Below are 57,671 nucleotides of genomic sequence, written 5' to 3' on the forward strand. Positions count from 1 at the left end.
GGAGTTCCTAGACAAGTTGCTGTACTTGCTTTCCAATTGGGAGATGGATTTACAAATATGTTCGTTCCAACTTCTGGAATTCTGATGGCGATTTTAGGAATTGCTAAGATCGAATGGGGAGTTTGGGCAAAGTTACAAATTAAATTCCAAGGAGTTCTGTTCCTTCTAGGTTCAATCTTCATGGTAATCGGGGTTTTAATCAATCTTCAATAGATTGTATAAAAATAAAAAATAGAGGTTAGTTCACTTCCATAGACGGAGCCTAAGGCCGACGGCGTTGATGTCATGATCCTGTGAATTAAGTATTGTGACGCTGCCATAACAATACGCTTATTAACTTAGTTAAGTTCTCTAGGGCATACCATATTTGGTATGCCTTTTCTTTTGGGGTAGTAATTTTTACTAAATTTTAGGAGGATGAGAAATGCAGTACTTTTCAGGAAGATTCAAAGAAGCAGCAAGTGATTTAATTTTAGATTTTCACTCGTCAATCCACTTTGATAAAAGATTATATAGATATGATATTATGGGAAGTATCGCTCACGTTAGAGGGCTAGCTAAAATGGATATCATTTCGAAAGAGGATGGAGAGCTAATAGAAAAAACTCTTATAGAAATTTTAGAGAGTATCGAGAAAGGTGAGATTGAGTTTTGTACAACATATGAAGATATTCATATGAATATTGAGAAGATTTTGATTGATAGAATTGGGGATGTTGGAAAAAAGCTACACACTGGACGTAGCAGAAACGACCAAGTAGCTGTTGATATGAGACTCTTTGCAAAGGATGAAGTTAAAAAGATTCAATCGTTTCTTTTAGAGTTGATTGAGGTTACAACAGAGCTTGGAGAGAAAAATTTTGAGACGTATATGCCTGGGTTTACTCACCTTCAAAAAGCTCAACCCATCTCTTTTGGACACTATATGTTTGCATACTCAGAGATGTTTAAAAGAGACTTCAAGCGTCTAGAAAATGCTGCGGAACTTATGGATTACTCTCCTCTTGGAAGTGCTGCTCTTGCAGGAACAACTTATCCAATAGATAGAGAGTTCACAGCTGCAATTCTAGGTTTTAAAGGACCTACTTTAAACTCTTTAGATGGGGTTAGTGACAGAGATTATCTGATTGAGATTATGTCAGGGCTTTCTATAACAATGATGCATCTTTCTAGATTCTCAGAGGAAATCATAATCTATAGCTCAAATGACTATGGTTATATTGAGTTAAGTGACTCTTTCTCAACTGGAAGTAGTATCATGCCACAAAAGAAAAATCCAGATGCAGCTGAACTAGTTAGGGGGAAAACTGGTAGAGTTTACGGGGATTTAATAGCACTTTTAACTACTATGAAAGGGATTCCTTTGGCATACAATAAAGATATGCAAGAGGATAAAGAGGCTTTCTTTGATGCTGTAGATACTGTCAAAGGATGTTTACAGGTGTTTATTGGAATGGTTAAAACTCTAAAAGTGAAAGATGAGGTTTTACTTTTAGCATGTAACGACGGTTTTATAAATGCGACTGACGTTGCTGACTATCTGACAGTGAGAGGAATGAGTTTTAGAGAGGCTTACAAAATAACAGGGGCAATTGTGAGTTACTGTATTGAAAACAACTTAAATCTAGAGACTCTTTCTCTAGAGAAGTATAAAGAGTTTTCATATATTTTTAGCGGGGATATATATGAAACTATAGCTATTAAAACGTGTGTTGAAAAAAGAAAGTCCTTAGGTGGACCTAGTAAAGATAGTTTACTATCTCATCTAGAAGATTTAAATAGATTTATTGCGGGGGCTAAAATAGATCTTATTAACTATAGATTAAACGATATCTTTTAAATAGTATATTTTAAGAAAAAGCTCTAGGGATTTTGATATCCCTAGAGCTTTTTTTAGTCTTTTTTCACTACAAACATCTTTGTCAATATGAATGTGAAAACTCCTAATAGAGGGCGGTGGTAGTTCATAAGACGGTTTATTTTCCTTACCCCATTTTAGAGTTATTTTCAAAATAACTAAAAAAAGTACAGAATAGAAAAAAGAGAGAAAATTTCTCTTCTCTCTAATCGTAAAGAATAGTCAGTTCTTTACTAAGTGCTATATCCTATTTTAATTTCTAGTATGCTAATTTAGTCAGCATAAAGAAAATCACGATAATAAATAACTTAGTCAAAGTTTCCACCCCCTTTCTGTTAGGGATAATTTTCTTTAATCTGGAATCTAGCACTTACTTATATTTTAGCATTAATTACAAAAAATAAAAAGAGCTTTAAAAGTTGACTAGACTTTAAAGCTCTTTCTCGGAAACTTGACATCTCCAATTATTTATTTATCGTTAACTAAAGTATACTATCTTTTTATATAAAAATCAACTTATACTTTTGATGCTACACTTCCTAAATGTAGTTTATTCAATTATAAATACTCCTACTTACCTAGTCGATTATATTATAACTATATTCTCTAATTTAGCTAACTGTTCTCTTTGAAACTCTAGTATCTCACCACGAAGAGTTATTGTTGAGCCGTACTCTTTTGATAAGATTTCAAAACTATCTTCTAAAACTGTTTTTACAGCAGACTCTTGAGAGTACGGAAAATCTATAACACAATACACTCTTTTTTCAACTGAAACTGTAGAGTTATCCAAACTATTTTGAAGAGCTTTATTATAAGTTTTAAAAGCTTCTCTCACCTCTAGCTCCTCATCAAATTGCATCTCTTTTGCTACTTTCTCACCTAGCTTTGTCAGTTCAAAGTAGGTATGGTTCCTATGTTTTGTTACAACATTATTCTCTTTCGTTTTATAGTTCACCATTACATTTTGCACTCTTTGAAGAACTTTTTCTAAAACTAATTTTTTAACTGTATCTCTCACATCATTTTGATTCTCTAAAATTCTATTGGCCAACTTTGATATAAACGTCGGTCCTATTTTATATATCGTCAATATTATCTTCTTTTCTAAACTATTCATATGAACATCCTTTCTATTTTCTATACTTTAAATAAATATCTATTTTCGAATTTCCAGTAGGATTAAATAGAAGCTCTAGCTTCAAATTCTCACTTATAATTTCTAATGGCTTTTCGGATTTAATTGAAAATAACTGTTTTGCTAAGTTTGTATTATAATCCAATGTACTTATCTCTGGAAAATTAAGAGGATGAATCTCTCTATGTACAATTTTTCTAAAAACATCTATATTTTGAGCTTCGATTTCACTGCTTTTTAACAAAACATAAAACTCTCCAATTTTATCACATAAAACCCCTTCTAATAAACTATCAAAATTTAGTCCATACTTCTTTTTATTTTTTATAGTGAATAATACCTTAGCTTTTACATAGTCATAATTATGTAAATTCATAGCATCAAATAATAGATACGCTACCTTTTTTTTATCTACTATATGATTCTTATATAATTTTAAAAATAACTTTGTATATATTTTCAATGTTTCAACTTTAGAGTTTTGAATATTAAATACTATACTCCAATTCTCCTCTATCTTTTTCATTGTAAATCCTATATTAAAATCTGTATTTTTATTTATATCCTCAATTAATGGAGTTAATACAAATCTTTTTAAATCATACAATCTCGAGTAACTTTCAATTGATATCAATTCCTTAAATTTTTCCACATCAATATCTAATGTATTTTTTAAAATATTTGTTTTTAACACTTTATAAAAAAATTCAATTGAAAATATATTTTTTAAAAACAGCGCTTCTCTTAATGAGTATTTAAAAACTTTCTCTTTATTTATTAAATAATCTACAAACTCTGAATTTAAGCTAACCTTAAATGAATCTTTTTGAAAAATTATACAATTAAAAAATGGACAATAAACCTTTTCTTTATCTTGCTCTATAAAAAATACCCCTTTTTTACCAAGTCTTTCTATAAAATTTTTCTTACAATTTCTCAATTTGGGTATCTCTATTTCATCTAAAAAAAACTCTAGCTTCTCTTTTTTTAAGTACTTCTCTATTAAAAGTTTTAAAATTATCTTTTCCTCTTTCAATAGTTGTGACGAAAATTCCAAAAAATATTTATTTTTCATAAAAATTTCACACTCTCCCCTTTTTAAAAATAACGAAAATTCTAATCTCTTTTTTTCAACAGTGAATCTTTTCGTGTTTATTATCAAATTTTACCATCTTTTTCCATATTTTTATACAACAAAAACGAAAAATAGAGACTTTGGTTCGAAATTTGACATTATTTTTTAGATATCGTATCATTGTGACAATAAGACGTCAAATAAATTTTTTAGGAGGTTTTACTTTATGAAAAAAATATTACTGTTATGTGCTGCTGGAATGTCAACGAGCTTACTTGTTACAAAAATGAAAAATTCCGCTAAAGAGAAAGGAATCGAAGTAGAAATCGAAGCCTGCCCCGTAGAAAAATTTACAGATAAATTACCTGCATATGATATCTTTCTTTTAGGACCTCAAGTTAGATTTAAGCAAGATGAACTCAATTTAATCGCCAAAGAGCACAATAAACGAGTAGAAGTTATAAACATGATGGACTATGGAACTATGAATGGAAAAAAAGTTCTTGAAGATGCACTAAATCACTTAAAATAATCGGAGGTATACATATGGCTGCAATGGATCGTTTAAATAATATTTTAGAAAAACATTTTTTACCTATAGCTATGAAAATTTCATCACAGACACATATTCAATCTGTTAGAGATGGACTTACTTTATCAATGCCACTACTTATTGTTGGATCTATATTTTTAATTTTTGGTTTTTTACCTATCCCTGGTTATCCTGAATTTATGAGTAGCGTATTTGGACCACTTTGGAAAGCTAGAATTTTATATCCAGTACAAGTTACTTTTGATATTATGGCTTTATTTATTGCTATTGGAGTTGCTTATAGACTGGCCGAAAGAAGAAAAGTTGATCCTTTATCTTGTGCCGCCATATCTTTAACTGCATTCCTACTTTTAACTCCATTTAATATTGCTCATAAGTATAGCGATATTGTTTTAAATGTTAAAGGAATTGACTTAGATTTAATTGGAAGTAAAGGAATTTTTGTGGCTATTTTAACCGGTCTTTCTACTACTGAAATTGTTAAATTTGCAGTAGAAAAGAATTTAGTTATCAAAATGCCAGATTCTGTTCCTCCTGCTGTTAGTAAATCTTTCTCTGCTATTATTCCAGCTATGCTAGTTATACTATCTGGTTTAACTTTAAGAATTTTATTTGAAATTACACCATTTGATCATATTCATAATTTTATAATTACTATTATTGGAAAACCGTTAACTATTCTAGGCGGTTCTTTTATTGGAACTCTTCTAGCAGTTTTAGCAGCACAACTTCTTTGGTCTATGGGACTACACGGACCTAATATTGTTGGTTCTGTTATGACTCCTATTTGGCTAGGAATGATGGATCAAAATAGAATTGCTTTTCAAGCTGGAGAAGTCATCCCTAACATTTCTGGATCTAGCTTTGTTTTTTTAGCATCAAAATTAGGAGGCTCTGGATTAACTTTAGGACTAACTTTCTTTATGGCATTCTTTGCAAAGAGTAAGCAACTTAAAGAGATTGGAAAAATGTCTTTAGGTCCTGGAATTTTTAATATCAATGAACCTATTATTTTTGGTACGCCAATTGTTATGAATCCTATTTTAATTATTCCTTTTATCGTTGCTCCTTTAGTTACTACAACTATAACGTATTTCGGAATGAAATTTGGATTTATTGCTCTTACAAATGGAATTAATGTTCCTTGGACTTTACCCGCTCCTATCTATGGTTTCTTAGTTACTGGTGGACATATTTCTGGAGCTGTTATTGGAACTGTTGTTGTCCTTATCTCTTGTGTTATTTACTATCCGTTCTTTAAAATATATGATGCTCAAAAAGTAAAAGAGGAATGGTCTTTTGAACAAGAAGCAAAAAAAGATGAAGAAGAGATTGGAGAGTTTGAAACAATTTAAATAGGGAGGAGTGATTATGGATTTAGAAATGGCCGCTATGGGCTTAGTAGGAAATGCAGGTGAAAGTAGAAGTTTATCTTTCGAAGCTTTAAAGTTTGCTAAGAATGGCGAATTTGAAAAAGCTGAAGAACTTTTAAATGAAGCAAAAAAGTATTCATTAATGGCTCATGAAGTTCAAACAGAACTTATTTGTAAAGAAGCTGATGGAAATAAAGTTGAACTTGGTCTTTTAATGGTTCATGCTCAAGATCATTTAATGACATCTATTTTAGCAAGAGAACTTATACACGAATTAATTGAAATCTATAAAATAAAAAAATAAAACTTGGAGGAAATATTATGGATAAGAGATTAAAAATAGTTACAATTGGTGGGGGATCATCATATACTCCTGAAATCATTGAAGGTTTTATTAAAAGATATAAAGAATTACCTGTTAGTGAGCTTTGGCTAGTAGATATTGAAGAGGGTAAAGAAAAATTAGAGATTGTTGGAAATTTAGCTAAAAGAATGGTTGAACAAGCTGGATTAAAAGGTAAATTTGATATCCACCTTACTTTAGATAGAAGGGAAGCTTTAAAAGATGCTGATTTCGTTACAACTCAATTCAGAGTTGGACTTTTAGAAGCTAGAATCAGAGATGAAAGAATTCCTTTAAGATATGGAATGATTGGGCAAGAAACAAATGGAGCTGGTGGATTTACTAAAGCTTTAAGAACAATTCCTGTAATTTTAGATATTTGTAAAGACATAACTGAACTTTGTCCTAACGCTTGGCTTGTTAACTTCACAAATCCTAGTGGAATGGTTACTGAAGCTGTTATAAAATATTATCCAAATATCAAAATAGCTGGCCTTTGCAATGTTCCTATCGGAGTTAGAAAATCTGTAGTTGACGCATTAAAAGCTAAAGATGAAGAGGTTGAACTAATCTGTGGAGGATTAAACCACTTCTTCTGGGGAAGAAAAGTTTTACACAATGGTGTAGATAAAACTAAAGAAGCTGTAGCTGGAGTTTTAGCTGATCTCGAAAATACTCCTGCAAACCTAAGAACAAAAGAGCCTTGGTTAAAAGATCAAATTATGGATTTAGGTATGATTCCTTGTGGATACCATAGATATTACTATATGACTGATGAGATGTTAAGAGCACAGGTTGCAGATATTAAATCTGGAAAAGGAACTAGAGGAGAGCAAGTTAAAGTTGTTGAAAATGAGTTATTCGAATTATATAAAGACCCTAACTTAAATATTAAACCTAAACAGTTAGAGCAAAGAGGTGGACAGTATTATTCTGATGCTGCTTGTGAGTTAATTAATTCTATTTATAATGATAAAGGAACTGTAATTGTTGTTTCAACTAAAAATAATGGTGTTATTGATTGCTTACCTGATAACTGTGCTGTTGAAGTTACTGCTAGAGTTTATAGAGATGGTATCAAGCCATTCCCTCAAGATCCTATGCCTGTTGAAGCTAGAGGAATCTTACAGCTTATGAAATCATTTGAAGAGATGACTATAGAAGCTGCTGTTACTGGAAATTATGGAAAAGCTTTACACGCTTTAACTTTAAATCCTCTTGTTAATAGTGGTAATCAAGTAAAAACAATGTTTGACGAAATCATTAGAGAAAACTGGGATTTCCTTCCTCAGTTCCATCATGCTATATCTAGATATAAGTATTAATTTAAAAGGGCTATTATTTCAATAGCCCTTTTTCTATATTCTAGAATTTAATTGATTTAACTTTTTACACACAGCCTCTTTCGAAGTTTTACTTACTCCATAACTATCTAGTTTTTCCTCTAACTCTTCTCTCGTTTTGACAACCTCTTTATTCCACTCACCAAAAGCGATAACATTCAAAATCAAACTTTTAGGTCTCACCAAAACCTCTATCTCTTTTGTACTCAAAGCCCCTTTATCCACTTTAAAAATAGAGATATTTTTAAGCTCTTTTTCACTTTTTACTAACTTTTCTAACGTAGGAATATCTGTTGGTACCCACTCTAAGTTTTGCAACTCTTCTCTTTTCAACCACTTAAACTCTTGGTGTTCAACTAACTCAAAGTCAGTGAAATCTAAAATATCACAACTGTAAGTAGTTAGATTTATAATAAACTTTTCATACTCCTTCTCTACTACATCAAATAGTTCACCAACTTTGATAGAGATATTTAACTCCTCCTCAATCTCTCTTCTCAAAGCCTCTTTCGGGTCCTCTCCATCCTCTATCTTACCACCAGGAAACTCCCATAACCCAGGAAAAGTTTTGTCTACTGGCCTCATAGCACAAAATATCTCTCCATTCTGATTCTCTAAAATTGCACCTACCACATAGATAGTTTTTTTCATATCTCTCTCCTATTCTCCAACTCTTTCTTTTCAGCGACTTCTAAGTAATTTTCTACTCTTTCTGTCAACTCAACATACATCTCTTTTGAAAGTGGATTTTCTAACTTCAACTTTGTTCTAATTGGTTTTTCACCACTATAATCTACAGTGTCACCTTTTCCTATATAGATATATGGCTGAATCTCTCCATCAATCTCTTTAATCTTTCTTAAAAATATATGTAAATTTATTCCTCTTTCTCTATTTCTAACTATATTTTGTCCTCTCTCACTCTCAACTTTTGTTGAGTTTGGACTCTCCCATTGGAAGTGATATCTATCCAATATCTTATCATTATACTTTATACTTTCTTTTATATCCTCATCTTTATGCAACTCAACAAACAGGAAGTAATCATTTCCATTTGATAACAATCCACTTCCTCTAAAAGCACTATGTTTTTTTTCATAGTTACAAATTAGTGCAACATCTTTCATATTATAGTTTTCATACAATTTTAAAAATGGGAATCCATAATCTTTTTTACCAAAAATTTCTGAATACTTCAAAAGTCCATAGTCTAAAATCTGAAGAATATAATCTTTTACCTCTTTAGATTTTAAAACCTCTTTTAAAACTTCACTCATTTCAATAGAATCACCTTTTTTTAAGAATAAAGACTCACATCTTTTCAAATCACTAGAATCCGAATAATCTCCACATAAAAAATCTTTAGCATGGTTTAAAGTAACTTTTACATGCTTCAAAGATATCACATCAATATATTTTCCTAAGATTTTTATCTCATCCTCTTTTAATAACTCACCCTTTGATATAATCTCGTGAGCTATTGCGAACTCATACACTCTTTTTATAGGTAACATTCTTTCAAACTCTCTTATAACTATCTTTTGTGTCTCATTTATACCAAAAGTTTTTTCATCTATTTTTTCTAAAAAATCCAAGTATGATTTTACTTTTAATTTTTGAAGTTTTGAATACTTATAAAAATTTGGAGCTTCCTCATACTGAGTGAAGTTTATTGGCATTGGAACTCTACCTTGTAAAATATCTTTAAACTCTTTATACTCCTCTTTCAGATATTTTAAACTATTAAAATTCTCATTATCAAGCTGTTTTAAAATCTCCTCTTTACAAATCTCATCCATTTTTATATGAACAGACTTTGATAAATTGTCAAAATCTCTTTTTACAGCAATCTTTACACTCTCTTTATCATAGCCTTTTTTACCAATCAAAGCCAAAGCTATTAAAAAAGCTCTTGAGTGATTTCCTATAAAATCTATAACTGTTAAAAACTCTTTATTTTCAAAGTGTCTCAGACCTCTTCCAAGTTGTTGAGTGAAAATAATTGGTGAAGCTGTTGGTCTTAACATTAAAATACTGTTTATACACGGAATATCTACTCCTTCATTGAATAGATTTACCGTAAATATAACCTCTAAATGATCACTTTCTCTAAAACTTTTTAAGATTTGATCTCTAGTATCCTTACTGTCTGTTCCTGTAATTGAAACAGCCTTTATTCCCTTTTGAACAAACTGACTAGCCATAAACTCTGCATGTTCTACTGAGATACAAAATCCTACTGTCTTTCTTTTCTCTCCGCTGTATCCATAGAAATTCATTTTCTCTATTATAAAATCAACACGTCTCTCTGTATTCAAAACTCTAGCAACTGCCGATATATCATTTAAATCCACCTTTGATAAATCAACTTCCTCTATATCTTTTATCCCATAATAATGAAATGGTACAACTAGTTCTTTATCCAAAGCTTCCTGTAAACGTATCTCAACAGGAACATTCATATCGAAAACTTCATATATATTTCCACCGTCACATCTCTCTGGTGTAGCTGTTAATCCTAACAAAAACTGAGGCTTAAAATAATTCAAAATAGGTTCATAACTCTTCGCTGTTATATGATGAGCCTCATCAACTATTATGTAATCAAACTCATTTTCATGAAATTCAGAGTATCTTAAACTCAAAGTTTGAACTGTAGCAAAAACATAATCTCTATCACTATTTTTAAAATTCCCTGTGAACTTCCCCATAGTTTTATTCGGCAAAACCTTTTTAAAAGTAGCTATAGCGGAGTTTAATATCTCCTCATTATGAACAACAAAAAGAAGACGTTTAGCTTTAAACGCCCTCACATCAAAAGCTCCTAGATAAGTTTTTCCTGTTCCTGTGGCTGCGATACATAGTGCTCTTTTCTCTTTATAAACCCTTAAATCCTCTAAGTTTTTCAAGGCTTCTTTTTGCATATAATTCGGTTCTATCTCACATTCGTTATAGATTCCAAACTCATGATCTTCAGCTGCCATTAGATACTCGTTTTTCTGAACTTTTTTTACAATCTTCTCTTGCTTTTTAACATATGAAACTATATATGGATTTACATTTTCGACTGCTTTTTCCCAAAGGTAATTGAACTCATTTAATATTCCAGTTATAAATTCACTTCCTTTAGGAGTTACTACTCCTGTATTCCACTCTATATTACTTTTAAGACCACTTTTTGTGAGATTAGATGAACCTATTATCGCTTTATAGCTATTTTCATATTCAAACACATATCCCTTTGTATGAAAGCCTTCCATCTTATCGCTATCAAAAAATTTCACTTCTATATTTTTAAATTTTTTTAGGTATTGGACTGCTTTAAGTTCTGTAAAATGAAGGTAGTTTGTTGTTAAAATTCTACCTTTAATCTCTGAATTCTCTGTTTTTTTTAAAGCATCTAAAAGTATTTGCACTCCCGCAAAATTTATAAATGCAACTGAAAAGAAAAACTCTTTTGCATCTTGAAACCCCTCTTCTAAATATCTATATAAATTTTTACTGTTCTCAAAATTAGTATTACTTATAAATTCATATTTCATAGTATCCCCCAACTATTTTCTAGTTTTTATAAACTCTTCCAAATCCTCTGAATAACTTTGAAGTATATCTTTTCTTAGCTCATTCAGTTCCATATATTTTTTTATTTACTTTATTTGTACTCTATCCTTCCAATATCTTCTGAGCTAATCTTAAAGAATCCACCAAATGATTTTCAATTATTTTTTGTAAAATCTCTATATTCAAACTTTGATAATCATGAACCGCTATATTTCTAAATCCTACCATTCCTTGAAGATCTAAAGATAATTTTTTATCAATAACTTCATTTTTTTATTTTTATGTAATGCATACCTAAATTTAAAGTTGCTTCACACATTCTTTGCAAATTCAATATTATAGAATCTTGTTTTGTATAATTTTCTAAATTATTAAAATCATCTCTCAATTCAATCGGCTCCTCTCATTTTTTCTTATAGTTTATCATTTTCTATTATTCATGTAAACTGAACTGTTAGATTCAAAAAAATCTCTTGCCTTAAAGCCAACTCTAAGTTGTATACTGTGGTATCTTATTTTAGGAGGTCAAAATGGAAAAAATACTATTTTTAAATGGAAGTCCAAGATTAAAAGGAAATACTCATTTTGCTCTAAAAACTTTAGAGGAGCAAATTGATAAAACAAAGAGTGAAGTTGAATTTATCGATGTGACGAAGTTCAACGTAGCTGGCTGCATAGCTTGCGACTCTTGCAAAAGAAACAATGGGAAATGTTTTATGAGTGATGATACTAACGAGTTAGTTCAAAAGATTGTTGATGCAGATACTCTTATTTTTGGTTCACCTGTATACTGGTGGGGAATCTCAGCTCAACTGAAAGCTCTAATCGATAAGATGTATTCAAAAGCTCACGGCACTGAATTAACTGATAAGAAAAAAAGAGTTGGACTTATCTCTGTTGGTGCTGACGAAATCGGTGCTGAACAGTATAGAATTATCTCTTCACAGTTCAGATGTATCTGTGAATACCTTGGATGGGAATTCTTTATCGATGAAGCTATCTCAGCTCACAATCCAAACGACTTATCAACTCAAAATGAAACTCTATCTCTTTTAAAAGAGCTTGGAGAATCACTTAATTGACACAATAAAAGAGCTATCCGTCAAAAACGAATAGCTCTTTTTTCTATTTCATTATATTTTCTCCAGCTCTTTTTCCAAAAACAATTATTTCTGTTATGGCATTTCCACCTAATCTATTTGTTCCGTGAAGACCTCCAACAATCTCTCCTGCTGCAAACAGACCCTCTATAGGCTGAGCCTTTTTATCTAAAACTTGTCCCTTTGTATTCACACGAACTCCACCCATCGTATGATGAACTGCAGGTGCAACTTTCTGGATATAAAATGGTCCTTTTTCTATTGATAGCAATGTTCCTCTTCTATTAAAATCTAAATCTTTTTTATTTTGAACAAAGCCATTATATTTAGATATTGTTTTTAAAAGATTTTCTTCATCTATATTCATAACTCTAGCAATCTCTTCTAAGCTATCAGAAATAGCTATCAGATTAGAATTTTTTAGTCTTTCAACTTCCTCTTTATTCTTACTAACATAGTTTGTTATACTCTCTATTTCCTCTCCCCAAACTAGATATCCCACACCATTTTCCTGTTTTAATATAGCTTCTGAAACCGTATCTCTTCTTTCAAGCTCCTCAACAAATCTATCTCCAAATTTATTAACTAGTATAGCACCATCGAATCTACTTCCACCAACATGAGAAAGCTCTCCAGTTTCTGGATTTGATATAGGGAACGTCTGAATATATTCCATCTGAACAAAATCAGCATCTACCTTTTCACACATCAAATGTCCGTCACCAGTTATTCCACTAATATTTGTAGTTTTATACCTTTCATCTAAACTTGGATTATATTTTTTTCTCAACTCTACATTTCCACTAAAACCACCTGTAGCTAAAATAACACCTTTTTTAGCCATGAACTTAACCTCTTTTTCATCAATACTTGATAAAACCCCAACAACTCTTTTATTTTCATCTGTTATTAACTCTTTTGAACGAACTGCCGTTCTAATATCTACACCTAGCGAAATTGCTTTAGCTCTAAGTTTAGCAATCAGTTCAATTGCATATTTACCTGAAAAAACAGCTGCTCTTGGCACCGAATGTCCTCCAAAGTGTATAAGTTCATCTTTAAAAGAAACCTTAATCTCATCTTTTAGCCATCTATATGTAGGTAAAGCTTCATTTACAAAGATATCTAAAAGTTCTAAAGAGTTTTCATTATCTCCGCCGGAAAGAATATCCTTTCTATAAAGTTCTATTGAATCTTGGATATCTTTTTCAATTTGAGCATCGTTCCCCGGAATATTTATTCCTCCCATTGAAATCAAAGTATTTCCACCTATAGATGACATCTTTTCCAATAAAACGACTTTAGCTCCTTTAGATGCTGCTGAAATAGATGCTGATAATCCAGCTCCTCCTGCTCCCACTATAACAACATCAAAATTTTCAACTGGTTTAATCAGCTTTCTACTACCACCATCTCCTATTTTCACTAAATTCTCTGCTTCAAGCATTTGAATCTCAAGTTTATCAATGTTTTCACCGGCTTCAATCAAAGCATTTTTTACAGCTTCTCTAATTCCTCTTGAACTCATAGAACATCCCGAGACATTTGGAACCAAAATAGTGTTAGCCTCTACTATCAATTTTGGTATATGATTAAATGCTGGATCTGAGATTATCTTAGTTTCATTATGAGAAAGTATCTCTAAATTTTTTATAACATTTCCAGAAATCTCTACCTCTACTAAAATATCTCCTCCATAACCTTTTCCTGTACCTTTAAATTTCCCGTTCTTCATCTCTCTCTCCTCTTTATCTAACATTGCCTTTATTGGAATTTGTATCTCTGTTATATATTCAGCTTTATTCTGAGATAAAAAAGAGTTTATAATATCAATTTCATATATAAATGGTTCAATGCTAATTTTATTTAATAATATATAGTCCAGAATTTTCTTCAAAGCATTTTCTCTATTTCCAGCTCTATATCTTATAGTTATATATTCACTTTTTTCAGTTTTTTGAATTTTTTCCAAATTTTTTAAAAAACCTTCATTTTGAAAAAGTAAAAATTCGCTTATTTTTTCAGTCGTATCTTTAGTAAAATTTAAAAATCTAAACTTTTTTCCTAAATAAGCATTTCCACATTCAACTGATGCTTCAATAATTTTGTAAATATCAAAAATAGAGTTGTTCAGATTTTTATTTGTGATAGTGTCTAAATTATAAATAAACTTTTCAGGTAAACACTTTAATACAATCTTATCCACTTCTAAATATGAAAATTCATCTAATAGATTTTGTAATCTCATCTTACTCTGTTTTAATTCCTCTATCTCCCTATCGATATCCTCTATTTTCTTTCGATAAGTAGTAAAAAAACTATTCATCTCTCTCGAGCTCACCTGCTCGAATCTATTTTTAATCTCCTCTAAAGAAAATCTGTTATCTTTCAAAGTGATTATATTTTTTAATTTTAAAATTTGATACTCACTGTAGTATCTATAACCATTACTTTTATCCACATAATCTGGCTTCAAAATGCTATTTTCATCATAGTATCTCAATGTTTTATTAGAAAGTCCTGTTATTTTAGATATCTCGCCGATGGAATAGAACTCTTTTTTCATAACTTTTTTCCTCCAAAAACTTATTCTACAAGAAAAGTATAAACTATACCCTAAGGTCAATATCAACTTTTAGTTATTTCAATCTTTCAACTCACTTTTTAACAACTCTGTAAACTCTCTTATATCATTCATTAAGTTAACTTCTGGATTACATTTCAAAACCATACCATCTAAATACATAAGACTTTTAATAACATGAAACATCCCCTCTTCAAACTCCATCCCAGAATTTATAGATAACTTTATTGTCTCCATCATACGTTTTGTTAAGCTCACATCTGAAACACTGCTATCTTTAAAATCACTGTAAAGAGCTTTAAATTTTTCTAAGAATTTTTCAAAATCTTTCTGATTCAACCTCTTCTCCGACATCTCATTTAAATAAAAAGCTGATTTATCATAATCGTATCTCGAAAGATAGTAGAAAAATCCAAATAACCCTTTTCTCAGTTTAGACTTTACTTTACCTATAGTTGAGCAATCAATTAAAGTTATCTCACCATTTTCATTTAAAATAATATTTCCGGGATGTAAATCTCCATGAAAAACTCCTAACTTAAACATAAAAAATGTATGATATTTAAAAAGCTTCAATAACTCAGAATATTTCAATCTTCCCTCTTTCAGAAGTGTATTAAAACTTTCTCCCTCTATAAATTTAGAGACAATAACCCTTTCACAACATAAAGATTCTACAAAACTTGAAAAATACAAATCTTTCAAATCAAATTTTTCACTATTTTCATTTTTTAATCTTTCAAAGTAATTAGCTCCTTCAACCTCATTTAAAAAATGGAGCTCTTTTAAAGTCCCCTCCTCTATGTTTTCTAAAACTTCCAAAGGATTAAAAACCTTTTTCAATTTTGGATAGAAAAACAGTAAAATATTCGCTATTTTTTTTGCATTCTCTATATCTTTTAAAAAGCTCTCTTTAAAATTCTCCTTTCGAATTTTTATAGCTACTTTTCTATCTTCTTTATCATTCCCTCTTAAATACCCAATGTGAACTTGACCTATAGAAGCCGACGAAAATGGTAAGTTTTCATAAGATTCTAAAGCATCTAAAATCCATTTATCCTTATCAATTGCTAAATCTATCTCTCGCTTTTGAGCAGCATAACTATACTCGTAAAGCTTAGATAGATAAACACAGGTTTTCTCATCTATAAAGTCAGCTCTCAAAGCGTAGTATTGAGATATTTTAACAGCCAACAAGCCCATCTCCTCTATCTCCTCTAATCTAGGCGGTTCATTTCTATGAATTTTATATATCAATCTTATCAACTTTAAACTTTTCATTTTCTTCTCCTCTCTCCTATTTTTTCTTTGTTATACAAAAAAAGAGAGGTTAAACCTCTCTTTCATCGCTCTTATTTTGTAATATAGTTATTTACATTGTTGTAACATATATTTTGAACCATTTTTCCTAACTTTTCAATATCGTTTGGAACCTCTCCGTTTTCAACCCACTCAGCAAGTAGGTTACAAAGGATTCTTCTAAAATATTCATGTCTTGTATAAGATAAGAAACTTCTTGAATCTGTTAACATTCCAACAAATCTTGAAAGTAAACCTAGATTAGCTAAAGCCGTCATCTGCTTTATCATTCCATCCTTTTGATCTAAGAACCACCATCCAGATCCTAATTGAATCTTACCTGGGATTCCCCCTCCTTGGAAACATCCAATTAAAGTTCCTAAAGTTTCATTTTCTCTAGGATTTAAGTTATATAAAATAGTTTTAGGTAACTCATCTGTATCATCTAAAGTATCTAAGAAGTGAGATAACGCCTGCACAAAAATGTCATCAGCTATACTATCAAACCCTGTATCAGGACCTAATTTTTTATACATTCTAGTTGAGTTATTTCTGATAGTTCCCATATGAAGCTGCATTATCCAACCTCTTTTGTTATATTCTTTTCCTAGGAATAACATTATAGCTGTTTTAAACATCTTAACTTCATTTTCTGTTAACTCTTCACCAGCTAATCTCTTTTTAAATACATTCTCTACTTCCTCATCAGTTCCTAATAAAAATACAATCGGATCTAATGCGTGGTCAGAAACTCTACATCCAACCTCATGGAAGAACTCAACTCTCTCTGCTAAAGCCGACTTAAACTCTACTACAGTATCAATCTTCTTTCCGTGTAATGTTTCTAACGTTTGAAGCCAAGGCATGAAATCCTCTTTATCAATTCTAACACCTTTGTCAGGTCTGAACGTTGGATTTACAACTACATCAAAACTATCATCTTTTTTTATAGCTATATGATACTCTAAAGAATCGATTGGATCATCTGTTGTACAGATAGCTTTTACATTTGCTCTTTTTATTAAAGATCTTGCTGTAAAATCATCTTTTGCTAACATCTCATTTGTCTTTTCCCAAATCTCTTCAGCTGTTTCCTTCGAAAGAATTGTATCTATTCCAAAGAATCTTTTAAGCTCTAAGTGTGTCCAGTGGAAAAGTGGATTTCCATAACACTCATCTATAGTTTCAGCCCATTTTAAGAACTTCTCTTTATCCTCTTTAGCTCCAGTAATGTATTCCTCATCAACACCATTACTTCTCATAGCTCTCCATTTGTAGTGATCTCCACCTAGCCAAATTTCAGTTATTGATCTATATTTTTTATCCTCGAAAATCTCTTTCGGATTTAAATGACAATGGTAATCGTAAATTGGCATATCTTTTGCATAATCATGATATAACTTTTTAGCTATATCGTTAGTTAATAAAAAATCTTCACACATAAATTGTTTCATATTTTTTCATCTCCCATTTTAAATTAATCCGAATATCTTCGGTAAGAATAAACTGATTGCCGGTACATATGTAACTAGTAATAAACCTATCAACATTACAATAAAGTAAGGTAAGATTGTTTTTATAATCTGCTCTATTTTTAAATCTGCTATTGCACAACCTAAGAATAAGGCATTTCCTACTGATGGTGTACAAAGTCCTATACATAAATTATAAACCATTAAAATTCCAAAGTGAACTGGATGCATTCCTAATGCTGTCACCACTGGTAAGAATATCGGTGTAAAAATTAATACTGCTGGTGTCATATCCATAAATGTTCCTACAACTAATAATAAAGCATTTATTATCAACAGTATTATATATTTATTATCTGATATTCCTAATAGTAAGTTTGTTATGTATTGTGGAATTTGTGAATACGCTAATGCCCAAGACATAATACTTGAAGCTGCCATTAAGAACATTATAATTCCAGTCATTTTTATAGTTTCATCAATTATTTTCTTCATAACTACTTTATTTAAATTTTTATATATCATTGAAAGAACAAGTGTATAAATTACAGCTATTCCAGACCCCTCTGTTGCTGTAAATACACCTTTTATAATTCCACCTATTACTACTATTATAAGTAATAAACTTGGTAATGCATCCAATGTAACTTTTATAACTGTTGCCATCTCTGGTTTTGGTTCTACTGGATATTTATTTTTTTTAGCAAATATATAAGCTAAAATCATTATTCCAAGCCCCATAAGCATTCCTGGTAGATATCCAGCTATAAATAGAGCTCCTATTGAAGTTCCACCACTCACTAATGCAAATACAATAAGCACATTACTCGGAGGAATTAATAGCCCCGTTGGACATGATGTTATATTTACTGCTGCACAATATTTAGGATCATATCCCTCTTTTTTCTGTAATGGATATATAGTTCCACCTATCGCTGCTTCTGCTGCAACTGCCGATCCAGAAATTGCTCCAAACAACATATTCCCTAAAATATTAACTTGTGCTAACGAACCTGGTAATCTTCCTCCAATTAACTTAGCGAAGTTTACTAATTTTATTGCTATTCCACCATTATTCATTATATTTCCAGATAAAATAAAGAATGGAATTGCTAATAAAGCAAAGTTATCCAATCCCGTTATCATCTTTTGAGCTGATGCAATTATTGTCATATCTAAAGGTAATGATAATAATATCGCTATAAATGATGCCAATCCTATTCCTACTGATACTTGTAAACCTAAAGTTAAGAATACAAAGAAACTTGCAAATAAAGCTACAGCTACTATTCCTATACTAACTCCCACTATCTCTCACTTCCTTCTGACTTTATCTCATCCATTATATATCCTATAAAGTAAAATATATTAATTACCCCTGTCATTGGTAGTATTGAATATACTAACCCCATTGGTAAATGAAGTATTGGTGAGAACTGTTTCATTGTGTTTAATGTTAACAGTGTTCCTCCCCAAACCATAACAAATCCCATAAAGATGATACTGAAAATTGGAAGTATTATCTTTATTGTCTTCACTTTACTAGGATGTAAAAATGTATGTAGATAATCCATCGAAAGATGAGCTTTTGCCCCAAATGAATATGTTGTTCCTAACATACCTATCCACATCAATAAAAATCTCGCAAGCTCATCTGTGAAGATGCTTGGTGAGTTAAATACATATCTTGAAACTACTTGCCAAGATACTGTTAAAACTATTATCGTTAATAATACTGCCCCAATTACAAATATAAATTTATTTATACAATCTCTTATTTTATTCATTTTTTGCTCCCACTATTCAAAATTTCTTATTTTCTCAACATAACTCTTAACTAATTCATTAGTCATAACTTCGTTATATAGAGGTTGAACTTTTTCAATAAACTCAGTTTTATCAACTTCGAAAAATTGTACTCCATTCTCCTTTAAAGAATCTACCAATTTATCTTCAGTTTCAAACCAAATTTTATTTTGATAGTCGTATGAGTTTAGTGCTGCTTGCTTTACAATAGCTCTCTCCTCGTCATTTAATTTATCCCACGCTTTCGTATTCATCACTAAAACATCTGGTGATATCGAATGCTCATCAAATACAAAGTAAGGTGCTGTTTCATAATGCTTCGATTCTGCATAAGAAACTAAGTTATTTTCAGCTCCATCAACAACCCCTTGTTGTAAAGCTGTATATATCTCTCCAAAGCTCAGTGGCGATGGACTTCCCCCTAATAAATTTGTCATTCTTACCATTGTTTTACTTGTTTGAACTCTTATTTTTAACCCCTTTAAATCCTCTGTATTTTTCACAGGTCTTTTAGTATAAAAGTTTCTTGTTCCAGAGTTATAGAATGTCAATCCAATAAATCCTCTATCGATAGTCGCTGCTAAAATCTCTTCTCCAATTTCAGATTTAACAACTCTTAAGTGATGATCCATATCTCTAAATAAATATGGTAATGATAAAATCGAGTATTCTTGTGCAAAACTTTCTAATGGACCTGCATTTGTTTTTATTATGTCAATAGCCCCAGCTTGCATAAGCTCTGTTATCTCTCTTTCCCCACCTAATTGTCCATTTGGAAATATTAATACCTCTATATCTCCGTTTGTTTTCTCATTAACCTCTTTTCCAAACTCAACCATTGCTAAATGCACTGGATGACTCTCTGTTAACGCATGTGCCAATTTTATTTTTTTTGAAGATCCCCCTTCACTCTTGCCACACCCAGTTAATATTGTTAGTGCTAAAACTAAGAAACTAATAATTTTTTTCATTGATGCCTCCGATTAATCTTTATAAAGTAACCCCGGATTTAAATATTGCAATCTCTTGGAATCTATTTAATTCATTGTTTACTTTTTTCCCATTTATTACTTCAACTATGTAGTCTATAAATTCATTTAGTAGCTCATCCATAGTTATATCCTCTGATACCAATCTTCCTGCATCAAAGTCTATCCATCTTTTCTTTTTATTATATAACTCACTATTTGTAGATATTTTAACTGTTGGAACATATCCACCATATGGATTTCCTCTTCCCGTTGTAAATAAAACCATATGACAGTTTGCTGCTGCTAGTGCTGTTGTTGCAACTAAATCGTTTCCTGGAGCACTCAGCAGATTTAACCCCTTCACTTTTAAAGTTTCTCCATATCTAATTACATCTACAACCTCTGACTTTCCAGATTTTTGAGTACAACCTAGTGATTTATCCTCTAAAGTTGTAATCCCTCCTTTTTTATTTCCAGGTGATGGATTCTCATATATCTCTTGGTCATTTTTTATAAAATACTCTTTAAAATCATTTATTAAAGAAACACATCTATTAAAGACATCCTCATTCTTACATCTTTTCATAAGTAGCGTCTCTGCCCCAAACATCTCAGGCACCTCTGTTAAAACTGTAGTTCCACCTTGAGATACGATATAATCCGAGAACTCTCCTAACATTGGATTTGCAGTTATTCCAGATAACCCATCTGAACCTCCACACTCCAATCCAAAGTTTATCTCCCCTAAATTAGCCTCTTCTCTTTTATCATTTAACATATTCTCATAAAGTTTTAGAAGAATATTTTTCCCCTCTTCTACCTCATCCTCTACATCTTGAGAAACTAAGAATTTAACTCTATCAGTGTCATACTCTCCTAAAGTTTTTTGGAACTCAGCAACCTGATTGTTTTCACATCCTAAACCTAAAACTAATACTCCACCTGCGTTTGGATGTTTAACTGTATTTTGAAGAATTGTTCTTGTATTTAGATGATCCTCTCCCAATTGAGAGCAACCATAGTTATGTGTTAAAACATTTATATTGTCGATTTTTAAATCTCCAATCTCTCTTAAAAGATCCTCTTTTATACGTTGAGCTATTCCGTTCACACAACCTACAGTTGGAACTATCCAAAGCTCATTTCTAATTCCCACATCTCCATTTTTTCTTTTATAAACATCGATTTTTCTTTCAGATGTCTTTAGAATTTTTTCACAAAACTCAGGAGAATAGCTGTAGTTATTCAAATCCTTCAAATTTGTTTTTGTATTGTGAGTATGTACCCACTCTCCCATTTTTATATCTGAAAGTGCATGACCAATTGGCATTCCATACTTTATTACATCTTCATCTTGAGCGATATCTCGAAGGGCAATTTTATGCCCTTTCAATACATCCTCTAATACTGTAATCTCTTTATCTTCTAAAACTATTTTCTCATCTTTCGAGTAATCTCTTAAAACTATTAAGACATTATCTCTTTCATTTATTTTTATAAACTCTTTCATTATTTAACCTCTTTTAAAGCTTTTGCAACTCCAACCTTGTCTATATTTTCTAAGTATTTAGCTACTAAATCAGTCATACCTTCTACTGCATTTAAATCAGTATCCCAGTGACTCTCTAATCCTAAAACTGTTTTTGCAATCTCATTGTAGTTATTCGTTTTCCATAACTCTTTATACATATCTAAGTGATGTCTATCATCTCTTAATTGGATAGCATCTCCATTCTCTCTAACACCTTTGTAGAATCTGATCAGTGCAGCTAATGAGAATAAAAGCTTTTTAGATAATTTTCCTGTTCTGCTATTTAACTCTAAAACTTGTGGTAAAATTCTAGATTTATATTTTGCCATTGAGTTTAATGAGATATCCATTAACATATGTTTTACGTATGGATTTTTGAATCTGTTTATAACAGCATCTTTAAACTCCTCTAACTCTTTTTTATCCATATCTAAAGCTGGAATAATCTCCTCATCGATAGCTGATTCGATAAACTCTCTTAAATCATCATTTTCCATAGCTTCTCTAACTGTATCTATTCCATATAAATAAGCCACTGGAACCATCGCAGTATGAGCACCATTTAAAATTCCAACTTTTCTCATTTTATATGGCTTTAAGTCATCAACTATTAGAATATTTAAATTTAACCCCTCTAATTTTAACTCTTTAGTTAATATATCTTTTGGTCCTTGAATTACAAATAGATAGAAGTATTCTCCTGTTGTTATAAAGTTATCAGAGTATCCTAACTCTTTTTCTAACTCCTCTTTCTCTCCTCTTGGATATCCAGTTACTATTCTATCAACTAGTGTAGAACACCAGATATTTCCATTGATTAACCAGTTTGTGAACTTTTCTCCTAAGTTCCAAAGTTCAGCATATTTTAAAACAACTCTTTTTAACTCTTCACCGTTATAGTCAATTAACTCACACGGTAGTAAGATAAATCCTTTTGTCATATCTCCATTGAAAACAGTAAATCTTTCATGAAGTAGTCTTGTTAATTTTGCTGGGAATGTAGCTTGTGGTTCATCGTCATATTTATCTTCTGAACTGAAAGTGATTCCAGCTTCTGTAGTATTTGAAACGATAAATCTCATATCCTCGTTATGAGCTAACTCTAAATACTCTTTAAAGTTTTTGTAGATAGGAATCTCTCTGTTGATTGATGAGATAACTGTGTAGTCTTTTACAACTTGTCCACTTTCGTTTATTCCTCTGATTATTGCTGTATAAAGTCCATCTTGAGTATCTAATAAAGGAACTGCATCAAAATCGATTGGCCTTACTACTGCAACACCTGCATTTAAATCTGTATTTTTATTGATTATATCTAATTGCCAGTCAAAGAAACATCTTAAAAAATTTCCCTCTCCAAATTGAATTACCTTTTCCGAATATTTAGGTAAATTTAGCTCTTTTCTTGTTAACATAACTCTCTCCTTTTCTTGTGATATATCACTATTATATTACGAGTATATTATATTTTGTAGGAAAAAGCAAGTTTTTTTAATAAAAAATAATCTCTATTTATTTTTTTTGTTCTCAAAAAGAACATTTTTTGTTTAGTATTGGTTTTTTATAAAAAATATTATATAATATATGTATAAAAAAATAGGGAGTTATATTTATGAAAAGTTTAAAAGAGAAGGCTTACGAAGAGATTAAAGAATTAATTATTTCTGGTAAACTAAAAACGAATGAACGAATTGATGAAGATTTTTTATCTAAATCACTACAAGTTAGTCGTACTCCTGTTAGAGAAGCTATCAACAAACTCGAACAAGAGGGATGGATTAGTATCGTTCCTAGAAAAGGGATGTTTGTTAAAAATATTTCAATAAAAGAGATCAACGACATTTTTCAAGTTAGAAGCAACTTAGAACCTATCATACTCAAAATGGCTTTTTTCAAAATTGATAAGAATTATCTTTTAGGTTTAAAAAATAAATTTTTAGAATTTTCAAGTAAAGAGATTTTAACGTCTGAAGAGAAACAAAGTCTTGATAACTTAGATAATGAGCTACATATTTTTATTCTTAAAAATTGTGCTAATGACTATATTATCAAGATGATGGAAAATGTTTACGAACATAATATGAGAATTAGAAATTTAAGTCCTCAACCTCCTATTAGAAGATTTGAGGCAATAAAAGAGCATATGAATATCATTGATTTTATTTTAAATGACAATTTAGATGCAGCTATTGAAGAGTTGAAGAATCACAATTTAAAAGCTAAAGAAGGATTTTTCTACAGTTTAATTGACTAACGGAAAACAAAAGTAAATCAAAAAAGGACCGAAAGGTCCTTTTTAATTATACTATCTTACTAACCATCCACCATCTATCGCTAAGATGTGTCCGTTTATGTAATCTGCTGCTTTTGATGATAAGAACACCGCTCCTCCAACTAAGTCAGAAGTTTGTCCCCATCTTCCAGCTGGTATTCTTCCTAAAATCTCATCATTTCTCTTTTGATCAGCTCTGATTGGTGCTGTATTTGCTGTTTCAATATATCCAGGTGCAATTGCATTTACTTGGATATTATCTACTGCTAACTCGTTTGCAAATGCCTTAGTTAATCCTGCAACTCCATGCTTACTTGCAGTGTAAGATGGAACAAACTTTCCACCTTGGAATGATAACATTGAAGCTATATTTATTATCTTTCCTCCACCTTGCTTTTTCATCTCAATAGCTGCCATTTTACTTAAGTAGTAGATTGATGATAAGTTTAAATCGATAACTTGTTGCCAGTCTGAGTTAGGTCCCTCTAATAGTGGTGATCTTTTGATTGTTCCTGCGTTATTTACTAAAATATCAACTCTTCCAAAAGCTTCGATACATTTAGATACAGCTTCCATCGCTACATCCTCTTTCGATAAATCTCCAGTTGCGTAAGCTACCTTTCTTCCAAGTGCTTCAACCTCTTTTATCATATTTTCCATATTATCATCATTATATGTAAAGATGAATAGATCTGCTCCTGCTGCTGCTAACCCCATTGCAAGTGCGTTTCCGATTCCTACGTTTCCACCAGTTACCATTGCAACTTTTCCTTCTAAATTAAACATATTTAACATTTTTCCCTCCTAAATTAACCTAACGATGTCGTATAATCTTTTTATTTTTTTATTTAATTATTATCTTACTTGATTTCGTTCATTGGAACATGGTCCATATCTGTGAACGTTTGGTTTTCTCCAGCCATTCCCCAGATGAATGTGTAGTTCTTTGTTCCTACACCTGAATGGATTGACCAAGATGGAGATATTACAGCTTGCTCATTAGCCATTACAATATGACGAGTTTCATTTGGTTGCCCCATTAAGTGGAATACTCTTGAGTTCTCATCCATATCGAAGTAGAAGTAAACCTCCATTCTTCTTTCGTGAGTGTGACAAGGCATTGTGTTCCACATGTTGTTTGGATCAAGTTCAGTCATTCCCATTACAAGTTGACATGACTTACACACAGCTGGATGAACATATTGGAATATAGTTCTCTTATTTGAGTTTTCTAAATCTCCTAATTGAACTTTATTAGCTGTTGTTCTATCTATCTTTACGATTGGATATGTCACGTGTGCTGGTGATGAGTTGATATAGAACTTTGCAGGGTTATCTTTACAATTAGAAGTAAATGCTAACTCCTTGCTTCCCATACCTACATATAATCCATCTTTTGCTTCCATATTATATTCAACACCGTCGATAACTACTTTTCCAGCTCCTCCAACGTTGATTATTCCTAGCTCTCTTCTCTCTAAGAAGAATTCAGAACCTAACTCTTTACATCCTTCTAGTTTCACTTCAGTTTCTATCGGCATAATTCCACCTGCTATCACTCTATCAACATGAGAGTACACAAGATTAACTTCATCAGCAACGAAAACTGTTTCCATTAAATAGTGCTTTCTTAACTCCTCTGTAGTATAGTGCTTTGAATCCTCAGGATGATTTGCATATCTTACATCTAACTTCATTTTCTAGACTCCTCTTATCTTTTATTTTATTAACCCTAATAGGTTTGGTAACCACAATGATAGCTGTGGTATAAAAATTACTAAAAATAATATTATCATTGTAACTACATAAAATGGTAACAAACTCTTAAATACTTGTTCTATACTAACCTCTCCAACTTTACATCCTGTGAATAGAATTGGTCCAACTGGGGGTGTTATTGTTCCTATACATAAATTGAAAACTATCATTATTCCAAAATGAATCGGACTCATTCCAAAGCTCTGAGCTATTGGTAAAAATATTGGTGTAAATATTAAAACCGCTGGTGTAGGATCCATAAAAGTACCTATTATCAACATCAGTACATTCATTATTATCAAAATAACTGCATAGCTATCTGTCATTCCTAAAATAGATTTAGCTATAATTTGAGGAATATTTGTAAACGCCATTACCCAAGACATTATCGATGATACTCCGATCATAAATATAACTATTGAAGTCATTTGAGCTGAAGAGAATAAAATTTTTGGTAGATCATTAATTTTCAATTCTCTATATATCAACGATAGTCCTAAAGAATACACAACTGCAATTGCAGAACCTTCTGTAGCTGTAAATATTCCTTTTAAAATTCCTCCAATTACTATTAGAATTAATAGTAAACTTGGAACCGCATCTAAAACTATTTTCACTTTTTCATTTAAAGTTGTTTTAGTTGATGAAATATAGCCCTTTTTCTTAGCCATTATACCTGCTATTGCCATAACTCCAAGTCCCCAAAGAACTCCAGGTAAGTACCCCGCTATAAATAGTGCCGATATTGAAACACTTCCTGCAACCGTTGAATAAACGATTAATGTATTACTTGGTGGTATTAGCATTCCTGTTGGTGCTGAAGCTATATTTACAGCAGTACTAAACTCTGGACTATATCCTTCTTTTTTTTGAATTGGTCCTATTGTTCCTCCAACTGCTGCTGCTGCTGCAACCCCAGAACCACTAATTGCTCCAAATAACATATTTGCAACTACATTTGATTGAGCTAATGATCCTGGTAATTTCCCTCCGATCAACTTTGCACAATTAATCAAACGCATCGCTATTCCACCATTATTCATTATATTTCCGGCTAATATAAAGAACGGTATAGCAACTAATGAAAACGAATTAGTTCCGATGAAAAGTCTCTGAGCTGATGTTAACATAGCTCCTTCAAATGGTAAAACCATTAACATCGAAATTGTTGAAGCAAAACCTATACTTATACTTATTGGAACACCTATTAGTAAAAAAATAGGTAGTGACATAAACATTATTAAACCTGTTTGTAATGCTAAGTTCATTTTTTCTCCCGCTTCCTTTCAATAAAAAGTTATTTATTTTGTAGTAACTATTTTTTTTATATTAAGAATTGAGTAAAATAATATAAAGACTCCACTCAATGGTATCGCTGCATATACTATTCCAATAGGAATTTGTAATGAAGCATCAATTTGAACCATTTGTCTCACCGAAGATATATATCCTCCATAAACAAGTACTCCTAATGTAAAAATAAATATTACAACTTCTTGTAAAATATCACATACTTTTCGAATTGTTTTAGGAAATTTATCTTTTACAAAAGCTATTTGCATATGTTCTCTTTTTCCAAAGATAAATGCAGCTCCAAACAAAACTAACCATATAAATAGATACTGACATAATTGTTCCGTCACTGCACTAGGTTTGTTGAAAACATACCTTGTAAATACTTGCCAACTAACTAAAATTGTCATTATTATCATAACTACAATACAAAAGATTTCAATTATTTTATCTAATTTATCTCTAAATTTTTCCATTTATTATATTTCTCCTATACTAAAATCTTTTATTTAGTTAAATCTCTAATATCTTGATATATTTTCTTTGTCACATCTGAAGTGTTTACTACATCTTCTTGTAATGGCTTTACATTTTCTTGGAATTGTTCAATTGAAATATCAATAAACTTGGCACCATTTTCTTCTGCTAATTTTTTAGATGCTAATACATTTTCATTCCAAGCTTCAAACTCTGACTCTACAGATTCTCTTATTAACTTATCAAAAATCTCTTTATTTTCTTTTGTCATACCTGTATAAATTTTATCATTAATAATTATTAAATCTGGTACCATTAAATGGTTTGTATATGAGAAATATTTTGAAACTTCATAATGCTTTAAATCTGCATAAGTTACCTCATTATTTTCTCCACCCTCTAAAACACCTTGTTGAATTGCTGTATAAACTTCACCTTGGGCCATAGGAGTTCCAACACCACCCATTAAATCAACCATTTTCTTCATTGTATCTGATTGCATAACTCTAATTTTATAACCTCTTAAATCTTCCGGTTTTTCTATGGGCTTATTTGTATAAACCGATCTAGCTCCAGCTGTATATGCACCTACAACTTGAAATCCATTTTTTCCAACCGATTTAAATAAATCATCTAATTTTCCTGATAAAAATACACTTTTCTGATGATCTATACTATCATAAATATAAGGTAATCCAATCACTGCAAAATCTTTATTAAAACTTTCAACAACTGGGTTTCCTACAACTGCCATTTGAATGACACCATTTTGTACTAATTCTGCTGAAGCTCTTTGATCACCTAAAAGAGAATTTGGTGATATTTCAAGCTTATATTGACCATTTGTCTCTTTATCTAGTTTTTCCCCAAATTCTTTTAATGCCTTATACTGTGGATGTGCTTCTGATTGATTAAATGCAACCTTTAATGTTGTTGATTTAACTTCCCCCTTGTCTCCTGAACACCCCATTAAAAAACTAAAAAAAATTACCCCAAGACCTAATTTCATTACCTTTTTCATTTTCTCCTCCAATATTACTTTTTTTACTTCTATTTTTTCTGCTTACCCCACAGTAAAATAATGTGAAAACTCCCCATTTATTAACTCTTGCAATCTATTTATTCCACTGTTAAGGTGAGCCTTTATAACCTTTTCAACTTTCTTAACATTTTTTTCCTTTATTATTTCTACTAGCATTTTATGATCCTCATAAATAGCATCAAAATTTCTAACCCCAATAATATCTAGCATTTTGAATCTCTTATAGTGAATCTGTGCTTTTTCTATCTGCTCCCAAACAAATAGTTTATTTGTTGCTGCAAACCAAGCTTTATGGAATTCACAATCTAACTCATAAAACTCTTTTGGTTCAAACTCTCTTTTTAGCAATAACTCTTGAAGCTTTAAATTATACTCCATTTGAGCTATAAATCTATCATCTAAAATCTCTATTACATCTTTTATAACTTGTAACTCTATGACTATTCTCATGTAGATACTTTGCTTTATTATATCCATATCTAATAAGCTTACGTAACTTGATTTGAATGGGACACTTTCAATTAAACCTGCTGAATTCAGTTTACTTAAAATATCTCTACTTGGAGTTCTTGAAACTCCATATTTTGTACTTATTTCCTGTTCAGTTATAACTTGACCTGGTTTATATTCTAAATTCATTATTTTTTCTTTTAACTCTTCATATATATTTTCTGTATTATTTTTTGTCGACATTTTTTACTCCTTAATACTCTTCATTAAATTAAACAATCGCTATAATTGTATACGATTTTAAATTTAGTATACAATTATACAGTGTGTTTGTCAATTATTTTTTCAATAAAAAAATAAATCACATCTCAAAAAATTGTTCTATTTTAGTTTTTTTTAAACAAAAAAAGAGTGGTTATCCACTCTTTAAATTAATATTTATATCTATCTATTGCATTATGGAATTTCGGTAAATAATCCCAGTTCTCTCTAATTATCTCATCTAAAATAGTCTTTGCAACTGCTCCGCTCGTAACTAACGGATTTATTGTTAAAGCTTGAAGTGCTTTCCCATAGTTTCCTGTAACAGCAGCCTCTATTGTCAATTGCTCAAAGTTTTTCATAAGTTGTAAAATCCCTCTAGCTTCTAATGGCATAGGTTTTTGTGGGAACGGCTTAACTCCATCCTTGTACACTTTTGCAGATACCTCTACTGCACATCCTTCTGGCAAACAATCAATTAGACCATTCTCATTTTTAGTTGAAACAACTATTACTGTTCCTTTATCATTGTATATTGAATTTATCAATTCACAAGCTGCATCAGAGTAGTATTGTCCTCCTCTTTGCTCTAACTGTTTTGGTTTAACATTTAGTTCAGGGTCTTTATATAATTCAAATAACTCATTCTCTACTTTTTTAACTTGCTCTCCTCTTGTTCCTTTTCCACTTCTTATCTCTTCTAATTGATCTGCTAGCATCTCATCTGTTAAGTAGTAATATTTATGATATGCACAAGGAATCATTCCTAAATCCATAATTTGCTCTCTAATCCAAGGTTTTCCATGTCTTAAGTTCGCTGGTAGGTTTTCAATATCTGTAAGTATCTTTCCTAACGCTTCCTCTGTTCTATCTACTCCATTATGTAAAACTTGTCTTCCCCAGAAGAAGTGATTTAATCCTCCACATACTAACTCTATCTCTTCATCTGGAACTCCTAATGCATCAGTTACAGATTTTCTAACTCCAATAGGTACATTACAAAGTCCTGCTACCTTTATATTAGGATAGTATTTTAAAACTGATTCTGTTACCATTCCACTTGGATTTGTAAAGTTTACTAACCACGCATCTGGACAAAGCTCTGTCATATCTTGACAAATATCTAAAATTACAGGAATTGTTCTTAAAGCTTTAGCAAACCCTCCAGCTCCATTTGTTTCTTGTCCTATCATTCCATATCTTAAAGGAATTCTTTCATCTCTTATTCTAGCTTGTAATAATCCTACTCTGAATTGTGTTGTAACAAAATCTGCATCTTTTAAAGCTTCTCTTCTATCAAGAGTCAAATGTACTGACATCTTATCAGCTAATCCAGCTTGTTGAACCATTCTTTTTGCTAAATTTCCAACAATTTCTAACTTATCTTTTCCATCCTCTATATCAACTAGCCAAAGCTCTTTTATTGGTAGTTCATTGTATCTTTTTATAAAACCTTCAACTATCTCTGGAGTGTATGATGATCCCCCACCAATTGTAACTATTTTTACTGGCTTTTTCATAATTTTGTTCCTCCTATGTTTTAAATTCTATATTTTATATTTAACTTTTTAATTATAACTCACTTAATAATGATTCTAAGCTTTCCTCTTTTTCAACCTCATTTTCAGATGCAGCTAATTGAGCATCATAGATTTTAAAGAACGGATAAAATACTACTACTGATAACAAAATACTAAATACTCCTAACAAAGCTGTTGAAACAGAGAATCCTGCTGCTAAAAATCCTGCAATTACTGGTGGTGTTGTCCACGGAATAACTGTAAATGGAATCTTAACTATGTCCCACTTCATTAAGAACCAACTTACTAAAGTTATAAGTAAGGGATTTAAAATAAATGGAATCATAAGTAGTGGATTCATCACTATAGGTGTTCCAAATATTACAGGTTCATTTATATTAAATAACGATGGTGTTATTGATAACTTTCCAACCTCTTTTAACTGCTTCGAACGAGCTCTAAACAGCATTAGAAGTACAAATCCAATCGTAGCCCCACTTCCTCCAAGTTTCATAGTCATATCTGCAAAAACTCCACTTGATATAATATATCCGTTTGAGTATATATTATCAATTCCTGCTGCTGCTAAAGAAGCGTTATGCATAGTATTTTCTAACCAAATCGGATCCATTATTCCCCCGACTATTGTTGCACCATGAATTCCAGCACACCATAGTATAGTTGTTATTAGTACAACAACAATCTGTCCAGGTAAAGATGTACTCGCAAATCTTAAAGGTGTTCCAACTAAAATAGTTATCATATCATGGAAGTTTCCAAAGTTTGTATTTACTACAACTGCTGTTATTATTCCCCAAAAACTTATTACAATAACTCCTGGAATAAGTGACATAAATGTTTTTGAAATTGCTGGTGGTACACTTTCAGGCAGAGTTATTACAAAACCTCTTTTTATAATTTTTGTTACCATCTCAACACTTATTAAAGCTATAATAACCCCTGCAAAAAGACTTTTAGCTCCTAAATATCCCATATCAATCTTTCCATCGACAGCTGTTGGAATCATCGTCACAATAAAACTTGCAACTGCTATTATTCCATTTGATAGTGCCATCTCTGGCATTCCAAATCCAATTGTCATTCTATACGCAACTGAAAGAGCTGCAACCAATCCAATTATTCCAAAACAAGCTGTAGATATGTATGAGAAATATCTTCCCATTCCACTCGCTTCTATAAGCTGACTATACCCTGGAATTGGTAAGAAGTTTAAAATTAAAAATAATGATCCTACTATAGTCAATGGCATTGTTGCTACAACTCCATCTTTTATAGCTACTACATGTCTTTGAGCTGCAACTTTATTAGCAACTGGAACAAAGTATTTATTTAAAAAGTTATTAAATTTTTCAAATATCTTCATCTGTACACTCCCTTTCTATTTTTTAAACTCTTTTATAGCTAATATGGCATCTTTTAATACTCCAAGACCGTCCATCATTCCATATTTTTGAGTATTTATTGTAAGAACTGGAAATCTTCCATTTGCTAATCCTATCATCTTTTCCTCTAAGAATTTAATTTGTGGACCTAGTAAAAGTATATTTATATCATTGAAATGATCTGGTGCTTGCATCTCTGGAACTGCTTTTATTTCAGCTTCTAACTTATGATCAGCTGCTATCTTTTTCATTTTGTTAACCAATAAACTTGTTGACATTCCTGCGTTACATGCTAGTAAAATTTTAATCATAACTCTTTACCTCCAATTTTTTTATATTTCTATTCGCATATTTTGTTCTGTTCTTGTTATTAAAATACCACTTAATTACATTTTTTGTCAAATTTGTAAAAATTAGCTTTATTTTTCGTCTGTTTTACCTTATAATATTTTCAAGAAATCAAAATAAATATCTCTTTTTCGTTTGTTTAACTTTTTTTCTAGAAAAAAATATTTAAAAAATTTAATTTTTTTTAAAAAACGGAGGAATTTATGTATTATCAATTGGAAAATTTTAATAAAAGAATAAATAATGCTAACTTTAGCTTTGATTTAAATTCGAATCTAAATAAAACTGAACGAACTTTTCTAAACTATCTACTAAAAAAATTTTTAAAATTAGATGATTTAAAGGTTCAAATTCCTACTGAAGAAATTTTAAACTTTCTAAAGTTGGACTTACAAGAAACCAACCTATTTTTAGAACGTTTATCTAAAAAATCTATTCTATATAATTTCAATGATTCATCTGATGATATTTTAGGAGCTTTTAATCTTATAAACTCATATCTTATATCTAATAAGATAACTTTTATTCATCTGCCTAAAGAGGTTAAATATTCAAAATATATAAAAATTTTATACAGTTTTTCAAATAAGCCAACATATAAATTTTATAGCTATTTCATTAAAAATTTTATTTTAAAAAAACGATTTGAAGTGAAGCTAGAAGATTTTAAAGATATTCTAAATTCAGAGAATAAATATGAACGTTTTTTTGACTTTGAAAAAAATGTATTAAAACCTTTGCTTAAAGATTTAGAAGCCTCTTATAAAATCAGATATGATAAAGTTAAAATTGGATGCAATTTAAATAATAAAGTCATTGCTATTGCTTTTTATTTTGAAGACGAGATGTGGGAAGCTGATGAAGATTTGAAATTGAGAAGTATACTATTTATGATTAAAAGTGATTTGCAAGATGTTGCTGAGGTTTATTCAATTTTAAAAAATGGTATTCAAAACCATGGGTATGATATCACATATAAAACTTGTTTTAAAATTAAGCAACTCTATAAAAAAAGTGCACTTACTTTTGATGAGGTTTTAAAAGCGAGTTTTAAAAAGTTAGATTTAAAAGATATTGAACCAGTTGTATATATAAAAAAAGTTTTTAGCTCTCCAAAAGAGCTAAAAAAATGCTTCACTCATGAACTTGAAAAAATAAAACCCGGAATTATGTTAGATACCTCTGTTTTTTGCGAAAAGTTCCTTCAAAGTCTTTTTCTTTTAAAAGATGACAAAATTTTACATTTTAAAAACTCTGATTTCTCTGTTTTTATAAATTGGAAAAATGGAGATGAATCTATTGTTAAAATTTACTTATTTTAATTTTTTAGGAAAGAGGCAGTGACAGCCCCTTTCCATTTACTCCTCTTCTTTACAATGCTTTTCTACAAATTTGCTAAAACCTACGAATGTATAATCCTCATTCTCAGGTCTCTCTAAAGATATTTTTTTAAAGAAGCAAGATGGAATTTCGTCTTTTTTTAAACACTTGATAATACAAAGATCACACCCTTTATCATGATTTACTGGGTGTAATGGACATTTGTGATCTGTACAGCTACAAAAATCTTTTGCATTCATATTTTTCCTTCTAATTTTAAATAAATTAAAAAAAAAGCTCATCATTACCTCTACTAAGACCTAAAGAGATAAAAATGAACTTTTACAAGTTCGCTGTCCGGTGACAGTTCATTTTTATTTATTTTTTAATTTTGTATACAGAATATATCATAAAAAAATATCTCTGTCAATTTTTATTTATTTTTCTAAAATATAAATCTCTTTCGATAAAATCTCTCCTAAAACCTCTATCTCAATTTGGTTATCTCTAGGATTTACAACGGCACTCATTACCTTTTCGCCATCGTTTATATATATCTCTGCAACACACCTATCAACTATTACTCTTAAATTCATCTCTTTATTTTCAGAAATTCTGCACTCTCTTAAAGTTCCAAAAGTTGTAAGAGGTTCAAATCCATTTATAACACCCTCTCTATCTAAAACGAAAGATTCTCTCTCCTTAAAGTAACTTAACTTCAATCCATTTCTTCCATCTTTAAATAGAGTCATACTGAAGTCATCTAATTTTTTTAACCTCAACTCAATTTCATAGCAGTTTTTAGCTTTAGAAATTTCTGAAAACTCTGCTATTTTTTCTTTTCTAAAGTCTTTTAACTCCTCTACAGGCAAAGTCGAAACTTTTCCATCTCTTAATTTTACCTCTCGTGGAAGTGTCATCATTCCATTCCACCCCTCTCCATCTAAAGGAGCATGACCTACTAACCATCCTATAATAATCCTTCTTCCTTTTTCATCCTCAAAACTCTGTGGTGCATAGTATTCAAAACCATAATCAACTCTTTGAAACTCTTCGTGTTCGAACCCGCCATTTTCATAGTTGAAATCTCCTAAGTAATATCCAGATATACTTTTTTGTCCATCCTCAGAGACCCCTTCTGGACTAAACATAAGTAAATCCTTTCCACCAACCTCAAATAAATCAGGACACTCCCACATATACCCCATATTTTTCTCTGAAATTTTACTAAAAAGCTCCCACCTTCTCATATCTTTAGAAGAGTATATCAAAATTTTTCCACCCTCATTGTCCTTAGCTCCTATTGCTAAATACCAAAACCCACCTTTTTTCCAAACTTTTGGATCTCTCACATGAGCCTTTGAACACTCCTCTGGAATAGAAAGCTCTATCTTCTCTAGCTTTTCAAATTTTTCACCATCTTTAGTTTTAGCTAAAATTTGAGTAGGAACCAAATCATCTGGTCCTATAGTTATTGTATTCCCAAATTGATTAGCTTGCTTTGTAAGCATCTTTACCCCTGTATAAAAAAGATAAAGCTCTCCATTCTCTACCAATCCACTTCCCGAGAAACATCCATCTATATCTCCAAATTCTTCAGAATCAGGATGAAGTGCATGAGGTAAATATTCCCAATCAAAAAGATTATTACTCTTAGCATGCCCCCAAGTCATGTTTCCCCAATAGCAATTTTCTGGATTATGTTGATAAAACATATGATATTCTCCATTGAAATATGATAATCCGTTTGGATCATTTATCCAATTTTTCTCTGCTGTAAAATGGAATAACGGTCTTTTACTCATCAATTTTCTCCTTATTATTTTTTATTTTAATATTTATGAAATTTATTAAGAAAATATGAAAACGTTTACATTTGATTTTAAAATATAAAGATAAGAATTCTCTTATCTTTAATTTTTACTAAACTATCTTTTTTACAGTTGTATCTCTAGGAATCAATCTTGGTAATATCTTTGTATGTTTACAATCTCTAACTCCTGATTTCATCTCATTTATCAATTTTTCAAAAGCTAAAAATCCAATCTCTCTAACTGGCTGTGCTACCGTTGTTATTGATAAATAGTTTGTAAAACTTATATTATCAAATCCAGCTACTGCAATATCCTCAGGTACTTTTATACCTTTCTCTCTAAAGAAGTTAATAACCTCCATAGCCACTATATCATTTCCTGTGAATATTGCACTAAATTTAAATTCTCCATTTTCTTTTAAATGTTTCTCCATAGTTTCAAAAACTAACTCTTTTAAATTCCCAGACGAGTAATTATAAAACTCTATACAGTTTTTATTTTTCAAAGGGATGTTTAAACTTTGTAATCCATCTTTAAATCCTTCAAATTTCTCATCTTTATTTCCTATATAACCTATATCTATATGACCTAAACTCCCAAAATGTTTAGCTAATAGCTCTCCTCCAACTCTATGATCTATAGCAACTCCAGAAAAACTTTCTGTTAGGGTTGAAATTGTAACTACAGGAATTCCTGCTTCAGAGAATTTTTTCAAATAAGCAATATCTCCGTCTAAAGGTGAGATTAAAACTCCTGCTGGGTTATATTTTAACGAATTTTCTACTAATTTTTTTTCTTTATGTGTATTACCTTGACTATTCATAAACATAACCTCAAATCCACTTTGATAAGCTTCATCCTCTATGACACTCAGCATCTCTGAAAAATATGGATTTACTATATCTGGTAAAATTACCATTATTATTGAGCTCTTTCTACTTGAAAGAGATTTTGCAGCACTATTTCCTTTATACCCTAACTCTGCTATAACCTCTAAAACTTTCTGTCTTGTTTGAGGCTCTACATAACTAGTTCCATTTATTACTCTAGAGACTGTCGCCTGTGACACTTGTGCTCTAAAAGCAACATCTTTCATCTTTACCATGAAACAACTCCCTTTTTCATGAAATCGTATACCTATTTCAAAATTTGTTTTTATTATATTACTAAAATTTTATTTTTTCAACAATTTTTATTTTTCAAATTTATTTTTGTCTATAACCTCTTGTAAAATCAATACCTAATTATAATTTTTATTTAAAAAAATAAAATGATTGTTGAATTTTTAAACTTTATGTGATATAAATGACTTTATAAACTTTAAGTGAACAATTATATTTTTTTATATTTTTATGAAAACGCTTTCACGAAGTAAGAAAATAAAGAAAATTCAAAGGAGAATATTATGAGCTTAAAAAATTTAAAAACAATTAACTACATGTATTGGCCGGCTATGGCTCTTTTTATAGGAATTGTTTTCTACCCATTTCTACATGGAATAAGAATTTCCTTTACTGATTGGAATGGATTTTCTCAAAATTTTAACTATATTGGTTTCAATAACTATAAAAGACTATTTTTAGATGCTAATTTCTATATAGCCTTTAAAAATACTCTTATCTACGGATTAGGAAGTACACTTTTTCAACAATTTTTAGGTCTTAGTTATGCTCTTCTATTGAATAGAGATTTTAAAGGAAGAAATCTACTTAGAGCTATAATATACCTACCGGTTTTAATTTCTGGTCTTATAATGGGTTACATGTGGTACTTTATATTCCAATATAGCGATGGAGCATTAAATGATATTCTTCTTTTCTTTAATCTAGATCCTAAAGATTGGCTTGGAAATCCATCTTATGGTGTTTGGATTATTGTTGCTGTGAACACTCTTCAATATTGTGGTGTTTCAATGATTATATACTTAGCTGGGCTTCAATCTATTTCAAAATCTTACTATGAAGCTGCAAATATTGATGGAGCAAGTAGCATTCAACAATTTAGATATATTACTCTGCCTCTTTTAAAGCCAGCTATCATAACTAGTTTTACTCTAAACCTTATCGGCGGATTGAAACTATTTGACACAATAAAGGCTTTAACAAATGGAGGGCCAGGATATGCTTCGAACTCTTTATCAACACTTATAAATGTTTCATATTTTAGATCACAAATGGCTGGATATGCCTCATCAATGGGACTTGTTCTGTTTATTTTCATAGTTTCTGTAACTATTATTATTCAAAAGAGATTTACTGTAAAAGAGGGTGAGCTGTAGTGAAAAAAAATCTTAAAAAAATAGGTTTTAGTCTTTTAGTTTTCATATTGGGATTCATACATCTAATCCCCATCTATATATCTTTAACTGTTTCATTAAAAAAGAAGAGTGATTTAAGCTCGAGATGGTTTTTACCAAAAGAGTTTTTCTTTGAAAACTTCTCTTTCGCTTTTGAAAAAGCAGAGCTTTTATTAGCTATGAGAAACAGTTTCTTTATAACAGCGCTTTCAATCGCCTTGATAACTTTGCTTGGAGCTATGGCTGCTTATCCATTAGCTCGTCATAAAACTATGACTAATAAAATTGTTTTAAATCTAATCTTAGCAGTTATGATGGTACCACCTCTAAGTATTTTAGTGCCACTATTGACAATCATGACAAAAATTCATGGTGTAAACACTTACTGGGGAATTATTTTAACACTAACAACATTCAATCTGCCTCTAAGTATTTTCCTATACAGTAATTTTATACACACAATACCTAGAGAGCTAGAGGAAGCTGCAATGATTGATGGATGTAGTCAATTTAAAACTTTTTATACAATAATCTTTCCCCTTTTAAAACCTATAACTGCAACAGTAGTTATTTTAACTGGAGTTGGAATTTGGAATGACTATCAATTCTCAGTTTATCTGCTTCAATCACCTAAAATGAAGGTAGTAACTTTAGCTATCTCTTCATTTTTCAGTCACTCATCTTCTAACTTAGGAGCGGCTGCAGCTGGAGCGATAATAGCAGTTTTACCAATAGTTACTTTATATATTTTCTTACAAAGATACTTTATTGCTGGAATGACAAGTGGTTCAATCAAATAAAAAAGGAGACATTATCTATGAAAAAAATTATTTTATCTTTAGCTCTTTCAGGTTTGTTTTTAAGTTGTAATAAATCTGATGATACACCTCAAAAAACTTTAGTTATCACAAGTAATTCTCATGCTCAAGAGCCCTCTTCTGTAGCTCTTCAAGAGATTATTGATGAGTATACGAAAGCTAATCCAGAGATTAAAATCGATTTTATTCCTGGAAGCTCTGACTATGAAGAAACTATGAAAACTAAAATGGCTACAAATTCTTTGCCTGATATTTTTGGAACTCATGGTTGGTCTATTAACAGATACAAAGAATATTTAGAACCTCTTAATGATAGAGAGTGGGCACAATATGTAAGTCCTGCTATAAAACCTGTTATCACTGATATGAACGAAAAGTTTTATGTTCTACCTTTAGATATAGATATTGTTGGGTTACCATATAATCTTGATGTTCTAGAAAAAGCTGGAGTTGACCCTAAAGCTATTAAAACAACTGATGATTTTCTTCTCGCTTTAGAAAAAATAAAAAATACTGGTGTCACTCCCATCTATTTAGGTGGTAAAGATTCCGCTTCTATCGGAAATATATATGATTGGATTGCACCTGGATTGATTATTTTAACAAACGAAAATCCTCAAGGAGAAAATCTAAAAAATGGAGTATTTGATGAAAAAGCTTGGAATATCACAGGTGAATTTATAAAAACTTTAAAAGATAATGGATATATTAATAAAGATGCACTGACTGGAAATGATGCAGCTAGAGCCCTTGGAACTGGAAAAGCGGCTTTTCTTTTCTTTGGGACATCAATGATTAGAGAAGGTTTAACTTATAATCCAGATGCAAGAATGGATTTTATTGCATTACCAACAAAAGAGAGAGATCAAAAATCATACTTTATAACAGGTGAAAGAATGGCTCTTGGTGTTTGGAAAGATTCTCCAAATAAAAAAGAAGCTCTAGATTTTTTAGACTATCTTGCTAAGCCTGAAAATATCTCTAAAATGGCAACAGCTAACGTTTTGCCAACTGGTCTTACAAATGCTAAAAGTGACCTTGGAGAGTTTGAAAGTAGCTATGATTTAGGAGATAAATATCAATATGTTGGATTCTTTGATAGAGAGTATCTACCTAGTGGAGCTTGGGAAACTCTTTGCTCTATTGGAGCTGGTATAATCTCTGGTCAACTTACTGTCGAAGAAGCCTCTAAAAAAATGAAAGAGGATTTTGATAAACTAAAAAATAAATAGGAGCAACTACAATGAATATATATGTTAATTCTAATTCTGAGTTTCATTTACAAAATGATTCTATCAGTTATATTTTAAAAGTTTTAGACAATGGAGATCTTGGTCATCTTTATTTTGGAAAAAGATTACATCATAAAGATGATTTTTCAAATATGCTTCAAATTTTTGAACACCAAGTTCCTTATACTCCAGAACAGATTGATGGTGTATCTGGATTTGCATTAGATAGCTTAAAACAAGAGTTTCCATCTTTTGGAACAGGAGATTATAAAGAACCAGCTTATGTTGTTCTACAAAAAAATGGAAGTAGAGTCACTAATTTCAAATTTTCTAAATATGAGATTCTAGATGAAAAACCCTCTTTAAATGGGCTTCCTCATACATATATTTCAGAAAAAAATGCAGTTAAAACTTTAAAAATCACTCTTCGAGATGAACTTTTAAGCTCTGAGATTGTTTTAACTTACTCTATATATAGGGATTTTCCTATTATAACTAGAAGTTCTAGTATCACAAATAATGGCGATGATGATTTAACTTTAGAAAGATTTTTAAGTTTCAGTATGGATATAGATCAGAAAAAATATGAACTTCTACATCTTTCTGGAGCTTGGGCTAGAGAAAGAAATATTGTCACTAACACCATAAATCAAAATAAAATTACTATTGATAGTAAAAGAGGCGCAAGTAGCTCTAACAACAACCCTTTTATAGCTTTAAAAGAAAATGGAGCCGATGAATTCAAAGGTGAATATATTGGAGTTAACCTTGTTTATAGTGGTAACTTTGTTGCTGGAGTAGAAAAAGATCATTATAATCATATTAGATTAAACATGGGAATAAATCCTTTTAACTTCTCTTGGATTTTAGAGAAAGGGGAAAGCTTCACCGCTCCAGAAGTCGTTATGTGTTACTCTGATTCTGGATTAAATAAGATGAGTCAAAACTATCATAAGTTCTATCAAAACCACCTTATTAGAGGTGAATGGCAACATAAAGCTAGACCAATTCTTATCAACAACTGGGAAGCAACATACTTCGATTTCAATGAAGAAAAAATCTTACAAATAGCTAAAAAAGCAAAAGAGTTAGGGGTTGAATTATTTGTTTTAGATGATGGATGGTTTGGTTCTAGAAATGGAGATACCGCTGGGCTTGGTGATTGGTGGAGCAATCTTGATAAATTAGAAAGTGGAGTAGAGGGTCTTTCTAAAAAAGTTGAAGAGCTTGGTTTAAAATTTGGACTTTGGTTTGAACCTGAAATGGTAAATCCAGATAGTGATTTATATAGAACTCATCCTGAATGGGCTCTTTCTATCCAAAATAGAAAGCCTACTTTAAGTAGAAATCAACTTACCTTAGATTTAGGTAGAGATGAGGTTGTAGAATACCTATTTGAAAAAATATCTAACATTCTCAAGAATTCTAGAATCTCATACATTAAATGGGATATGAATAGAAATATGACTGATGTTTGGTCTGGTGTTTTAGAAAGCAAAAGACAAGGAGAAACAGCCCATAGATATATTTTAGGTGTTTATAAACTTATGGAAAAAATCACTACAACTTTCCCTGAAATACTTTTTGAATCTTGTGCTGGAGGTGGAAATAGATTTGATCCTGGAATGCTTTACTATATGCCACAAATTTGGACAAGTGATAATACTGATGCTGTTGAAAGACTTAAAATTCAATATGGTACCTCTGTAGCTTACCCTATCTCAGCTATGGGAGCACATGTTTCGGCTGTTCCTAACCATCAAACTGGTAGAATAACTTCTATCAATACAAGAGCACATGTCGCTTTCTTTGGTGCTTTCGGTTATGAATTAGATCTGAATGAAATAACTCCAACAGAGATGGAAGAGGTTAAAAAACAGATTATTTTCTTTAAAGAAAATAGAGAACTTCTACAATTTGGGACATTTTATAGAATAGAATCTCCTTTTGAAGATGAGTTTCAAAATATATCTTGGGCTATGGTGAGTAAAGATCAATCTGAAGCTATCTTAGGAGTTTATAGAGTTCTCTCTATTCCAAATCCTGGTTTTGATTCTGCTTTTGCTGCTGGATTAAATCCTGATTTTAAATACTCTATAGAAAACGAAGATATCTTAGGAAAAGTTTTCTACGGTGATGAACTTATGAGTTCTGGAATTAAATTTAGAAAAGTTGGATTAGATGCACATAACCCTAAAAGTTTAGAAAATCTTGGAGATTTTAGAAGTAAACTGATAAAAATTTCAAAAATATAGTCTTATCTAAATAGAAAAGTCAGAGCATTTAACTCTGACTTTTTCATTTTTTAAAACACATATCCTATATGAACTTGGAATAGTGTTCCACCATTTAAAACATCATTTGATACCGAGAAATCCATTGGTCCAAGGAATGTGTCCCAACCAATTCCAACTCCATACCCTTGTTCGCTTCTATCCCAGATATCATTTTTAGTTTCAAATCCTGAACTATAATTATATGTTCCTACATTATAGTTAAAGTTTAAATATAGATTAGGGACTATTGTGTATTGCAGTCCAGCTGATCCCATAAAGAAGTTATCTGTATAAACTGCTCCTATAGGCAATCCTACAAATGAATAACTTCTTCCCATAGGATTATTTCTTAAACCACCTATACTAAATAGTTCAGATAACGGTGTATTTTCAGAGTTATACATCTGTCCACCACGAACTCCAGTATTTAGTGACCAATTTTTACTTAAGCTGAAATACTTTGTTGCCATAGCCGAATATCCTTCGTAAGTTTCACCTGATTTTGTATTTGATTCTGAGAATAGCTGTAACAATCCATTAGAACCAGTTGTCGCATACTCTGCTTGATTCATCGTATCAAAGTAGAAGCTGAATGTATTTGATATATAACTTCCATCTTTTTTAAACTCTGAGAAATTCTGGATTTTTTCTCCAGAATCATAGTATGTATCCATATTTTTAAATCCTAAAGTATATCCAGCTATTATATTGTTAAATATCGTTGTTCCTACTGACAAGTTTGTTGTAAATGTATCGTTTCTATATGTCGATACGTTATCTCCATCACGATATAAGAATATAGGGTTTAATCCATAACCTAAATCTACCGAAACGATTAACTTATGATTCAAGAAATCATACTGTGTCATATCTGTTAATGAAATTTTTGGATATTTAGAAAACTCTGTTTTTAATGTATAATTCTTCTGCGATAGATTGAATTTATTAAATACAGGCACTTCTGCCACTGCTTCTAATCCAGCACCATAATTGGAAATATAAAATACTCCCGCTTTTAATTTTGTATCCATTCTTTCTTTTACTGTTAAATTTAAAGTTTCACCCTCTACATTATAAAAGACTCTATCCACGTAGCTTTTAGCATATATCTTCTCAACCCATAGATTCAAATCTTGAACTGTCATCTCTCCGTCAACAGGTTTTAATTTCTGAATCTCTTTTTCTGTTAGAAGGTTATTTCCTGATATTTTTATATCCTTTATTATAAACTCTTTTTTAGCAAAACTTTCTTTCTCTTTTTTCACTTTATCAAACTCTGCTTCATCAGTTAATTTCACAAGTGCGTAATCTAAGCTTTCAGCTGCTATCTCTCCCTCTTGGACTAAAGTCGATAGATTGTCAAAGTTTAAAGTACTATGTTTTTTAACATCTGGTGTTATCAAGATGTCTGGAAGATGTGCTTGAGTTTGAGTTTTTTCAGTTCCCATATAACTTGATAATTTATCAAGTATTTGAACTATATTTGAATTATCGCTTATAACTATTGGATCCGCTGCTATATCAACACCTATAACAACATCTGCTCCCATATTTATAGCTTGTATCACTGGGAAGTTATCTGCAACTCCACCATCAACATAGTAGTTACCCCCATCTCTTATAGGATCTAAAAATGTTGGTATAGCCATACTTTTCAATGTTGCTAAAGCTAAATCTCCACTATCTATAGCTACAGACTCTCCTGTTTGTAGATTTGTCGTCATCGCTCTAAATGGAATTGGAAACTCTTCGAAATTTTTTGTTCCCTCTGCTCTTGCAAATATTTTTTTCAACTCTAAATAGATATACTCTCCATTTAAAACTCCCATTGGAAGAGACAAATTGAAATCTTCATTCAATGAAATTGTAAGAGGATATTTATTCGATTGAGTTTTTTGAACAATCCCTTCTAAATCTCTATTAGATGCATTTCTAAATAGTTCATAAAATTGTAAATCAGTAACTGTTTTTTCTATCTCATCTGGAGTATATCCTACTGAATACATAGCTGCAATTATACTTCCAGCACTTGTTCCTACTACATAGTCAACCGGTATCTGATACTTTTCAAGAACTCTTAGCACTCCTATATGGGCAGCACCCTTCGCTCCTCCTCCACTCAATACCAATCCAACTTTGGGCCTATTCTCATCATTACTTTTCAAAAATGTGGCCTTTAGATTTTCTAAATTCTTTCTCTTTAATTCTAATTCTTCAATCTGCCTTTCAATCTCTTTTACCTTCGCTTCTTTAGAGTTAACTCTATTAGGTGAATGAGAAGCAAAAATAGATAAGCTAATTAGAAAAAATAGTACTATTTTTTTCAAAACCTTCATTATTTCTCTCCTTATTGTTCTTTAGATGTCAAAATTCCAGAACCAATAACCAGTCCAAGAATCACATTTGTAAGTATAAGTCCTGTTATTATCTCAACCACTACAAGAAATTGTGATAATGCTGTTAGAGGATAGACATCCCCATATCCTATTGTCGTGATTGTAATAAAACTAAAATAGATATGTTTAAAGTAAAAATGAAAAGCCCCTAAACTACGATCTATACCATTAAATACTGGTTTATCACTAAATAGAGTTAGAATAGTAAATAATAATCCAAAACTTATCGCTATAGTTATATATGTTGTAATTACAACAATTACATCTGAAGCTACTACTCTTCTTCTTCTCCTTAAAAAATCAGTAACTACATATTTTAGTAAAATCACATGAGACAGTATTAATAGTATCACATTTAAGAAAGATAGAAAATAGAAAAAATATTTTAAACTATCGTTTTCATTTAAACCTAAGGAAAAGTTAATTATTGGTACTAAAATTAAATAATATAAGATTAAAACTGTCGCTTTTAAAGGACCATCTTTAAATAAAAAATTCCTTTGCCTCAAAAATACTAGTGGTAAAATACTAAAAAATATTTTTATAGAACTTAGAGTTATCGTTATTAGTATTATTTTTTTCTCTACCATCAAATGAGCAAAAAATGATATTAAAATTGAAACACTTCCCGCTGTCACTGAATTTTTTAAGAATTGTAAAATCTGCTCTTTATTATATATTCTCATTTTCTCTCCTATTGTTATTTAGTATATGAAAAAAGCATAGTAAAACTATGCTTTTTATATTCTACGCTTTTAAAAATTCTTGAAGTTCTTCTGTTTTTGGATTATGAAAAATTGAATCTGGAAGTCCCATCTCAACAACTCTTCCTTCACTCACAAAGATTACATAATCTGCTACTCCTCTGGCAAACTCCATCTCGTGAGTTACTAAAACCATATCCTTTTGATCTTTTCTCAGCTCTTTTATAGCTTCTAAAATCTCCTTTGTTAAAGCTGGGTCTAAAGCTGATGTGGGTTCATCTAACAATAAAACTTTTGGTTTTAAAGCCATCGCTCTAACAATTGCAACTCTTTGCTGTTGCCCTCCCGAAAGTTGGTGGGGGTACTTATCTCTATGTTCAAAAAGTCCAAATCTTTTAAGTAGTCTTAACGCACGATCCTCTGCCTCAGTTGAATTTATCTTATGAACTTTTTCTAACGGCAACAAAATGTTATCAAGTGCTGTTAGATGAGGAAAAAGATTAAACGCTTGAAATACAACACCAATCCCCTTTCTATACTCATGAAGGCTCTCCTCTGTCTCAGGAATAACTTCTCCATTCAAAATTATTCTTCCACTATCTAGGGACTCTAATCCAGCTAATATTCTAAGAAGTGTTGATTTCCCTCCCCCAGACGGGCCTATTATAACCAAAGAGTGAATTGATTTTAAATCTAAATCAAGTTTATTCAGTACAATCTGATTTCCAAAAGCTTTAGATAGTTTTTCTATCTTAATTTCCATAGTTATACCTCCTCTCTAAATACTTCGAAAGATGAGATATAGGATATGTCAATATAAGATATCCTACTGCTAAAATACAGTAATTTTCTATAGGTGAAAATGTCAATGAATCAACCTCTTGAACATTTTTAGTAAACTCATTCACAGCAATTATAGACAATAAAGAAGAATCCTTTATCAAACTTGCAAATTGTCCCGCCAATGGTGGCATCACTCTTTTGATTACCTGTGGTAAAATTATATATCTGTATGTTTGAGCCTTTGTAAAAGCTAGCGCTTTTGCTGTTTCTAGCTGACTCTTATCTATACTTTCAATTCCACCTCTGAGAATTTCACAAACATATGCTCCCGAGAAAACTCCCATTATTAAAATTCCCATAACATATCTATTATTTATACCAAAAGCTGTTCCTATTACATAGTAGAAAAGATATATCTGAACGATTAAAGGAGTTCCCCTTATCATCTCTGTAAATCCTTTTGCAAAATAATATGTCGGCAAAAATCTCCCTCTTTGACCCAAAACTAAAAGTGTTCCAATTAAAAAGCTAGAAACCAATGAAAATACAGAGATTACTAATGTCATTTTAAATCCTAAAAGGAATTTATATCTATATTTTTCAATTATCCCCTTCCAATTATACGGATAATCGATACTACTAAATGCAAAATGAAAAATTCCTAAAACTAATATAGTCACTAAAATTATATTGAACCATTTCACGAATAAATTTTCTGCTTCTTTTTCAGGTTTAAAAAATATAGTTTTTAGTATACTCATACCATCTCCTAATCAAAGAAGAAAGGGACATTTTTCTCTTTAAAGAAAGCTCTCTCCTCACCTAAATATTTGTCAGCTAACTCATTAAACTTTCCACTATTTTTATACTCTACTATAAACTCATCTATTTGAGCTCCTAAATCCTCTTCACCTTTTCTATAGGCTATTGCCCACGGTTGAGATTCTGTTTCAAACTGCTCTAATAAAGGTGTTGTTGTCTCTTGATTTCTTGACCAATTTTTATAAATTGTAAGAGGGTCATATATAAAAGCATCAACTTTACCTTGAGAAACTTCCAATATAATTGCACTCTCTTTGTCAAAAACCATAATCTCTGCATTTGGGAAATATTTTTGAGCTACAGTATGTCCACTCGTACCTTTTTTTACAGCAACTTTTTTCCCTTTTATATTTAAATCACTCGCTTTTGTTATCCCAGATTTATTATTTACTAACATTGCTAAATAGCTTTTAGCATATGGCTTTGAAAAGTTAACAGATTGCTTTCTCTCCTCTGTTACTGACATTGAAGAGATGATTATATCTATTTTTTTTGTTTTCAAAGCTGGAATCAGCCCTCCATAAGCCATATCTTCTATGATTACATCTCTTCCTAAATATTCACCTAAGGCATAAGCCATATCTACACTTATTCCTGTTGGTCTTCCCTCCTCATTTGACATCTCAAATGGTGGATAAGCCAGTTCCATTCCAACTATCAAAGGTTGACTTTGAGAAAATGTTAAACTTCCTAAAATTAAAGTTAAAAAAAACAATATTTTTTTCATAAATTCCTCCCTTTATGTAAAAAGTTATTTTTATAGCTTTATTCTACTTCTAAATAAAGGGAAGATTTCCTCTATTTTTATATTTTAGATTTTTAAACTCTAATTTACTAACAATCCTATCTTCAACATAAATAATCCTGCTGCATATATCATCGGAAATGCAACTATACTTCTTAAAAAGAAGATTTTCATAACATCAAAAAAATTAAATCCAATTTTTGAATTCATAAGAATAATTCCTGTTTCACTAAAATATATCAACTGTGAAAAAGTTAATCCTCCAATAACAAATCTAGCCAATTCACTTGGACAATCCTTTATAAAGACAGCCGGTAACCACATATCAGTTATTCCTATTATCATAGAAGGAGCCATGTATTGAGCTATCTCTCTTTCAAAGCCTATGAATTCTAAAAATGGAACCATCGGCGCTGTAACTATTTGAAAGAAGTTTGTTTTATCAGCTAGTACTAAACCAATTGTTCCTACAAGCATTATTACAGGAGTAAACGTCACATATATCGTTAATACTTTTATAAAAGAATCTCTTAAAACTTTCGTAGCTTTCGTTTTTCCAGCTACATCCGAAGCTAATCTGATAGCATAATTCATACTTGTATCTCTCTCATCTGGAGCTTCTCCCTCTCTATAATACCTATCTTTAAATTTTTTCAAAGGCATTCTAGATATCACAACACCAGTTAAAATTGTACATACTATTATTGTTCCATAAAAATATCCAAAAATATGTGATAATCTAAGCAAATCCGCCATCATTATTGCGAATGAAATTCCAACTAACGAGAATGATGTTGCTATAATAGCTGCTTCTTTTTGTGTATAGTATCCTTTTTCATATTGTTGATCTGTTACTACAATTCCTATCGTTCCATCTCCAACAAATGATGCTAAAGCATCAATTGCTGCATAGCCTGGAACTTTAAATAATTTTCTCATATAAGGGGCTATCAAAGTTCCTATAAATTCAACCAACCCAAAAGAAGTCAGTAGTGGTATAAGCATAACCTCTAAAAAAAATGTTACTAATATTGTTGGCAATAACTCATCTATCATCATAAGTCCCGTTGCTTCATCTGCAACAACTCTACTCAAACTTTCTGGTAAAAAATTATATGTTATTAAAATTAGAGTTAAAGCCCCTAATATTCTTATTCCAGCAACAAATTTACTACTTATAAAAAATCCGTCTAAAACTTTATCATTAAAAGTTTTTCTTTTCATTCCTAAGATAGTTCCAAAGATTGTGACCACAGCGAATCCTGCTGTCACTATTTTCACTATATCATCATACCTTTCTACTATATGACTCTTGATGTGTCCTAACAACATCCCTGACTCTCCTCCAATTACCATCGGTACCAAGAAAAGCCAAATTCCTACAAAAGAATAAAATCCGAATTTAAAAGTATTGATTACCACTATCCTCCTCCTTATATTTTAAATAAAAAAAAGCGTACAAAAGTACGCTTTAATAACTAATAAAAAATAACAAAATTTCACAATATTGTTATGGCAGCGTCACAATATTTTTGTTCACAGGATTACAACATCTTTGCCGTCGGCCTTAGGCTCATTTGTAAAGGTGAACTAATATTTAATTTTTTATAATGCATTATGAAACATTTTTATTATTTTGTCAATATTTAATTTATTTTTTTTATCTCAATACATCACTATAAAGTGTCATCGCTAAATAGAAGTAAATAACTAATGCTAATGCATCTACAATTGTCGTTACTAGAGGTCCTGCCATTATCGCTGGATCTAAGTTTAACTTTTTAGCACCTATTGGTAAAAGTCCACCTACAAGTTTTGCTATAACTACAGTTACACCTAAAGTTACTGAAACTAGTAGTGACATTTTCAAATCTTGCTTCAATATAAAATTCATCCGTAAGAAGTTCACTGCACCTAATCCTAAACCAACAATTAGACTAACTCTTAACTCCTTCCATACAACTTTTAAATAATCATTTATTTTTATCTCTCCTAAAGCCATTCCTCTTATAATAAGAGTTGATGATTGAGATCCTGCATTTCCACCCGTATCCATTAACATCGGAATTGCTGCTGCTAATACAACCATCTGCTCAATTATCTCTTCATATTTACTTATTATAGATCCTGTGAATGTAGCTGACACCATTAATACAAGTAACCAAGTTAAACGATTTTTAGCTAAATCAAATATTGGAGTTTCTAAATACTCCTCTTTACTCGGCGCCATTGCAGCCATCTTTTGGAAATCTTCTGTATTTTCCTCTTCTATTACATCAACCATATCATCGATTGTTATAATTCCTACTAAAATATTTTCTTTATCTATTACTGGTAAAACTGTCAAATCATATTTCTTAAACAAAGTAACTGCATTTTCTTGATTTGTCGATGTTTTTACAGATAAAACACTCTTATCCATAATATCTTCAATCATTTCATCATCATGAGATGATAACAGTTTTTTTAAGGTTATCTGTCCTTCTAATCTTTTATAGCTATCTATAACATAAGCTACATCTATCGTTTCAAGTTCTTCAGCGTATTTTCTAATATGTTTAATACTATCTTTTACAGTACAATTACTTTTCAAAGATAGATATTCTATAGTCATCAAACTTCCTGCTGAATCCTCCTCATAAGATAGGAATTGATTAATCAAAGAACGATTTTCATGCTTGTAGTTCTCAAGCACTCTTTTTACAACATTTGAAGGCATCTCCTCTAAAAAGTCAATCATATCATCGAAGTATAACTCTTCTAATAGTGATTGTAACTTATCATCATTTATTGAACTCACAATTTTAATTTGCTCATCGGTATCTAAATTTGCAAATACCTCTGCTGCAATATCCTTGTGTAACAATCTAAAAAGAATAATCATATCCTTTTCATTTTCATCGTTATTCTCAATAAATTCAGCAATATTAATCGGAGTTTCACAATTTAGAACCTCCTTTAAAGATTTTAAATCCTTTTTTAATAGAAGTTCTTTTACTTTTGTTTCAAACATCTTTCCTCCTTGTTTTTTGCAGAGGAAAAACGAAGAAAAATTCTAGACCTTTCCTCTACAAACGAATATTAAATTGTTATTTTTCACATTGCGTTTGGGATAACTGTCCATCTTTTTCTCTCCTTCGATTTATTTTGCTTGTATAGCCTATAAATTATACCTTTTATTAAATAAAAAGTAAATATTTTATATTTTTACAAAAAACAAAAAGACCTTAGAACTAAATTCTAAGGTCCTTAAATATCATTACTTTACAGTTACGATGTTAGAAGCTTGAGGTCCTCTGTCACCTTGAACTACGTCAAAAGTAACTTCTTCTCCTTCTACTAACTTCTTGAATCCATCTTTCTTGATTTGAGAGAAGTGTGCGAATACATCTTTCCCGTCCTCACCAGTGATAAATCCGAATCCTTTTTCTTCGTTGAACCATTTAACTGTACCTTTCATTTGATACCTCCATAATTATTTTTTATAATTCTACAAATCTTAATCTTTAAATCAGAGGTTAAACAAACTCAAGTTACCAATGGTTTCTCTTCTAAAAATTTTAAAACTCATATTATTAATCTAGTATTATTATACTACGTTTCTATCAAAAAGTAAATGTTTTTATTTTTTATCTTTCTCATTTATCTTTTATATAGTTCATCAATCGTTACAAACTCATACCCATTACGCTTTAATATAGGAATCGCAATTTTTAGAGCTTCGCCTGTTTTTTCATAGTCATGAAGTAAAATAACTCCTTTATCCCTTGCATTTTCTACTAAAAACTTTGCGATATATTCTGAATCAAATTTTTTCTCCCAATCTTGAGGACAAATATTCCACATAACAGAGATCATTCCTAGATTTTTTCTCACTTCCTCTTTCTGCGATTTTGCGAGCGATCCATATGGAGGTCTAAAATATTTTACACTCTCACCTGTTGTTTTCTGTATAATTTTATTTGTATCCTCTAATTCTTTTTTTACATCTTCAATTGATATTTTTTTAAAATTTGGATGATTATATGAGTGATTGGCTATCTGATGTCCATCGTTATAAATCTTTTTTAAAATTTCCGGATACCTCTTTCCATTTACACCCACAATAAAAAATGTCCCTTTTGCCTCGTTCTCTTTTAAGACGTCCAATATTTGTTCTGTAACCTTAATCTTAGGTCCATCATCAAAAGTCAACGCTATTCTTTTCATATCCACACTTTGAGACAAAGCTGAAACCCCAATAAAATACAGAGCTATTAAATACTTTCTCATTATTTATCCCCCCCATTTTTTTCTAAAAAAACTATACCACAATTGCTATTTTTTATATAGTTTTTTTATTTTTTTATTTTTCAATTTTTGAAAAAAAGTTTTATTTTTTTTCAGAAAACATATATCTTTTTGCAAAAGAATGTATTATAATAGATTCAATTTAAAAAGGGGGGGATTTCTATGGATTATACTCTTTATAAAAAATTCGGAGCTCATATAAAAAAAATAAATGGAGCAACTGGAGTTCTCTTTACTTTATGGGCACCAAATGCAACTAAGGTCTCAGTTGTAGGTACTTTTAACGATTGGAATGGGAAAAAAAACTATATGACAAAAGATGATAAAACTGGAGTCTGGTCTCTTTTTATTCCTTATTTAAAAGAAGGAACAATCTATAAGTATATGATTGCCGATAGCAATAAAAAAATCTTTTTAAAAAGTGACCCTTTTGCTTTTTATTCTGAAGTTAGACCTAATACTGCTTCTATTGTCTATAACCCATTCAAAGACTTCGATTGGGAGGATAGCGAATGGTTAAATAAAAGAGCCAAAGAGAATATATACAAAAAACCAATTAGTATATATGAACTTCATCTTGGTTCTTGGAAAAGAAACTACAATCGTGGGGATGGACCTGAAGATGGTCGAGAGTTTCTAAATTATCGAGAGATTGCAGAAAAACTTGTTCCTTATATTTTGGAAACAGGTTTTACACATATTGAAATAATGCCTCTTACCGAGCATCCATTAGATGCCTCTTGGGGCTATCAAGGAGTTGGATACTTTTCTATTACAAGTAGATACGGTACTCCTGAAGACTTTAAACATCTAGTTAACGAATGTCATAAAGCTGGAATTGGGGTAATTCTAGACTGGGTCCCTGGACATTTCTGTAAAGATGCCCATGGATTATATAGATTCGATGGAACACCTCTTTTTGAGTATGATCACAATATTTTGGGGGAAAATCCTATTTGGGGAACTGCTAACTTTGACTTTACTAAACCCTTTGTAAAAAACTTTTTATTATCAAGTGCAACATTTTTATTCGAACATTTTCATATTGATGGAATTAGAGCTGATGCTGTCTCAAATCTTTTATACTTAGAGTATGCCCGTGAAAAAACTGGCCTAAAAAATGCTCTTGGTGGAGACGCTAAGCTAGAAGCTATTGATTTTTTAAGAACACTCAACGAAACAATTTTCAAACTCTACAAAAACCCATTAATGATTGCTGAAGAGGCTACCTCTTGGCCACTAGTTACCGCCCCAAGCTACAAGGGTGGACTTGGATTTAACTATAAATGGAATATGGGCTGGATGAATGATATGCTTAGATACATGTCTTATTCACCTTGTGAAAGAGATAAACATCACAACCTTTTAACTTTTTCACTTATGTATTCTTTTAGCGAAAACTATGTATTAGCTTTATCTCATGATGAAGTTGTTCATGGAAAAAAATCACTCCTTGATAAGATGAGTGGTGATTACATTCAAAAATTTGATTCTCTTAGAATGTTTTATGGCTTTATGATAGGTCACCCTGGAAAAAAACTTCTTTTCATGGGTGGAGAATTCGGACAATTTATTGAATGGAGATACTATGACGAACTCGAATGGAAACTTTTAAAATATCCACAACACGATTCTGTTAAAACTTATATCAGTAAATTAAATGAATTTTACAAATCTGAACCTGCTCTTTGGGAAAAAGACTCTTCTTCTGATGGATTTGAATGGGTCAATCATAAAAACCATACACAAAAGCTCATCTCCTTTATTAGAAAAGGGGATAATCCAGATGATTTTATTTTAGTAATTTGTAACTTTACTAAAAATGAATATATCAATCATTCCATTGGAGTTCCTAGGATGGCTGAATACATGGAAGTTTTTAATAGCGATAAAGATATTTTCGGGGGAGGAAATCAAACAAATCCCAGTATAATTAAACCGATAAATAGAGAGTTGGATGAACAACCATTCTCTATTTCTATAAACATAGCTCCACTTTGTACACTATTTTTAAAACCAATATTTAAAAAAAGGGGGATTTAAACTATGAAAAAGAAAATGATTGCTATGATTTTAGCTGGGGGGCAGGGAAGCAGACTTAAAAAGTTAACAAAAGATGTTGCTAAACCAGCTGTTCCATTTGGAGGAAAATACAGAATTATAGATTTTCCTTTAAGTAACTGTGTTAACTCTGGAATTGATACTGTTGGGGTTTTAGTTCAGTATAAACCATTCCTTTTAAACAGACATATTGGGGTTGGAAGCCCATGGGATTTGGATATTGAAGGAGCTGGAGTTAGTATTTTACCTCCTTATTCAACAGAATCTGAAAATCGTTGGTATAAGGGAACTGCTGATGCTATTTTCCAAAATGAAAACTATATTGATATGTATGATCCTGAGTATGTTCTTATCTTATCCGGAGATCATATCTATAAAATGGATTATGATAAAATGCTAGATTTCCATATCTCTAAAGGCGCAGGAGCTACTGTAGCTGTTATTGATGTTCCTATTGATGAAGCTTCTCGTTTTGGTATTATGAATACAACTGAAGCTGGTGAAATCTATGAGTTTGAAGAAAAACCCAAAGTTCCTAAAAGTACTTTAGCGAGCATGGGAATATATATATTCAGTTGGCCTCTTCTAAAGAAAGCTTTGAGAGAGGATCAATTAGATAAAAAATCTGATAAGGATTTTGGTAAAAATATAATTCCTAAACTTTTAAGCGAAGGACAAAAACTTATGGCTTATCCTTTTGCTGGATACTGGAAAGATGTTGGAACTATCGAAAGTTTATGGGCCTCAAACATGGACCTTTTAGATGCTTCACATCCGATTGATCTTTTTGATAGAAATTGGAGAATATACTCTCAAGCAACTAACAAGCCAGGTCATCTTTTAGAAGAGGATGCTGTTATTACAAACTCAATTATATCTGAAGGGTGTATTATTAAAGGAGAAGTTATAAATTCAGTTTTATCTGCCGAAGTCGTTGTAGAAGAAGGGGCTAAGGTTCATAATAGTGTCGTTTTAGCCGGAGCTGTAATAAAAAAAGATAGCTATATAAATAGAATTATTTTAGGCGAAAAAGCGATAACTGAAGAGGGTAAAAAATACGGAAGAAAAGATGAGATTCTATTTGTTACTGGGGGGGATGAATAATGTTATCAAACTATACTGGAATTATAACTGCTTTCGAAAGTAGAGAACTTTTAAAGGCTCTTACACAACATAGAGGAATCGCAACAGTTGCTATTGCTGGTAAGTATCGTGCTATCGATTTTCCTCTTTCATATATGAAAAATGCTGGTATTAAAAATATTCATGTACTTACAAATAAAAACTGTCGTTCTTTAAGAAATCATCTTGATGTTTCTAAATCTTGGGGATTAAATAGAAAAAATGGTGGTTTAACTATACATACTGGAGATTTTACAACTGATACAGAACTACTTATCGATAGTTTTGAAGATCTTTTAAATAGTAAAGATGGAATGGTTGTAATCGCGCCAACTTATATGGTAGCTAATATAGATTTAGACAAGGCAATTGAGTTTCACGAACTTTCTGACAGTGATATCACGGTTATATACAAAAATATTGCTGAACCAAACGAAAACTTTTTAGGATGTGATATCTTAGAGTTCAATGAGAAAAATTATCTAAATAGAGCGTTTGCAAACTATCTACCTAAGAAAAATCAAAATATATCTACAGAGATATTTTTAATAAAAAAATCTTTACTAATGTCTTTAATTCTATCGAAACCTAGTAGAGATTTATCGTTAAAAGATATTATTTATAGAAGTAAAAACAATTTAAAAATAATGGGATTTGAGCATAAAGAATATCTTTCTTGTCTTAACTCGCTAGCTAACTACTTTAGAACTAATATGGATTTAATTAACTCTGCTACTTTAAAAGAGCTGTTCTTCAATGAAAATAGACCTATTTTTAGTAAGGTAAAAGATTCAATCCCTACTCACTATCTAAGTGAATCAATTGTTAAGAACTCTATTATTTCAAACGAATGTTTTATAGAGGGAACTGTTGTCAATAGTATCCTTTCTAGATATGTAAATGTTGAAAAAGGTGCTGTTGTTGAAAATTCTATAATTCTTCAAAATTGTACTATAAAATCTGGTACTCATTTGAAAAATGTTATTGTTGATAAAAACGTTGTTTTAGAGAATACAGATTTAGAAGGTAATCCTTTCTATCCTCTTGTTATTCAAAAAAAATATAAGTTTTAATCTGCAAAAGGAGGAAAGAATATGAAAAATATAAATCTACTTTTTGCTACTTCGGAAGCTGATCCATTTTTAAAAGTTGGTGGGCTTGGGGATGTGTCTCTTGCACTCCCTAAAGCCCTTAAAAAAGTTGGTGTTAATGCTAAAGTTATACTTCCTAAAAATGGAAATATCCCTAAAGAGTTCGTCGAAAAAATGGACTTTTTAGGTTCTTTTACAGTTCCTGTTGGTTGGAGAAATCAATACGCTGGACTCTTCCATTTGGAATATGATGGTGTTGATTTCTACTTTCTAGATAATGAATATTATTTCAAAAGACACGTGCCATATGGACACTATGATGATGGTGAGATTTTCTCTTTTTATTGTAGAGGAGTTTTAGAAGCTATTAAATATATCCCTAACTTTATCCCTGATGTTATTCACTGTAACGATTGGCATACAGGAATGATTCCAGTATTACTAAAAGCTTTCTACAGTGAAAATGAACTATTAAAAGATACAAAAACTGTTTTTACTATACATAATTTGAAATATCAAGGTATCTTCTCTAAAGATATTTTAGGAGAACTTTTAGGACTTGATTTCTCATACTATTCAGAGGATAAACTTAAATTTTATGATGGGGTCTCATTCATGAAAGGTGGACTTATATACTCTGACCTAGTTACAACTGTAAGTGAAAACTATTCTAAAGAGATCACATACCCTTTCTATGGTGAGAAGCTAAACGGCCTTATTGTTGAACTTGGAAGTAAAGTTCACGGTATTGTTAATGGTATTGATTACTCGCTTTATGATCCTAGAAAAGATGATAAACTTTATGAGAAATTTGGCCTTACTAATTTAAAAAAGAAAATTGTAAATAAAACTGAACTACAAAAAAGATTGGGATTACCTGTAAATGAAAATGTCTTTATGGTTGGCTTAGTTTCTCGTTTAGTTAGCCAAAAAGGTCTTGATCTTATAAAATGGGTTATGGATGATATCTTAAATATCAATCTACAATTTGTAGTTCTTGGAACTGGTGACACACAATACCAAGATCTATTTAATTACTATTCATATACTCATCCTGAAAAATTATCTGC

Annotated in this window: 50 protein-coding genes and 1 pseudogene (1 of these 51 running past the window's edge); 17 read left to right on the forward strand and 34 right to left on the reverse strand. The window is 30.9% G+C overall.

Annotation, left to right across the window (positions count from 1 at the left end; all coding sequences use genetic code 11):
- Positions 1-213 (forward strand): annotated as a pseudogene (locus L988_RS06925) (hypothetical protein); the annotation flags it as partial.
- 211 nt (positions 214-424) lie between these two features.
- A complete protein-coding gene (gene argH / locus L988_RS06930) occupies positions 425-1,840 on the forward strand; it encodes an argininosuccinate lyase (protein WP_047382871.1) in 1,416 nt (471 codons plus the stop codon).
- A gap of 604 nt (positions 1,841-2,444) precedes the next feature.
- On the opposite strand, the gene L988_RS06935 is transcribed toward argH, so the two are convergent.
- The gene (locus tag L988_RS06935; RefSeq protein WP_047382873.1) at positions 2,445-2,978 is read right to left on the reverse strand and encodes a DUF2250 domain-containing protein; all 534 of its coding nucleotides are present in this window, start codon (positions 2,976-2,978) and stop codon (positions 2,445-2,447) included.
- Between the two features lie 13 nt (positions 2,979-2,991).
- On the reverse strand, positions 2,992-4,071 hold the full coding sequence (locus tag L988_RS06940; RefSeq protein WP_156111938.1) for a replication initiation protein: 1,080 nt from the start codon (positions 4,069-4,071) through the stop codon (positions 2,992-2,994).
- A 226-nt stretch (positions 4,072-4,297) separates the two neighbouring features.
- On the opposite strand from L988_RS06940, the gene L988_RS06945 reads away from it, so the two are divergent.
- From L988_RS06945 to L988_RS06960, 4 genes are read left to right on the forward strand one after another with little or no spacing between them, the layout of a single operon-like run.
- Complete coding sequence (locus tag L988_RS06945; RefSeq protein ID WP_047382876.1) at positions 4,298-4,603, forward strand: PTS sugar transporter subunit IIB; 306 nt, start codon at positions 4,298-4,300, stop codon at positions 4,601-4,603.
- 14 nt (positions 4,604-4,617) lie between these two features.
- Entirely contained in the window at positions 4,618-5,979 is a 1,362-nt protein-coding gene (gene celB, locus L988_RS06950; protein ID WP_197053387.1) for a PTS cellobiose transporter subunit IIC, read from the forward strand.
- Between the two features lie 10 nt (positions 5,980-5,989).
- Entirely contained in the window at positions 5,990-6,301 is a 312-nt protein-coding gene (locus L988_RS06955; protein ID WP_047382878.1) for a PTS lactose/cellobiose transporter subunit IIA, read from the forward strand.
- A 17-nt stretch (positions 6,302-6,318) separates the two neighbouring features.
- The gene (locus L988_RS06960) at positions 6,319-7,665 is read left to right on the forward strand and encodes a 6-phospho-beta-glucosidase (protein ID WP_047382880.1); all 1,347 of its coding nucleotides are present in this window, start codon (positions 6,319-6,321) and stop codon (positions 7,663-7,665) included.
- A 33-nt stretch (positions 7,666-7,698) separates the two neighbouring features.
- On the opposite strand, the gene L988_RS13440 is transcribed toward L988_RS06960, so the two are convergent.
- The 3 genes from L988_RS13440 to L988_RS13820 all read right to left on the reverse strand — a co-directional run bounded on the left by L988_RS13440 (position 7,699) and on the right by L988_RS13820 (position 11,472).
- Positions 7,699-8,334, reverse strand: a complete 636-nt coding sequence (locus tag L988_RS13440; protein ID WP_081990314.1) for a (deoxy)nucleoside triphosphate pyrophosphohydrolase — start codon at positions 8,332-8,334, stop codon at positions 7,699-7,701.
- The gene (locus L988_RS06970) at positions 8,331-11,225 is read right to left on the reverse strand and encodes a DUF3427 domain-containing protein (RefSeq protein WP_052191740.1); all 2,895 of its coding nucleotides are present in this window, start codon (positions 11,223-11,225) and stop codon (positions 8,331-8,333) included. The genes L988_RS13440 and L988_RS06970 overlap by 4 nt, the downstream gene beginning before the upstream one ends.
- 121 nt (positions 11,226-11,346) lie before the next feature.
- Positions 11,347-11,472: a HepT-like ribonuclease domain-containing protein gene (locus L988_RS13820; protein WP_197053952.1), complete on the reverse strand. Its 126-nt coding sequence runs from the start codon at positions 11,470-11,472 to the stop codon at positions 11,347-11,349.
- 302 nt (positions 11,473-11,774) lie between these two features.
- On the opposite strand from L988_RS13820, the gene L988_RS06980 reads away from it, so the two are divergent.
- Positions 11,775-12,326, forward strand: coding sequence for a flavodoxin family protein (locus L988_RS06980; protein ID WP_047382881.1), 552 nt, complete (start codon positions 11,775-11,777; stop codon positions 12,324-12,326).
- 43 nt (positions 12,327-12,369) lie between these two features.
- Here the strand turns inward: L988_RS06980 and L988_RS06985 are convergent, their stop codons facing one another.
- From L988_RS06985 to L988_RS07020, 8 genes are all read right to left on the reverse strand, one after another.
- Positions 12,370-14,910, reverse strand: coding sequence for a flavocytochrome c (locus L988_RS06985; RefSeq protein WP_052191741.1), 2,541 nt, complete (start codon positions 14,908-14,910; stop codon positions 12,370-12,372).
- A 78-nt stretch (positions 14,911-14,988) separates the two neighbouring features.
- Positions 14,989-16,209: an AarF/UbiB family protein gene (locus L988_RS06990; protein WP_047382883.1), complete on the reverse strand. Its 1,221-nt coding sequence runs from the start codon at positions 16,207-16,209 to the stop codon at positions 14,989-14,991.
- A 71-nt stretch (positions 16,210-16,280) separates the two neighbouring features.
- Positions 16,281-17,681 carry a glucuronate isomerase gene (gene uxaC / locus L988_RS06995; protein ID WP_047382885.1) on the reverse strand — a complete coding sequence of 467 codons (1,401 nt, stop codon included), beginning with the start codon at positions 17,679-17,681 and terminating at the stop codon, positions 16,281-16,283.
- 18 nt (positions 17,682-17,699) lie between these two features.
- Entirely contained in the window at positions 17,700-19,007 is a 1,308-nt protein-coding gene (locus tag L988_RS07000; protein ID WP_047382888.1) for a TRAP transporter large permease, read from the reverse strand.
- Positions 19,007-19,486, reverse strand: coding sequence for a TRAP transporter small permease (locus L988_RS07005; protein WP_047382890.1), 480 nt, complete (start codon positions 19,484-19,486; stop codon positions 19,007-19,009). Before L988_RS07005 ends, L988_RS07000 begins: the two co-directional genes overlap by 1 nt.
- A 12-nt stretch (positions 19,487-19,498) precedes the next feature.
- Positions 19,499-20,476, reverse strand: coding sequence for a TRAP transporter substrate-binding protein (locus L988_RS07010; RefSeq protein ID WP_047382892.1), 978 nt, complete (start codon positions 20,474-20,476; stop codon positions 19,499-19,501).
- Between the two features lie 19 nt (positions 20,477-20,495).
- Positions 20,496-21,986 (reverse strand): UxaA family hydrolase, encoded by a 1,491-nt coding sequence (locus L988_RS07015; protein ID WP_047382894.1) that lies wholly within the window; start codon positions 21,984-21,986, stop codon positions 20,496-20,498.
- A complete protein-coding gene (locus L988_RS07020) occupies positions 21,986-23,422 on the reverse strand; it encodes a tagaturonate reductase (RefSeq protein ID WP_047382896.1) in 1,437 nt (478 codons plus the stop codon). The genes L988_RS07015 and L988_RS07020 overlap by 1 nt, the downstream gene beginning before the upstream one ends.
- A gap of 197 nt (positions 23,423-23,619) precedes the next feature.
- On the opposite strand from L988_RS07020, the gene L988_RS07025 reads away from it, so the two are divergent.
- Complete coding sequence (locus tag L988_RS07025) at positions 23,620-24,261, forward strand: GntR family transcriptional regulator (RefSeq protein WP_047382897.1); 642 nt, start codon at positions 23,620-23,622, stop codon at positions 24,259-24,261.
- A 51-nt stretch (positions 24,262-24,312) separates the two neighbouring features.
- On the opposite strand, the gene kduD is transcribed toward L988_RS07025, so the two are convergent.
- The 9 genes from kduD to L988_RS07070 all read right to left on the reverse strand — a co-directional run bounded on the left by kduD (position 24,313) and on the right by L988_RS07070 (position 32,794).
- Positions 24,313-25,074, reverse strand: a complete 762-nt coding sequence (kduD, locus tag L988_RS07030; protein ID WP_047382899.1) for a 2-dehydro-3-deoxy-D-gluconate 5-dehydrogenase KduD — start codon at positions 25,072-25,074, stop codon at positions 24,313-24,315.
- Positions 25,075-25,139: 65 nt separating this feature from the next.
- Positions 25,140-25,976 carry a 5-dehydro-4-deoxy-D-glucuronate isomerase gene (gene kduI / locus L988_RS07035; RefSeq protein WP_047382901.1) on the reverse strand — a complete coding sequence of 279 codons (837 nt, stop codon included), beginning with the start codon at positions 25,974-25,976 and terminating at the stop codon, positions 25,140-25,142.
- A 21-nt stretch (positions 25,977-25,997) separates the two neighbouring features.
- Positions 25,998-27,305, reverse strand: coding sequence for a TRAP transporter large permease (locus L988_RS07040; RefSeq protein WP_047382903.1), 1,308 nt, complete (start codon positions 27,303-27,305; stop codon positions 25,998-26,000).
- A gap of 33 nt (positions 27,306-27,338) precedes the next feature.
- The gene (locus tag L988_RS07045) at positions 27,339-27,806 is read right to left on the reverse strand and encodes a TRAP transporter small permease (protein WP_047382905.1); all 468 of its coding nucleotides are present in this window, start codon (positions 27,804-27,806) and stop codon (positions 27,339-27,341) included.
- A gap of 29 nt (positions 27,807-27,835) precedes the next feature.
- The gene (locus tag L988_RS07050) at positions 27,836-28,828 is read right to left on the reverse strand and encodes a TRAP transporter substrate-binding protein (RefSeq protein WP_047382906.1); all 993 of its coding nucleotides are present in this window, start codon (positions 28,826-28,828) and stop codon (positions 27,836-27,838) included.
- Positions 28,829-28,870: 42 nt separating this feature from the next.
- Positions 28,871-29,542, reverse strand: a complete 672-nt coding sequence (locus L988_RS07055) for a GntR family transcriptional regulator (protein WP_047382907.1) — start codon at positions 29,540-29,542, stop codon at positions 28,871-28,873.
- A 188-nt stretch (positions 29,543-29,730) separates the two neighbouring features.
- Complete coding sequence (locus L988_RS07060) at positions 29,731-31,080, reverse strand: 6-phospho-beta-glucosidase (protein WP_047382908.1); 1,350 nt, start codon at positions 31,078-31,080, stop codon at positions 29,731-29,733.
- A 52-nt stretch (positions 31,081-31,132) separates the two neighbouring features.
- On the reverse strand, positions 31,133-32,464 hold the full coding sequence (locus tag L988_RS07065; protein WP_047382910.1) for a PTS sugar transporter subunit IIC: 1,332 nt from the start codon (positions 32,462-32,464) through the stop codon (positions 31,133-31,135).
- 15 nt (positions 32,465-32,479) lie between these two features.
- Complete coding sequence (locus tag L988_RS07070) at positions 32,480-32,794, reverse strand: PTS sugar transporter subunit IIB (RefSeq protein WP_047382912.1); 315 nt, start codon at positions 32,792-32,794, stop codon at positions 32,480-32,482.
- Between the two features lie 240 nt (positions 32,795-33,034).
- Here L988_RS07070 and L988_RS07075 point away from each other — a divergent pair, with 240 nt between their 5' ends.
- Positions 33,035-34,153 carry a replication initiation protein gene (locus L988_RS07075; RefSeq protein WP_047382914.1) on the forward strand — a complete coding sequence of 373 codons (1,119 nt, stop codon included), beginning with the start codon at positions 33,035-33,037 and terminating at the stop codon, positions 34,151-34,153.
- 36 nt (positions 34,154-34,189) lie between these two features.
- On the opposite strand, the gene L988_RS07080 is transcribed toward L988_RS07075, so the two are convergent.
- From L988_RS07080 to L988_RS07090, 3 genes are all read right to left on the reverse strand, one after another.
- Positions 34,190-34,411: a DUF6485 family protein gene (locus L988_RS07080; protein WP_047383005.1), complete on the reverse strand. Its 222-nt coding sequence runs from the start codon at positions 34,409-34,411 to the stop codon at positions 34,190-34,192.
- Between the two features lie 177 nt (positions 34,412-34,588).
- The gene (locus L988_RS07085) at positions 34,589-35,956 is read right to left on the reverse strand and encodes a glycoside hydrolase family 32 protein (protein WP_047382916.1); all 1,368 of its coding nucleotides are present in this window, start codon (positions 35,954-35,956) and stop codon (positions 34,589-34,591) included.
- A gap of 118 nt (positions 35,957-36,074) precedes the next feature.
- Positions 36,075-37,070, reverse strand: a complete 996-nt coding sequence (locus L988_RS07090) for a LacI family DNA-binding transcriptional regulator (RefSeq protein ID WP_047382917.1) — start codon at positions 37,068-37,070, stop codon at positions 36,075-36,077.
- A 300-nt stretch (positions 37,071-37,370) separates the two neighbouring features.
- On the opposite strand from L988_RS07090, the gene L988_RS07095 reads away from it, so the two are divergent.
- The 4 genes from L988_RS07095 to L988_RS07110 are packed head-to-tail and all read left to right on the forward strand — an operon-like array spanning position 37,371 to position 42,566.
- Positions 37,371-38,243 carry a carbohydrate ABC transporter permease gene (locus tag L988_RS07095; RefSeq protein WP_047382918.1) on the forward strand — a complete coding sequence of 291 codons (873 nt, stop codon included), beginning with the start codon at positions 37,371-37,373 and terminating at the stop codon, positions 38,241-38,243.
- Positions 38,243-39,061 (forward strand): carbohydrate ABC transporter permease, encoded by an 819-nt coding sequence (locus L988_RS07100; RefSeq protein WP_047382919.1) that lies wholly within the window; start codon positions 38,243-38,245, stop codon positions 39,059-39,061. The genes L988_RS07095 and L988_RS07100 overlap by 1 nt, the downstream gene beginning before the upstream one ends.
- A 17-nt stretch (positions 39,062-39,078) precedes the next feature.
- On the forward strand, positions 39,079-40,311 hold the full coding sequence (locus tag L988_RS07105; RefSeq protein WP_047382921.1) for an ABC transporter substrate-binding protein: 1,233 nt from the start codon (positions 39,079-39,081) through the stop codon (positions 40,309-40,311).
- A gap of 11 nt (positions 40,312-40,322) precedes the next feature.
- Positions 40,323-42,566 (forward strand): alpha-galactosidase, encoded by a 2,244-nt coding sequence (locus L988_RS07110; protein ID WP_047382923.1) that lies wholly within the window; start codon positions 40,323-40,325, stop codon positions 42,564-42,566.
- A 50-nt stretch (positions 42,567-42,616) separates the two neighbouring features.
- On the opposite strand, the gene L988_RS07115 is transcribed toward L988_RS07110, so the two are convergent.
- From L988_RS07115 to L988_RS07155, 9 genes are all read right to left on the reverse strand, one after another.
- On the reverse strand, positions 42,617-44,923 hold the full coding sequence (locus L988_RS07115) for a patatin-like phospholipase family protein (RefSeq protein WP_047382925.1): 2,307 nt from the start codon (positions 44,921-44,923) through the stop codon (positions 42,617-42,619).
- An 11-nt stretch (positions 44,924-44,934) separates the two neighbouring features.
- Positions 44,935-45,669: a potassium channel family protein gene (locus tag L988_RS07120; protein WP_052191742.1), complete on the reverse strand. Its 735-nt coding sequence runs from the start codon at positions 45,667-45,669 to the stop codon at positions 44,935-44,937.
- A gap of 61 nt (positions 45,670-45,730) precedes the next feature.
- A complete protein-coding gene (locus L988_RS07125) occupies positions 45,731-46,450 on the reverse strand; it encodes an amino acid ABC transporter ATP-binding protein (protein WP_047382926.1) in 720 nt (239 codons plus the stop codon).
- Complete coding sequence (locus tag L988_RS07130) at positions 46,440-47,231, reverse strand: amino acid ABC transporter permease (RefSeq protein WP_047382928.1); 792 nt, start codon at positions 47,229-47,231, stop codon at positions 46,440-46,442. Before L988_RS07130 ends, L988_RS07125 begins: the two co-directional genes overlap by 11 nt.
- Positions 47,232-47,239: 8 nt before the next feature.
- Positions 47,240-48,019: a transporter substrate-binding domain-containing protein gene (locus tag L988_RS07135; protein WP_047382929.1), complete on the reverse strand. Its 780-nt coding sequence runs from the start codon at positions 48,017-48,019 to the stop codon at positions 47,240-47,242.
- 99 nt (positions 48,020-48,118) lie between these two features.
- Entirely contained in the window at positions 48,119-49,459 is a 1,341-nt protein-coding gene (locus tag L988_RS07140) for a YjiH family protein (RefSeq protein ID WP_047382931.1), read from the reverse strand.
- Positions 49,460-49,697: 238 nt separating this feature from the next.
- Positions 49,698-51,050 (reverse strand): magnesium transporter, encoded by a 1,353-nt coding sequence (mgtE, locus tag L988_RS07145; protein ID WP_047382934.1) that lies wholly within the window; start codon positions 51,048-51,050, stop codon positions 49,698-49,700.
- A gap of 246 nt (positions 51,051-51,296) precedes the next feature.
- Positions 51,297-51,497 carry a cold-shock protein gene (locus L988_RS07150; RefSeq protein WP_047382936.1) on the reverse strand — a complete coding sequence of 67 codons (201 nt, stop codon included), beginning with the start codon at positions 51,495-51,497 and terminating at the stop codon, positions 51,297-51,299.
- Positions 51,498-51,679: 182 nt separating this feature from the next.
- The gene (locus L988_RS07155) at positions 51,680-52,309 is read right to left on the reverse strand and encodes a polysaccharide deacetylase family protein (protein ID WP_047382937.1); all 630 of its coding nucleotides are present in this window, start codon (positions 52,307-52,309) and stop codon (positions 51,680-51,682) included.
- A gap of 180 nt (positions 52,310-52,489) precedes the next feature.
- Here L988_RS07155 and glgB point away from each other — a divergent pair, with 180 nt between their 5' ends.
- The 4 genes in view from glgB to glgA are tightly spaced (at most 21 nt apart) and all read left to right on the forward strand, a layout consistent with a single transcriptional unit that may run on beyond the window.
- The gene (gene glgB / locus L988_RS07160) at positions 52,490-54,370 is read left to right on the forward strand and encodes a 1,4-alpha-glucan branching protein GlgB (RefSeq protein ID WP_052191743.1); all 1,881 of its coding nucleotides are present in this window, start codon (positions 52,490-52,492) and stop codon (positions 54,368-54,370) included.
- 3 nt (positions 54,371-54,373) lie between these two features.
- Positions 54,374-55,492 carry a glucose-1-phosphate adenylyltransferase gene (locus L988_RS07165; protein WP_047382939.1) on the forward strand — a complete coding sequence of 373 codons (1,119 nt, stop codon included), beginning with the start codon at positions 54,374-54,376 and terminating at the stop codon, positions 55,490-55,492.
- The gene (gene glgD, locus L988_RS07170; RefSeq protein WP_047382940.1) at positions 55,492-56,583 is read left to right on the forward strand and encodes a glucose-1-phosphate adenylyltransferase subunit GlgD; all 1,092 of its coding nucleotides are present in this window, start codon (positions 55,492-55,494) and stop codon (positions 56,581-56,583) included. The genes L988_RS07165 and glgD overlap by 1 nt, the downstream gene beginning before the upstream one ends.
- A 21-nt stretch (positions 56,584-56,604) precedes the next feature.
- Positions 56,605-57,671 carry the 5' portion of a glycogen synthase GlgA gene (gene glgA / locus L988_RS07175; RefSeq protein WP_197053953.1) on the forward strand. It continues 376 nt past the right edge of the window, so 1,067 of the gene's 1,443 nt are visible here — the first part of the coding sequence; it begins with the start codon at positions 56,605-56,607; its stop codon lies off the right edge, out of view.

Source organism: Cetobacterium sp. ZWU0022 (genome assembly GCF_000800875.1).
GTDB lineage: Bacteria > Fusobacteriota > Fusobacteriia > Fusobacteriales > Fusobacteriaceae > Cetobacterium_A.

Bases quoted from the DNA above. Each gene is read 5' to 3' on its own strand.
- argH (WP_047382871.1), top strand. From the start codon at position 425: ATGCAGTACTTTTCAGGAAGATTCAAAGAAGCAGCAAGTGATTTAATT.
- L988_RS06935 (WP_047382873.1), bottom strand. From the start codon at position 2,978: ATGAATAGTTTAGAAAAGAAGATAATATTGACGATATATAAAATAGGA.
- L988_RS06940 (WP_156111938.1), bottom strand. From the start codon at position 4,071: ATGAAAAATAAATATTTTTTGGAATTTTCGTCACAACTATTGAAAGAG.
- L988_RS06945 (WP_047382876.1), top strand. From the start codon at position 4,298: ATGAAAAAAATATTACTGTTATGTGCTGCTGGAATGTCAACGAGCTTA.
- celB (WP_197053387.1), top strand. From the start codon at position 4,618: ATGGCTGCAATGGATCGTTTAAATAATATTTTAGAAAAACATTTTTTA.
- L988_RS06960 (WP_047382880.1), top strand. From the start codon at position 6,319: ATGGATAAGAGATTAAAAATAGTTACAATTGGTGGGGGATCATCATAT.
- L988_RS13440 (WP_081990314.1), bottom strand. From the start codon at position 8,334: ATGAAAAAAACTATCTATGTGGTAGGTGCAATTTTAGAGAATCAGAAT.
- L988_RS06970 (WP_052191740.1), bottom strand. From the start codon at position 11,225: ATGAAATATGAATTTATAAGTAATACTAATTTTGAGAACAGTAAAAAT.
- L988_RS13820 (WP_197053952.1), bottom strand. From the start codon at position 11,472: ATGGTAGGATTTAGAAATATAGCGGTTCATGATTATCAAAGTTTGAAT.
- L988_RS06980 (WP_047382881.1), top strand. From the start codon at position 11,775: ATGGAAAAAATACTATTTTTAAATGGAAGTCCAAGATTAAAAGGAAAT.
- L988_RS06985 (WP_052191741.1), bottom strand. From the start codon at position 14,910: ATGAAAAAAGAGTTCTATTCCATCGGCGAGATATCTAAAATAACAGGA.
- L988_RS06990 (WP_047382883.1), bottom strand. From the start codon at position 16,209: ATGAAAAGTTTAAAGTTGATAAGATTGATATATAAAATTCATAGAAAT.
- uxaC (WP_047382885.1), bottom strand. From the start codon at position 17,681: ATGAAACAATTTATGTGTGAAGATTTTTTATTAACTAACGATATAGCT.
- L988_RS07005 (WP_047382890.1), bottom strand. From the start codon at position 19,486: ATGAATAAAATAAGAGATTGTATAAATAAATTTATATTTGTAATTGGG.
- L988_RS07010 (WP_047382892.1), bottom strand. From the start codon at position 20,476: ATGAAAAAAATTATTAGTTTCTTAGTTTTAGCACTAACAATATTAACT.
- L988_RS07015 (WP_047382894.1), bottom strand. From the start codon at position 21,986: ATGAAAGAGTTTATAAAAATAAATGAAAGAGATAATGTCTTAATAGTT.
- L988_RS07020 (WP_047382896.1), bottom strand. From the start codon at position 23,422: ATGTTAACAAGAAAAGAGCTAAATTTACCTAAATATTCGGAAAAGGTA.
- L988_RS07025 (WP_047382897.1), top strand. From the start codon at position 23,620: ATGAAAAGTTTAAAAGAGAAGGCTTACGAAGAGATTAAAGAATTAATT.
- kduD (WP_047382899.1), bottom strand. From the start codon at position 25,074: ATGTTAAATATGTTTAATTTAGAAGGAAAAGTTGCAATGGTAACTGGT.
- kduI (WP_047382901.1), bottom strand. From the start codon at position 25,976: ATGAAGTTAGATGTAAGATATGCAAATCATCCTGAGGATTCAAAGCAC.
- L988_RS07040 (WP_047382903.1), bottom strand. From the start codon at position 27,305: ATGAACTTAGCATTACAAACAGGTTTAATAATGTTTATGTCACTACCT.
- L988_RS07045 (WP_047382905.1), bottom strand. From the start codon at position 27,806: ATGGAAAAATTTAGAGATAAATTAGATAAAATAATTGAAATCTTTTGT.
- L988_RS07050 (WP_047382906.1), bottom strand. From the start codon at position 28,828: ATGAAAAAGGTAATGAAATTAGGTCTTGGGGTAATTTTTTTTAGTTTT.
- L988_RS07055 (WP_047382907.1), bottom strand. From the start codon at position 29,542: ATGTCGACAAAAAATAATACAGAAAATATATATGAAGAGTTAAAAGAA.
- L988_RS07060 (WP_047382908.1), bottom strand. From the start codon at position 31,080: ATGAAAAAGCCAGTAAAAATAGTTACAATTGGTGGGGGATCATCATAC.
- L988_RS07065 (WP_047382910.1), bottom strand. From the start codon at position 32,464: ATGAAGATATTTGAAAAATTTAATAACTTTTTAAATAAATACTTTGTT.
- L988_RS07070 (WP_047382912.1), bottom strand. From the start codon at position 32,794: ATGATTAAAATTTTACTAGCATGTAACGCAGGAATGTCAACAAGTTTA.
- L988_RS07075 (WP_047382914.1), top strand. From the start codon at position 33,035: ATGTATTATCAATTGGAAAATTTTAATAAAAGAATAAATAATGCTAAC.
- L988_RS07080 (WP_047383005.1), bottom strand. From the start codon at position 34,411: ATGAATGCAAAAGATTTTTGTAGCTGTACAGATCACAAATGTCCATTA.
- L988_RS07085 (WP_047382916.1), bottom strand. From the start codon at position 35,956: ATGAGTAAAAGACCGTTATTCCATTTTACAGCAGAGAAAAATTGGATA.
- L988_RS07090 (WP_047382917.1), bottom strand. From the start codon at position 37,070: ATGGTAAAGATGAAAGATGTTGCTTTTAGAGCACAAGTGTCACAGGCG.
- L988_RS07095 (WP_047382918.1), top strand. From the start codon at position 37,371: ATGAGCTTAAAAAATTTAAAAACAATTAACTACATGTATTGGCCGGCT.
- L988_RS07105 (WP_047382921.1), top strand. From the start codon at position 39,079: ATGAAAAAAATTATTTTATCTTTAGCTCTTTCAGGTTTGTTTTTAAGT.
- L988_RS07110 (WP_047382923.1), top strand. From the start codon at position 40,323: ATGAATATATATGTTAATTCTAATTCTGAGTTTCATTTACAAAATGAT.
- L988_RS07115 (WP_047382925.1), bottom strand. From the start codon at position 44,923: ATGAAGGTTTTGAAAAAAATAGTACTATTTTTTCTAATTAGCTTATCT.
- L988_RS07120 (WP_052191742.1), bottom strand. From the start codon at position 45,669: ATGAGAATATATAATAAAGAGCAGATTTTACAATTCTTAAAAAATTCA.
- L988_RS07125 (WP_047382926.1), bottom strand. From the start codon at position 46,450: ATGGAAATTAAGATAGAAAAACTATCTAAAGCTTTTGGAAATCAGATT.
- L988_RS07130 (WP_047382928.1), bottom strand. From the start codon at position 47,231: ATGAGTATACTAAAAACTATATTTTTTAAACCTGAAAAAGAAGCAGAA.
- L988_RS07135 (WP_047382929.1), bottom strand. From the start codon at position 48,019: ATGAAAAAAATATTGTTTTTTTTAACTTTAATTTTAGGAAGTTTAACA.
- mgtE (WP_047382934.1), bottom strand. From the start codon at position 51,050: ATGTTTGAAACAAAAGTAAAAGAACTTCTATTAAAAAAGGATTTAAAA.
- L988_RS07150 (WP_047382936.1), bottom strand. From the start codon at position 51,497: ATGAAAGGTACAGTTAAATGGTTCAACGAAGAAAAAGGATTCGGATTT.
- L988_RS07155 (WP_047382937.1), bottom strand. From the start codon at position 52,309: ATGAGAAAGTATTTAATAGCTCTGTATTTTATTGGGGTTTCAGCTTTG.
- glgB (WP_052191743.1), top strand. From the start codon at position 52,490: ATGGATTATACTCTTTATAAAAAATTCGGAGCTCATATAAAAAAAATA.
- L988_RS07165 (WP_047382939.1), top strand. From the start codon at position 54,374: ATGAAAAAGAAAATGATTGCTATGATTTTAGCTGGGGGGCAGGGAAGC.
- glgD (WP_047382940.1), top strand. From the start codon at position 55,492: ATGTTATCAAACTATACTGGAATTATAACTGCTTTCGAAAGTAGAGAA.